The 53,384-nt window shown below is 71.0% G+C and carries 59 protein-coding genes (1 of these 59 cut by a window edge); 26 read left to right on the forward strand and 33 right to left on the reverse strand.

The genetic code is table 11. The features are described 5' to 3' along the window. Window positions 1–144 carry the end of a Ppx/GppA phosphatase family protein gene (locus ETO60_RS03750; protein ID WP_130002741.1) on the forward strand. It extends 1,059 nt beyond the left edge of the window, so the window shows 144 of its 1,203 coding nt (coding positions 1,060–1,203); the start codon falls outside the window, past its left edge; its stop codon occupies window positions 142–144. Continuing rightward, window positions 141–839, forward strand: coding sequence for an RlmE family RNA methyltransferase (locus tag ETO60_RS03755; protein ID WP_130002743.1), 699 nt, complete (start codon window positions 141–143; stop codon window positions 837–839). Before ETO60_RS03750 ends, ETO60_RS03755 begins: the two co-directional genes overlap by 4 nt. Window positions 840–909: 70 nt before the next feature. Here ETO60_RS03755 and ETO60_RS03760 read toward each other — a convergent pair whose 3' ends face one another. Then, complete coding sequence (locus ETO60_RS03760) at window positions 910–1,623, reverse strand: c-type cytochrome (protein ID WP_130002745.1); 714 nt, start codon at window positions 1,621–1,623, stop codon at window positions 910–912. Window positions 1,624–1,726: 103 nt separating this feature from the next. After that, the gene (gene panC / locus ETO60_RS03765) at window positions 1,727–2,581 is read right to left on the reverse strand and encodes a pantoate--beta-alanine ligase (RefSeq protein WP_130002747.1); all 855 of its coding nucleotides are present in this window, start codon (window positions 2,579–2,581) and stop codon (window positions 1,727–1,729) included. A 112-nt stretch (window positions 2,582–2,693) separates the two neighbouring features. Between panC and ETO60_RS03770 the strand changes: the two genes are divergently transcribed. The 3 genes from ETO60_RS03770 to pgmG are packed head-to-tail and all read left to right on the forward strand — an operon-like array spanning window position 2,694 to window position 5,273. Further along, entirely contained in the window at window positions 2,694–3,554 is an 861-nt protein-coding gene (locus ETO60_RS03770) for a division plane positioning ATPase MipZ (protein ID WP_234026304.1), read from the forward strand. Beyond that, window positions 3,555–3,860, forward strand: coding sequence for a J domain-containing protein (locus tag ETO60_RS03775; protein WP_130002750.1), 306 nt, complete (start codon window positions 3,555–3,557; stop codon window positions 3,858–3,860). It begins immediately after the preceding gene. A gap of 9 nt (window positions 3,861–3,869) precedes the next feature. Continuing rightward, window positions 3,870–5,273 (forward strand): phosphoglucomutase/phosphomannomutase PgmG, encoded by a 1,404-nt coding sequence (pgmG, locus tag ETO60_RS03780; RefSeq protein ID WP_130002752.1) that lies wholly within the window; start codon window positions 3,870–3,872, stop codon window positions 5,271–5,273. An 82-nt stretch (window positions 5,274–5,355) separates the two neighbouring features. On the opposite strand, the gene ETO60_RS03785 is transcribed toward pgmG, so the two are convergent. Beyond that, on the reverse strand, window positions 5,356–6,396 hold the full coding sequence (locus ETO60_RS03785) for a BON domain-containing protein (protein WP_199798822.1): 1,041 nt from the start codon (window positions 6,394–6,396) through the stop codon (window positions 5,356–5,358). 167 nt (window positions 6,397–6,563) lie between these two features. On the opposite strand from ETO60_RS03785, the gene ETO60_RS03790 reads away from it, so the two are divergent. Continuing rightward, window positions 6,564–9,035 carry a ligase-associated DNA damage response DEXH box helicase gene (locus ETO60_RS03790; RefSeq protein WP_130002754.1) on the forward strand — a complete coding sequence of 824 codons (2,472 nt, stop codon included), beginning with the start codon at window positions 6,564–6,566 and terminating at the stop codon, window positions 9,033–9,035. A gap of 110 nt (window positions 9,036–9,145) precedes the next feature. On the opposite strand, the gene ETO60_RS03795 is transcribed toward ETO60_RS03790, so the two are convergent. The 4 genes from ETO60_RS03795 to ETO60_RS03810 all read right to left on the reverse strand — a co-directional run bounded on the left by ETO60_RS03795 (window position 9,146) and on the right by ETO60_RS03810 (window position 11,859). Continuing rightward, window positions 9,146–9,580, reverse strand: coding sequence for an ExbD/TolR family protein (locus tag ETO60_RS03795; RefSeq protein ID WP_130002756.1), 435 nt, complete (start codon window positions 9,578–9,580; stop codon window positions 9,146–9,148). Between the two features lie 31 nt (window positions 9,581–9,611). Further along, window positions 9,612–10,145, reverse strand: a complete 534-nt coding sequence (locus ETO60_RS03800; RefSeq protein WP_199798823.1) for an ExbD/TolR family protein — start codon at window positions 10,143–10,145, stop codon at window positions 9,612–9,614. Window positions 10,146–10,245: 100 nt separating this feature from the next. Continuing rightward, window positions 10,246–11,127, reverse strand: coding sequence for a MotA/TolQ/ExbB proton channel family protein (locus ETO60_RS03805; protein ID WP_130002758.1), 882 nt, complete (start codon window positions 11,125–11,127; stop codon window positions 10,246–10,248). Window positions 11,128–11,181: 54 nt separating this feature from the next. Then, window positions 11,182–11,859, reverse strand: coding sequence for an energy transducer TonB (locus ETO60_RS03810; RefSeq protein ID WP_234026305.1), 678 nt, complete (start codon window positions 11,857–11,859; stop codon window positions 11,182–11,184). Between the two features lie 334 nt (window positions 11,860–12,193). Between ETO60_RS03810 and ETO60_RS03815 the strand changes: the two genes are divergently transcribed. After that, on the forward strand, window positions 12,194–13,102 hold the full coding sequence (locus ETO60_RS03815; protein ID WP_130002761.1) for a hypothetical protein: 909 nt from the start codon (window positions 12,194–12,196) through the stop codon (window positions 13,100–13,102). Here the strand turns inward: ETO60_RS03815 and ETO60_RS03820 are convergent. Then, window positions 13,099–13,536, reverse strand: a complete 438-nt coding sequence (locus ETO60_RS03820; protein WP_130002762.1) for a hypothetical protein — start codon at window positions 13,534–13,536, stop codon at window positions 13,099–13,101. The two genes, ETO60_RS03815 and ETO60_RS03820, sit on opposite strands and share 4 nt — an antisense overlap. Before the next feature lie 91 nt (window positions 13,537–13,627). Between ETO60_RS03820 and glpX the strand changes: the two genes are divergently transcribed. The 13 genes from glpX (at window position 13,628) to ETO60_RS03885 (ending at window position 26,455) form a co-directional block, all read left to right on the forward strand. Beyond that, window positions 13,628–14,611, forward strand: coding sequence for a class II fructose-bisphosphatase (gene glpX / locus ETO60_RS03825; RefSeq protein WP_130002763.1), 984 nt, complete (start codon window positions 13,628–13,630; stop codon window positions 14,609–14,611). Between the two features lie 37 nt (window positions 14,612–14,648). After that, entirely contained in the window at window positions 14,649–15,584 is a 936-nt protein-coding gene (locus ETO60_RS03830) for a ribose-phosphate pyrophosphokinase (RefSeq protein ID WP_130002765.1), read from the forward strand. Window positions 15,585–15,646: 62 nt separating this feature from the next. Further along, a complete protein-coding gene (hisN, locus tag ETO60_RS03835) occupies window positions 15,647–16,426 on the forward strand; it encodes a histidinol-phosphatase (protein ID WP_130002766.1) in 780 nt (259 codons plus the stop codon). Next, window positions 16,419–17,168 carry an SDR family oxidoreductase gene (locus ETO60_RS03840; RefSeq protein WP_130002768.1) on the forward strand — a complete coding sequence of 250 codons (750 nt, stop codon included), beginning with the start codon at window positions 16,419–16,421 and terminating at the stop codon, window positions 17,166–17,168. The genes hisN and ETO60_RS03840 overlap by 8 nt, the downstream gene beginning before the upstream one ends. A 155-nt stretch (window positions 17,169–17,323) precedes the next feature. After that, on the forward strand, window positions 17,324–17,527 hold the full coding sequence (rpmI, locus tag ETO60_RS03845; RefSeq protein ID WP_130002769.1) for a 50S ribosomal protein L35: 204 nt from the start codon (window positions 17,324–17,326) through the stop codon (window positions 17,525–17,527). Window positions 17,528–17,540: 13 nt separating this feature from the next. Further along, window positions 17,541–17,906 carry a 50S ribosomal protein L20 gene (gene rplT / locus ETO60_RS03850; protein WP_130002771.1) on the forward strand — a complete coding sequence of 122 codons (366 nt, stop codon included), beginning with the start codon at window positions 17,541–17,543 and terminating at the stop codon, window positions 17,904–17,906. 82 nt (window positions 17,907–17,988) lie between these two features. After that, window positions 17,989–19,104: a phenylalanine--tRNA ligase subunit alpha gene (pheS, locus tag ETO60_RS03855; RefSeq protein ID WP_130002773.1), complete on the forward strand. Its 1,116-nt coding sequence runs from the start codon at window positions 17,989–17,991 to the stop codon at window positions 19,102–19,104. After that, window positions 19,101–21,491: a phenylalanine--tRNA ligase subunit beta gene (gene pheT, locus ETO60_RS03860; RefSeq protein ID WP_130002774.1), complete on the forward strand. Its 2,391-nt coding sequence runs from the start codon at window positions 19,101–19,103 to the stop codon at window positions 21,489–21,491. Before pheS ends, pheT begins: the two co-directional genes overlap by 4 nt. After that, entirely contained in the window at window positions 21,488–22,240 is a 753-nt protein-coding gene (locus ETO60_RS03865) for an SDR family NAD(P)-dependent oxidoreductase (RefSeq protein WP_130002775.1), read from the forward strand. The genes pheT and ETO60_RS03865 overlap by 4 nt, the downstream gene beginning before the upstream one ends. Window positions 22,241–22,300: 60 nt before the next feature. Then, window positions 22,301–23,386, forward strand: coding sequence for a phosphatase PAP2 family protein (locus ETO60_RS03870; protein ID WP_165362101.1), 1,086 nt, complete (start codon window positions 22,301–22,303; stop codon window positions 23,384–23,386). Then, a complete protein-coding gene (locus ETO60_RS03875; RefSeq protein WP_130002779.1) occupies window positions 23,311–24,843 on the forward strand; it encodes a peptide chain release factor 3 in 1,533 nt (510 codons plus the stop codon). The genes ETO60_RS03870 and ETO60_RS03875 overlap by 76 nt, the downstream gene beginning before the upstream one ends. Window positions 24,844–24,845: 2 nt before the next feature. After that, the gene (locus ETO60_RS03880) at window positions 24,846–25,742 is read left to right on the forward strand and encodes an alpha/beta fold hydrolase (protein ID WP_130002780.1); all 897 of its coding nucleotides are present in this window, start codon (window positions 24,846–24,848) and stop codon (window positions 25,740–25,742) included. After that, window positions 25,739–26,455 (forward strand): endonuclease/exonuclease/phosphatase family protein, encoded by a 717-nt coding sequence (locus ETO60_RS03885; protein ID WP_130002782.1) that lies wholly within the window; start codon window positions 25,739–25,741, stop codon window positions 26,453–26,455. The genes ETO60_RS03880 and ETO60_RS03885 overlap by 4 nt, the downstream gene beginning before the upstream one ends. A gap of 40 nt (window positions 26,456–26,495) precedes the next feature. Here the strand turns inward: ETO60_RS03885 and ETO60_RS03890 are convergent, their stop codons facing one another. Genes ETO60_RS03890 through ETO60_RS03905 form a run of 4 tightly spaced genes read right to left on the reverse strand, consistent with a single transcriptional unit; the run spans window position 26,496 to window position 29,888 of the window. Continuing rightward, entirely contained in the window at window positions 26,496–28,085 is a 1,590-nt protein-coding gene (locus ETO60_RS03890) for a GMC family oxidoreductase (RefSeq protein ID WP_130002783.1), read from the reverse strand. 31 nt (window positions 28,086–28,116) lie between these two features. Further along, complete coding sequence (locus tag ETO60_RS03895; protein ID WP_130002785.1) at window positions 28,117–29,046, reverse strand: sterol desaturase family protein; 930 nt, start codon at window positions 29,044–29,046, stop codon at window positions 28,117–28,119. Next, window positions 29,025–29,444: a hypothetical protein gene (locus ETO60_RS03900; protein ID WP_130002786.1), complete on the reverse strand. Its 420-nt coding sequence runs from the start codon at window positions 29,442–29,444 to the stop codon at window positions 29,025–29,027. The genes ETO60_RS03895 and ETO60_RS03900 overlap by 22 nt, the downstream gene beginning before the upstream one ends. 3 nt (window positions 29,445–29,447) lie before the next feature. Further along, the gene (locus ETO60_RS03905) at window positions 29,448–29,888 is read right to left on the reverse strand and encodes a TIGR01244 family sulfur transferase (protein ID WP_130002788.1); all 441 of its coding nucleotides are present in this window, start codon (window positions 29,886–29,888) and stop codon (window positions 29,448–29,450) included. A gap of 253 nt (window positions 29,889–30,141) precedes the next feature. Between ETO60_RS03905 and ETO60_RS11485 the strand changes: the two genes are divergently transcribed. The 6 genes from ETO60_RS11485 (at window position 30,142) to ETO60_RS03935 (ending at window position 36,487) form a co-directional block, all read left to right on the forward strand. Beyond that, window positions 30,142–30,885, forward strand: coding sequence for a cold-shock protein (locus ETO60_RS11485; protein WP_130002789.1), 744 nt, complete (start codon window positions 30,142–30,144; stop codon window positions 30,883–30,885). Between the two features lie 119 nt (window positions 30,886–31,004). Continuing rightward, window positions 31,005–32,195, forward strand: coding sequence for an aspartate aminotransferase family protein (locus ETO60_RS03915; protein ID WP_130002791.1), 1,191 nt, complete (start codon window positions 31,005–31,007; stop codon window positions 32,193–32,195). Beyond that, window positions 32,192–33,181, forward strand: a complete 990-nt coding sequence (gene argF / locus ETO60_RS03920) for an ornithine carbamoyltransferase (protein ID WP_130002792.1) — start codon at window positions 32,192–32,194, stop codon at window positions 33,179–33,181. Before ETO60_RS03915 ends, argF begins: the two co-directional genes overlap by 4 nt. Window positions 33,182–33,202: 21 nt before the next feature. Then, the gene (gene hslO / locus ETO60_RS03925; protein ID WP_234026306.1) at window positions 33,203–34,129 is read left to right on the forward strand and encodes an Hsp33 family molecular chaperone HslO; all 927 of its coding nucleotides are present in this window, start codon (window positions 33,203–33,205) and stop codon (window positions 34,127–34,129) included. A 67-nt stretch (window positions 34,130–34,196) separates the two neighbouring features. Further along, window positions 34,197–34,895: a 7-cyano-7-deazaguanine synthase QueC gene (gene queC, locus ETO60_RS03930; RefSeq protein ID WP_130002794.1), complete on the forward strand. Its 699-nt coding sequence runs from the start codon at window positions 34,197–34,199 to the stop codon at window positions 34,893–34,895. A gap of 20 nt (window positions 34,896–34,915) precedes the next feature. Next, entirely contained in the window at window positions 34,916–36,487 is a 1,572-nt protein-coding gene (locus ETO60_RS03935) for a spinster family MFS transporter (RefSeq protein ID WP_130002795.1), read from the forward strand. Between the two features lie 42 nt (window positions 36,488–36,529). On the opposite strand, the gene ETO60_RS03940 is transcribed toward ETO60_RS03935, so the two are convergent. The 21 genes from ETO60_RS03940 to ETO60_RS04035 form a co-directional block, all read right to left on the reverse strand. Beyond that, entirely contained in the window at window positions 36,530–37,051 is a 522-nt protein-coding gene (locus ETO60_RS03940; RefSeq protein WP_130002797.1) for a superoxide dismutase family protein, read from the reverse strand. 87 nt (window positions 37,052–37,138) lie between these two features. Beyond that, on the reverse strand, window positions 37,139–38,260 hold the full coding sequence (locus tag ETO60_RS03945) for an OmpA family protein (protein WP_130002799.1): 1,122 nt from the start codon (window positions 38,258–38,260) through the stop codon (window positions 37,139–37,141). 192 nt (window positions 38,261–38,452) lie between these two features. After that, window positions 38,453–38,908, reverse strand: coding sequence for a DUF2793 domain-containing protein (locus ETO60_RS03950; protein WP_165362102.1), 456 nt, complete (start codon window positions 38,906–38,908; stop codon window positions 38,453–38,455). Window positions 38,909–38,951: 43 nt separating this feature from the next. Next, the gene (locus ETO60_RS03955) at window positions 38,952–41,126 is read right to left on the reverse strand and encodes a GTA baseplate fiber-binding domain-containing protein (protein ID WP_130002803.1); all 2,175 of its coding nucleotides are present in this window, start codon (window positions 41,124–41,126) and stop codon (window positions 38,952–38,954) included. Between the two features lie 15 nt (window positions 41,127–41,141). Then, a complete protein-coding gene (locus tag ETO60_RS03960; protein WP_130002805.1) occupies window positions 41,142–41,555 on the reverse strand; it encodes a C40 family peptidase in 414 nt (137 codons plus the stop codon). Continuing rightward, on the reverse strand, window positions 41,552–42,367 hold the full coding sequence (locus ETO60_RS03965; protein WP_130002807.1) for a DUF2163 domain-containing protein: 816 nt from the start codon (window positions 42,365–42,367) through the stop codon (window positions 41,552–41,554). Before ETO60_RS03965 ends, ETO60_RS03960 begins: the two co-directional genes overlap by 4 nt. After that, window positions 42,364–44,679, reverse strand: a complete 2,316-nt coding sequence (locus ETO60_RS03970) for a DUF2460 domain-containing protein (RefSeq protein ID WP_130002809.1) — start codon at window positions 44,677–44,679, stop codon at window positions 42,364–42,366. The genes ETO60_RS03965 and ETO60_RS03970 overlap by 4 nt, the downstream gene beginning before the upstream one ends. Before the next feature lie 41 nt (window positions 44,680–44,720). Further along, window positions 44,721–45,314, reverse strand: a complete 594-nt coding sequence (locus tag ETO60_RS03975) for a tail tape measure protein (RefSeq protein ID WP_130002811.1) — start codon at window positions 45,312–45,314, stop codon at window positions 44,721–44,723. Then, complete coding sequence (locus tag ETO60_RS03980; RefSeq protein ID WP_130002813.1) at window positions 45,307–45,501, reverse strand: phage tail assembly chaperone; 195 nt, start codon at window positions 45,499–45,501, stop codon at window positions 45,307–45,309. The genes ETO60_RS03975 and ETO60_RS03980 overlap by 8 nt, the downstream gene beginning before the upstream one ends. After that, window positions 45,498–45,812, reverse strand: coding sequence for a gene transfer agent family protein (locus ETO60_RS03985; RefSeq protein WP_130002815.1), 315 nt, complete (start codon window positions 45,810–45,812; stop codon window positions 45,498–45,500). The genes ETO60_RS03980 and ETO60_RS03985 overlap by 4 nt, the downstream gene beginning before the upstream one ends. After that, complete coding sequence (locus ETO60_RS03990; RefSeq protein WP_130002817.1) at window positions 45,809–46,216, reverse strand: phage major tail protein, TP901-1 family; 408 nt, start codon at window positions 46,214–46,216, stop codon at window positions 45,809–45,811. The genes ETO60_RS03985 and ETO60_RS03990 overlap by 4 nt, the downstream gene beginning before the upstream one ends. Window positions 46,217–46,250: 34 nt before the next feature. Continuing rightward, a complete protein-coding gene (locus tag ETO60_RS03995) occupies window positions 46,251–46,646 on the reverse strand; it encodes a DUF3168 domain-containing protein (protein WP_130002819.1) in 396 nt (131 codons plus the stop codon). A 3-nt stretch (window positions 46,647–46,649) separates the two neighbouring features. Then, window positions 46,650–46,814 (reverse strand): hypothetical protein, encoded by a 165-nt coding sequence (locus tag ETO60_RS11205; protein WP_165362103.1) that lies wholly within the window; start codon window positions 46,812–46,814, stop codon window positions 46,650–46,652. Continuing rightward, entirely contained in the window at window positions 46,811–47,359 is a 549-nt protein-coding gene (locus ETO60_RS04000) for a head-tail connector protein (protein ID WP_130003111.1), read from the reverse strand. Before ETO60_RS04000 ends, ETO60_RS11205 begins: the two co-directional genes overlap by 4 nt. 109 nt (window positions 47,360–47,468) lie before the next feature. Further along, entirely contained in the window at window positions 47,469–48,617 is a 1,149-nt protein-coding gene (locus ETO60_RS04005) for a phage major capsid protein (protein ID WP_130002821.1), read from the reverse strand. Window positions 48,618–48,693: 76 nt separating this feature from the next. Beyond that, the gene (locus ETO60_RS04010; RefSeq protein ID WP_234026307.1) at window positions 48,694–49,098 is read right to left on the reverse strand and encodes an HK97 family phage prohead protease; all 405 of its coding nucleotides are present in this window, start codon (window positions 49,096–49,098) and stop codon (window positions 48,694–48,696) included. After that, window positions 49,095–49,406, reverse strand: coding sequence for a DUF6127 family protein (locus ETO60_RS04015; protein ID WP_130002822.1), 312 nt, complete (start codon window positions 49,404–49,406; stop codon window positions 49,095–49,097). Before ETO60_RS04015 ends, ETO60_RS04010 begins: the two co-directional genes overlap by 4 nt. Further along, complete coding sequence (locus ETO60_RS04020) at window positions 49,403–50,590, reverse strand: phage portal protein (RefSeq protein WP_130002824.1); 1,188 nt, start codon at window positions 50,588–50,590, stop codon at window positions 49,403–49,405. The genes ETO60_RS04015 and ETO60_RS04020 overlap by 4 nt, the downstream gene beginning before the upstream one ends. An 82-nt stretch (window positions 50,591–50,672) precedes the next feature. Beyond that, on the reverse strand, window positions 50,673–52,028 hold the full coding sequence (locus ETO60_RS04025; RefSeq protein WP_130002826.1) for a DNA-packaging protein: 1,356 nt from the start codon (window positions 52,026–52,028) through the stop codon (window positions 50,673–50,675). After that, complete coding sequence (locus ETO60_RS04030) at window positions 52,009–52,620, reverse strand: hypothetical protein (protein ID WP_130002828.1); 612 nt, start codon at window positions 52,618–52,620, stop codon at window positions 52,009–52,011. The genes ETO60_RS04025 and ETO60_RS04030 overlap by 20 nt, the downstream gene beginning before the upstream one ends. 65 nt (window positions 52,621–52,685) lie before the next feature. Beyond that, complete coding sequence (locus ETO60_RS04035) at window positions 52,686–53,345, reverse strand: DsbA family protein (protein ID WP_130002830.1); 660 nt, start codon at window positions 53,343–53,345, stop codon at window positions 52,686–52,688. Window positions 53,346–53,384: the final 39 nt, after the last annotated feature.

Genomic DNA, 53,384 nt, shown 5'->3' on the forward strand with positions numbered 1-53,384 from the left:
GAGTCGATCCTCGACATCTGGCCCGCGCTTCGCCTCGGCGTGTCCGACCGCGGGATCCGGGAGGGCATCCTGCGCAGCCTCATGGCCGCCGACCACGTGGCGGAGCGGCGGCGCTCCGCGCTGCGCGCCGAACGGGACCGGTGACGCGCGGGCGCGCCGATCCGGGCAAGCGGCTGCGCAACGCCCGCGGGAGAACGGCATCGTCGGCCCGCTGGCTCGAGCGGCAGCTCAGCGACCCTTACGTCCGGCAGGCAAAGGCCGAGGGTTATCGCAGCCGCGCCGCCTACAAGCTGCGCGAGCTCGACGACCGCTACGCGCTGCTTCGTCACGCAACGCGCGTGGTGGACCTCGGGGCGGCGCCGGGCGGCTGGGCACAGGTCGTTCGGCAGCGGGCGCCCAAGGCCGCGATCGTGGGCATCGACCTGCTGCCGGTCGAGCCGATGGAAGGCGTGGTGCTGTTGCAGGAGGATTTCACGGCGCCGGGTGCGGATGCGCGCATCCTCGCGGCGCTCGGCGGACCGCCGGATCTGGTCCTGTCGGACATGGCGGCCAACACGGTCGGCCACAAGCAGACCGACCATCTGCGCACGATGGGGCTGGTGGAAGCGGCGGCTCAGTTCGCCTTCGACACGCTCGCGCCGGGAGGGCACTTCGTCGCCAAGGTGCTGGCCGGGGGGACGGACGGCGCGCTGCTGGCGGAACTCAAGCGCCATTTCGCTTCGGTCAGGCATGCCAAGCCGCCGGCGAGCCGCAAGGGCAGCTCCGAATGGTATGTGGTCGCCATGAACCGCAAGCCCGCGATGGTCCCGGCGCACCAGGCCGCTCCGGCTGCGGACTGACCGGCACGCCGCCGCCGCCTCGCGCGCCTGTCAACCGGCGGAGCGGCGACGCCCCGCCGGCCGGTGCGGCTTACTGGCCGCCGGGCTTGGTGTCGCCGGAGTTGCGCGGCGCGCCCTGAGCGGTCGGCACCTGCTGCGCCGCGCCCATGCCGCCCACGGCCTCCTGCGGGCTGGGATTCGCCCCTTCGACCGTGCCGGGTCCGGCATCGGGCGCCGACGCGGCCTCGGCCGCCGCCTCGCCGCCTGCCGGCGCCGCGGGAGCCGGGAAGGGCGGGCCGCCGCCGTTCGCGTGCATGAAGGCGATGACGTTGGCGCGGTCCTCAGGCCGCGACAGGCCGGCGAAGCTCATCTTGGTTCCGGGAGCAAAGGCGCGCGGATTGGCCAGCCAGGCATCCATGTTCTCGTAGGTCCACGTGCCGCCGTGGCCGGACAGGGCGCTGGAGTAGGCGTAGCCGGCCGCATGCTGGCCGACCGGCGTGCCGAGCACGGCCCACAGGTTCGGCCCGATGCCGTTGGCGCCGCCCTGGTTGATGGTGTGGCAGGCGACGCACTTGGCGTAAACCTTTTCGCCCGCCGCCACATCGGCATTGGCGAGCAGCGTGCCGAGATCCGGTCCGTCTTCCGCCGCACCTTCCTCGACAAGGCCCTGGATCGCATAGCCGAACTGCTCGGGCGGCGGCGGATTGTTGGCGTGGAAGAACTTGCCGCTGAGGATCGAGAGCCCGAGGGCGACGATACCGGAGAACAGGATCCAGCCGAAGATGGTGTTGGTGCGGTCATTCATGGCGGTGCGTGCAACCTGCGGTGGCGGAAAGCGGCCGGGCGGCCCCGCCCCGCCTTAGAGCCCTGCACCCGCGGACGCAAGGGCGCCCACCGTGCAGCCGCGCTCAGCCGCCTTCCACCGCCATGTTGTCGATCAGGCGCGTGCGGCCGACGCGCGCGGCGACGAACAGCCGGGTCGCGGGCGTGAGCACGGGCGCTGTCTCCAGCGTGTCGCCGTCGCGCAATTCGGCATAGTCCACGGCAAAACCGGCTGCGACCAGCGCGTCGCGCAGGGTGCCGAGCACGCGGCTCTCCGGCTCGCCGGACCGCAGCGCCGCCACCGCCGCCGCCATGGCCTGCGGGAGCTGTGCGGCCTGGAGCCGCTCCTGCGGGTCGAGATAGGCGTTGCGCGAACTCAGGGCCAGACCGTCGGCTTCGCGCACGGTGGGAACGCCGACGATCCGGCCGGGCGCCGGCGCGGCGAGATCGAGGTCCCGGGCCATGCGGCGGATCACCGCAAGCTGCTGCCAGTCCTTCTCACCAAACACCGCCACGTCGGGCCGCACCTGGTTGAAGAGCTTGCACACCACCGTGGCGACGCCGGCGAAATGCCCCGGCCGATGCGCGCCGCACAGCATGGTCGAGAGTGACGGCACCCGCACCTCGGTGGTGAAACCCGACGGATACATCTCCGCCGCATCCGGCGCCCACAGCAGCGCGACGCCAGCCTGCGCCAAGGCCGACTGGTCCGCCGCCATGCGGCGCGGGTAGGCGGCGAGATCCTCGTTCGGGCCGAACTGGGTCGGGTTGACGAAAATGGAAGCGACCACGTGATCCGCCTGCCGCGCCGCCTCGCGCACAAGCGCCATGTGCCCCTCGTGCAGCGCGCCCATGGTCGGAACGAAGGCGATGGTGCCGCCGGCGCGGCGCAGCGCATCCAGCGCGGTTCTCAACAGGGGCAGGCGGCTGATGGTTTGCACGTCAACAGAGCCTCTTGTAAGGGGTGGACGCCGGCTCCGGGAAACCGGCGCAGCCATTGTCCGACCCGTCGCCTCAGCCGGCCGCGTCAGGTCCCGACAGGAACATTCGCCCGTGTCCGATCCTCGCCCCTTACGCATCACCTTCGCCAACGAAAAGGGCGGAACGGGCAAATCGACGACCGCGGTGCATGTCGCCGTCGCGCTCGCCTATCGCGGTCTCCGGGTGGCGGCTTTCGATCTCGACCATCGCCAGCGAACGATGGATCGGTATTTCGAGAATCGCGTGGACACGGCCCGGCGGCGCAGGATCGCCCTGCCCGGCGCGCACTGCGAAGTGATCGATGGCGGCACACCCGAGGAGCTGGAGGAGCGCGTCGCGGCCGCGGCGGCGGAATGCGACGTCGTGCTGTTCGACACGCCGGGGCGCGACGACCCGCTGGCGCGTCATGTCGCCAGCGAGGCGGACGTGCTCGTCACTCCGATGAACGACAGCTTCGTCGACTTCGACCTCATTGGCCAGGTCGAAGGGGAAAGCTTCAAGGTTCGCAAGCTGTCCTTCTATGCCGAGCTGATCTGGGAGGCACGGCTGAAGCGCAGCCGCGCCACCATCGAGCAGCAGCGCCGGCAGATGGACTGGGTCGTGGTGCGCAACCGCACCGGCCATGTGGAAGCCCGCAATCAGGCGCGGCTGGAAAAGGCGCTGGCCGAACTGTCGAAGCGGGTCGGGTTCCGCGTCGTCAAGGGACTGTCCGAACGGGTGATCTACCGCGAACTGTTTCCTTCGGGCCTCACCCTTCTGGACCGCGGCCATCTGGGTGAACTGGGCACCAGCCACCTCGTCGCGCGGCAGGAACTGCGCCAGCTCGTCGCGGCGCTGCACCTGCCCGTCCTGGCCGAGGATCCGGAAAAGGGGCGCCCGTCCGACGCGGCGCCTGCGTCCAGCACCGTGCCCGCTCTGGCCGACGTGCGCTGAATGGCCAAGGTCGTGTTGCTGGCGCTGCTCGCGCTGCTCGCGCTTCGCCTCGTGACCGGGCGCTGGCTATGGCCGCGCCGCGTGAACGGTCCGGGGCGGCCCCGGTGCTCCGCAGACGAGGCTGCCCTCGCTGCCGCGCGCAGGACGCTCGGGGTCGGCCCCCGCGCCTCACGGGCGCAGATCGTTGACGCCCACCGGCGGCTGGTGACGTCGGTCCATCCCGACAGAGGCGGGGAAGGACCGCGCGCGTCCGCGGCCAACGCCGCCCGTGACCTGCTGCTCGCCCGGCCTGACGAACACTCCTGAGGAGATGGCATGACCCACACGTTCCACCCCACCGTGCTGCGCGAATACGACATCCGGGGCATCATCGACGAGACGCTCGGCGCGCCGGACGCGCGCGCCATCGGCCGCACCTTTGCCGCCATGCTGCGCGAGGCCGGCGGTCGCCGGGTCGCCGTCGGCTATGATGGCCGGACCAGCTCGCCCATGCTGGAACAGGCGCTGGTCGAAGGGCTGACCGCCGGCGGCGTGGATGTGGTGCGGATCGGCCTCGGTGCCACGCCGATGCTGTACTTCGCCGCCGCGTCACTGGAGGATGTGGATGGCGGCGTCCAGATAACCGGCAGCCACAATCCCGCCAATTACAACGGCTTCAAGATGGTCTTTCAGGGCCGCCCGTTCTTCGGCGCGGACATTCAGGAACTGGGCCGCCGGGCCGCGGCGGGCACATGGTCCGATGGGCAGGGAACGGCCACCCGGATCGATGTCATGCCCCGCTACATCGAGGCGCTCCTCGGCGGGCTCGACGGCGTGGACAACGCGGCGCTTGGCCGTCTCAGGGTCGGCTGGGACGCCGGCAACGGAGCCGCGGGACCGGCGCTCGAGCAGTTGACCGCGCGGCTGCCGGGAACGCACCGGCTGCTCTACACCGAGGTCGACGGCACCTTTCCCAACCACCACCCCGACCCGACCGTCGAGGAGAACCTTTCCGACCTGCGCGCCCTGGTGCGGGACGAGGGGCTCGACTTCGGCATCGCCTTCGACGGCGACGGCGACCGGATTGGCGCCATCGATGGCGAGGGGCGGGTGATCTGGGGCGACCAGTTGCTGATGATCTACGCGCAGGACGTGCTCTCCCGGATGCCGGGCGCCACGGTCATCGCCGACGTCAAGGCCAGCCGCGCCCTGTTCGACACTGTCGCCGCGCATGGTGGCAAACCGTTGATGTGGAAGACCGGACATTCCCTCATCAAGTCCAAGATGAAGGAGACCGGTTCGCCGCTGGCCGGGGAAATGAGCGGCCATGTCTTCTTCGCCGACACCTATTACGGGTATGACGATGCGCTTTACGCCGGTGTCCGGCTGATTGCCGCGGCTGCCCGGCTCGGGCGCAGCGTCACGGAACTGCGTTCGGCGATGCCGCAGATGCTCAACACGCCAGAAATGCGCTTCCAGGTGGACGAGAGCCGGAAATTCGCCGCGATCGACGAGGTGAAGGCGCGGCTGGCGGGCAGCGGTGCCGACGTGAACGACACCGACGGGGTCCGGGTCAGCACGGCCGACGGCTGGTGGCTGCTGCGCGCCTCGAACACGCAGGACGTGCTCGTCGCGCGGGCGGAAAGCGACACGCAGGAGGGGCTGGCGCGTCTCATGGAGCAGATCGACGCGCAGCTGGCGCTGTCGGGTCTGGAGCGGGGAGAGCAGGCCGGCCACTGACCGGCAAGGCGCCGGCCGTGCGCCGCACATGTGAAAAGGGCCTCCCGCGCGGGAGGCCCTTTCCTTGTGGCGCCGGCAAAGATCAGGCGGTCGTGCCGCTGCCGGAGCCCGTCGCCTTGTTCGTGGCGTTCGGATCCTTCCGGACGCCCGACGATTCCGTCAGGCCGGTCTGACTGCTCGACCCCGTGCTGCCATAGGTCTGCTGCGACCCGTAGCTGCTGCTGCCGCTGCCGTAGTCGCGTTCCTTCACCCGCAGGTTGTTCTGCACGTGCTTGACGCCGGAGATCCGCTCCGCACAATCCTCGGCGCGGCGCTTTTCCGAGCGGCTGCTGACGGTGCCGTCCAGCGTCACCTCCCCGTCCTGCACCGTGACCTCGATGTTGCTGGCGTCGAGGGCGTAGTCCTCGGTCAGGTGATCGCAGACATCCTCCAGCACCCGCTGGTCCGAACGCTTGTAGTTGCCCGGCCCGCGGCCCCGGTGGCCCTCGTCGCGGCGCCGCGCGTCGTCATCCCCGAACCAGCTGGCGATCTTGTCACCGGCCCGCTCGAAGAAGCCCCGGTCATCGTCGCGCCGGTAATCGTCGCGTCCGCCATAGCTGCGGCTGGAATACCGGTCCTCGGAACGTCCGCGGCCATAGCTGTCCCCGCCGCGGTAATCCGAGCCGTCGTAGCGGTCGTAGCGGTCGTCACGGCTGTAGCTGTCGTCGCGGAACATGCCGCCGCCAAAGCCTTCGCCGCCGCTGTAGGATCCGCGGCCGAACTCCTGTCCCCGGCTCTGGTACCCGCGGCCGCTGCTGCCATAGTCGTCATCGCGGGAGAAGGAGCGCGACCGCTCGCCATAGCCGGCATTGCCCTGATAGGGCTGTTCGTAATCGTCCATGGCGTTGTAGCCGCCGCCCTGCTGGTACCGGTCGCCCGATCCATACTGGCTGCGCGAGGCGCTTCCCTGGCTGTACTGACGCTGCTGGCGGTCGTCGTAGGACCAGTCCCGCTGCCCGCGCGAGCCGCGCTCGTCATATTGGCGGTCGTCGTCGCTGAACTGCTCCTGTTGCCGGCCGTAACGGTTCCGGTCATTGTTGCGGTAGCGGTTGTCCATCTCTGCTCTCCTGCTCATCACGTTCATCGGTGCCTGCGGTCGTCCGAGCGCCGGCCCTTGCAAGGTGAACCGCCGGAGAATGCGCGGGTTTCTCGAACCGGCGCGCGCGCTCGTCGCTTCATCGCACGGCCTTCGGAACGTGTGCGCGCGGCGCGCCTTGACAGCAGCCGCCAAAGCCGTGTCGGGCGAGGTGCATGGTCGAACCCCCCCCATCCGCAGAGGCCGCACTGCCGCCGCGCATCGCCGACTGGTTCGCACGGCGCGGCTGGCGCGTGCGCCGTCACCAGCGCGACATGGTCGCGGCGGCCGCTTCCGGCCGGCACGCCCTGCTGGTGGCGGATACGGGCGCGGGCAAGACGCTTGCCGGTTTCCTGCCGACGCTCGTCGACTTCTGCCGGGATGACGGCGCGGCAGAGGCAGACAGGCTTCACACCCTGTATGTCTCGCCGTTGAAGGCGCTGGCGGTCGATGTGCAGCGCAACCTGATGACCCCCGTCGCAGAGATGGGGCTGCCGCTGCGGGTCGAGACGCGCAGCGGCGACACGCCGTCCGACCGCAAGCGGCGTCAGCGCGAGCGGCCGCCTCACGTCCTGCTCACCACGCCCGAGAGTCTGTCTCTGCTGCTGTCCTACCCGGACAGTGCGACGCTGTTCGCAAGCCTGCGCCGCGTCGTGGTCGACGAGATCCACGCCTTCGCCAGCAGCAAGCGCGGCGACCTGCTTGCCCTCGCGCTCGCCCGGCTCCAGACGCTGGCCCCCGGGCTGCAGCGGGTCGGGCTGTCGGCGACGGTCGACGATCCCGAGCTGTATCGCGGCTGGCTCGCTCCGTGGGGGGATGTGGACAGCGTGGCGCTCGTCGAGGGCGAGCCGGGCGCGCAGCCCGAGGTCGACATCCTGCTTCCCGAGGAGGCGCGGGTGCCGTGGGGCGGGCACGCGGCAATCTGGGCCATCCCGCAGGTCTACGACGCCATCCGTCGGCACCGCACGACTCTCGTCTTCACCAACACCCGCTTCCTCGCCGAGTATGTCTTCCAGCATCTGTGGGACGCCAACGACGACAATCTGCCCATCGGCATCCACCACGGGTCGCTCTCGACCGAGGCGCGCCGCAAGGTGGAGGGCGCGATGGCGCGCGGCGAGTTGCGGGCGCTCGTGGCGACGGCCTCGCTCGACCTCGGCGTGGACTGGGGCGACATCGACCTCGTTATCCAGATGGGCGCGCCGAAGGGCTCCTCGCGCCTGCTCCAGCGGATCGGGCGTGCCAATCACCGCCTTGACCAGCCCAGCCGCGCCCTCATCGTGCCCGGCAACCGCTTCGAGTTCCTGGAGGCGACGGCGGCCCGCGATGCCATTGCCGAGGGCAAGCGGGACGGCGAGCCGTTTCGCCCCGGAAGCCTCGACGTGCTGGCGCAGCACGTCATGGCCATGGCCTGCGCCGGTCCGTTCGCCGAGACGGCTTTGCTCGAGGAAGTGCGCTCGTGCCTTGCCTATGCCTGGATTGACGCCGCGACGCTCGGTCGCGTGCTCGAGTTCGTCGCCACCGGCGGATACGCCCTGCGGGTCTATGACCGGTTCCAGCGCATCATCCGCCTGCCCGACGGCACCTGGCGCCTGCGGCATCCTGACCTCGCCGCGCGCCACCGCCTCAACGCCGGCATCATCATCGACAGCGAGCTGCTCACCGTGCGGTTCCGCAACGGACGCCAGCTCGGCCGCGTCGAGGAGCGGTTCGCAGCGGCTCTGTCGCCGGGCGACACCTTCTCCTTCGCCGGGACGAGCCTCGAGGTCGAACAGGTGCGGGACATGGAGGTGGTGGTGCGCGCCTCCAGCAAGGCGGCGATGATTCCCTCCTATGGCGGCACCAGGATGGCCCTGACCACCCATCTCGCCGACCGGGTGCGGGAGCTGCTGGCCGACCGCGCCGGATGGGCGCGTTTCCCGGACGACGTGCGCGAATGGCTGGAAGTGCAGGACTGGCGCAGCGCCCTGCCGGAACCGGGCACCCTGCTCGTGGAGACGTTTCCGCGCGCGGGGCGGCACTACGCCGTGTTCTACACCTTCATCGGCTGGAACGCGAACCAGTCACTCGGCATGCTGGTGACGAAGCGGATGCAGGACCGTGGCCTGCATCCGCTCGGCTTCAACGCCAACGACTACAGCCTCGCCGTGTGGAGCCTGAAGCCTGTTGCCGATCCGGCCCCGCTGCTGTCGCCGGACATCCTGACCGACGAGTTCGTCGCCTGGGTGCAGGATTCCCACCTCCTGCGCCGTGCCTTCCGCGAGGTCGCGGTGATCGCCGGCCTGGTCGAGCGGCAGCAGCCGGGCCGGCGCAAGAGCGGCAAGCAGGTGACCTTCTCCACCGACCTCATCTACGATGTTCTGCGCCGCTACGAGCCGGACCATCTGCTGCTCGAAGCGGCCTGGGCTGACGCGCGCACGATGATGACCGATGTGGGACGTCTCGCCGACCTTCTCGACGTCGCCGCAACGCAGCTGCGGCACGTGCCGCTCGAGCGGGTCAGCCCGCTGGCCGTGCCGGTGCTGGTCATCGTCGGCCGGGAGAACACGGCGTCCGCGGACACGGACGATGCCTTGCTGGTCGAGGTGGAGGGGCTGGCGGCCGAGGCGATGCGGGTCGACCTGCCGATCGAGACCGAGGAAGGCTGAACCGCCGGACGGTCGCCGCGCCTTTCAACCCGCCGGTCACGAAAAAGGGGCGGATCACTCCGCCCCTTTGGTCCAGATCAGGAGTTCATGCCCGCTCCGGGCAGCACGGGTCAGGTGCCGAACGTGCGGTACTGTTCGTTGCCGACGAAGCCGAACTTGGTCACGCCCGACGCCTTGATGATGTCGAGAACCCGCAGGCTGCGGTCATAGCTCGCCCCGCCGACCGGTTCGAACTGAAGCTCCGGCTCCGGCTGAATGCCGCGTGTGGCTTCCAGGTTGCGGACCAGCTCCCCGTCGCTGATCGGCGTGCCGTTCCACAGCACCTGATCCTGCTCGTCGATGACGATCTTGTTGCGGATCGGATCGATCTGATCCGCCGGCGGCGGGTTCGGGTTCGGCACGGGCAGGTCGATGTCGACCGAATGGGTCGCCACCGGAATGGTGATGATGAACATGATGAGGAGCACGAGCATGACGTCGATCAGCGGCGTCGTGTTCATGTCCATCATCGGATTGCCGTCGTCGCGGCCACCGGACATTGCCATGGTGAGGGTGCTCCTGTGTTCTGGCCCCGGCTCAGGCGTTGGGGTCGACGGGGTTCGAGATGAAGCCGACCGTCGGATAGCCTGCCGACTGGACGTTGAAGATCGCGCCGGCGATGCAGCGCCACGGTGCGTTGACGTCGCCGCGGATGTGCACCTGCGGGATCGCGTCCGGGTTCTGGATGATCGCCTCCGGGCCGCCCGCGGCCTGGACGATGCGGTCGAGCCGGTCGAAGGCGCGTTCGTACAGTTCTTCGGACGTCACCGGCGTGATGTTGTTGAAGTAGACCCGGCACTCGCCGCTGCGCGAGGCGCCGGTGAAGCCCGGCTCGCCGGCACTGCGCCCGGCCTCGTCGGTGGTGCTGACGGTCAGCAGCAGGTTCTCCACCTTGTCCTGCGATTCCTGCGTCTCCAGCACGGGGATCCGCAGCTGTTCGATCGTCTGGATCGCGACCGGAACCGCGATCAGGAAGATAATGAGGAGCACCAGCATCACGTCCACAAGCGGCGTGGTGTTGATGTCGGACATCGGCGTTTCGCCGCCGTCGCCTCCCATCGAGATTGCCATCAGGTCGTCCTATTCAGATGAATGCTGCTGATCATGCGGACCGGAGGGTGGCCGGGCGATGAACCGGACGGTCGCGTCCGCCACCTCCCGGCCTCACCGCTCAGCGCTTGGGCGGCGTGTTGGTGGTCGAGGTCATCCCCGCCGTGGCGCCCCCAGCCGCACCCGCGGTGGTCGACCCCGCGGCCGCCGCCGAGCCGGCCGGAGCCGGGCGGCCGCTGACGGGAGCCGTCGCGGGCTTGGTGGTGGCGCCCGCCTTGGCGGCGGCCGGGGCCGCGGCCACGGCCGGCTTCACCGCACCGTTCGAGGTGATGTTCGCCATCAGGTCGTTGGAGAAGCCGCTGAGCATGGCCTGGATCCGCTTGTTGCGGCTCTGCAGCCAGTTGTAGGCGAGCACCGCCGGCACCGCCACGAACAGGCCGATGGCGGTCATGATGAGCGCCTCGCCCACCGGACCGGCGACGCGGTCGATGGAGGCGCTGCCGGCGAGGCCGATGTTGATCAGCGCGCGGTAGATCCCGATCACCGTGCCCAGCAGCCCGATGAACGGCGCGGTCGCACCGACCGAGGCGAGGAACGGCAGCCCCTGCGACAGCTTGGCCATGATCGAGGACTCCGACCGCACCATGGACCCGTGCAGCCAGTCATGGGCCTCGACGTCGTCGGTCATCTTGCCGTGGTCCTTCTTCGCCGCGATCGCGTCGTCGGCAAGCTGGCGCCAAGCGCTGTTGTCCTCGAGCTTGCGGGCGCCCTCTTCCAGGGAGCTGGCACGCCAGAAGTTGCCGCGGACGTCGTTGTACTGCCGCATGACCTTGTTCTGCTCGAGCAGCTTGGTGATGAGGATGTAGAACGAACCGACGGACATGATCACCAGCACGCCGAAGATGAACCAGGCGATGGCGCCGCCCTGTTCCATGGCCTCCCAGAAGCCGAACTGGTTGACCGGCGCATCCGTCGCGGCCGCTGCGATGAGGTTCCAAACCATTGCGAAATCCTTTTCTTGAACGTGCAGACCCGCTTTCGCGGTCAAGTGGAACGATTAGTTGATCTGGTAGACGATGGTGGTGGTGTAGCGCCCCTCGGTCGGGTTTCCGTCGCGGTCGAGTGCCGGGTTGAAGCGGGCATACTGTTCCATCCCGCGGCAGGCCGCCTGGTCGAGAATGCTTGACCCGCTCGAGCTGGTGACCTGGCAGTTGGCGGCCCGGCCCTGCGGCGTGACGGTGACGGTCACACCGACGCGTCCCTGCGTGCCTTCGTTGAGCGCCCGGCTGGGATAGTTGTCCTGAATGCGACGCGCCCATCCCGACTGGCCCTGCGGCGTGGCCGGACGCGCCTGTGACGGAGCTGGCGGCGGAGGCGGCGGGGGTGGGGGCGGCGGCGGCGCCGGCGCCGGTCCGGGAGGGGCCGGCGGCGGAATGAAGACTGCGGGCGGAGCCGGAGGCGGAATCGTGGTGGTCGTGCGGATGTCCGGCGGACGGGTCGACACGTTGATCGGCGGCGGCACGGCCACCGGCGGCGGCGGAGCGGCCGGGATGTTTTCCGGCGGCGGTGGCGGCGGTTCCTCCGGCGGCGGCGGCGGTTCGGTCACGTCCACCGTGGTCACCCGCTCGATCGCCTTGGTCACGGCCTGATAGGCCAGACCGGTGACGAGCACGTAACCGACGCCGAGGTGAACAAGCACAACAATGATGATCGCAATGATGCGATTGGAACTCATCTGTTGGTCGGCATAGGCCATTCGGTCGCATCACTCCGTCAAGAGGCCGGCCGGGCCAGCCTTCGTTGATCACACCGCCGGATGTCGATCATCCTGCGATTGCATTATCCATCAGCTTTCCCGAAATTCCAACAGGAGAAGCAACGAAGCAGCTCGGTTGTTCCGCATCGGACCAACCCCCGCCGCGGGTGCCGGATGGGATCCGCGCCCGCCGTCGCTGCCTTAGCGGGCGCGGTTTGGCAGCGCAAACGCTAAAGAGGTTCAAGCCCGGTTCACGCACCGGCCGCTCCACTGGAGACGGGAGCATGTTCACCGGGCAAGGGGTGAACGCAGCATGAAGCAAGAGGAGAGAGCAGTGGCGGGAGCAGGGGTGAAGGGCGGCGCAAGGCGCGGGGCGGCGCTGGTGATGGCCGGCATGCTCGCCCTTCTGCCGTCCGCGGCCGCAGCCCAGCCGTCCGGCCGCCCGACCGCGGGCGCGAATGCGCCGGTGACAGCCGCCGAGCCGACTTTCGCGGATCTCGTCTCCCTCGCGGAAGCGGCGGACGTGGTGGTGCGCCTGACCGTGCGGCGCCAAGCCGAGGTGCGCGGCGACCGCGCCATGGGCCTTGCTCCCGGACAGGCGCGGCTCTTCCTCGAAGGCGACACGGAGGCGCTGATTGCCGGCACGGCGCCGGTGGGGGCGCGGCTGCGGTGGCTGGCCGACGTGCCGCGCGACGCACGGGGGCGGGCGCCGCGCCTGCGCCGGCAAAGCGTGGTCGTCTTCGCGCGCCTCGTGCCCGGCCGCCCGGACGAACTCCAGCTGGTTGCGCCCGATGCTCAGCTGGCCGCCACGCCGGCGCTGGAACAGCGGCTGCGCCCGGTGCTCGCCGCGCTGCTTGCGCCTGACCGGCCGCCGGTGATCACCGGGATCGAGGACGTGCTGTCCATCCCCGGCAACCTCGTCGGCGAATCGGAGACACAGATCTTCCTGCGCACCGCCGACGGCCGGCCCGCGTCGCTGACCGTGGTGCGCCGGCCGGGTCAGGCGCCGCGCTGGGGCGTGTCGTGGAGCGAGCTTGTCGATCAGTCGGCCGCTGCCCCCGGTCGCGAGACGCTGGCATGGTACCGGCTCGCCTGCGGTCTGCCGCGGACCTTGCCCGAGGAGGCGGACCTTGCCCGCGACCCGGCGGCGCGGCGCCAGGCCGTGGCGGATTACGCGCTGGTGCTGGAGCAGCTGGGCGCCTGCGACCGCACGCGCGCCTAGGGCGGGGCGGCGGCGTCCAAACCCTGTGGCGCCAGTCCGCGGGCGATGCGGTCGGCATCCGAGCCCGGCGGCGCTTCGGGCAGCGCGGTCACATCGATGGCGAAGATCCGGGGCGGCACGCGGCCGAAGTGGACGCAGCCCGGCGCGCCGCGCCGGCAGGGCGGCGGACCCGGGTCGGGCGCACGCGGATCGCCCGCATCCATGGTGGCCGCCGCGTGGCGCCGCCGCGCCTCGTCCGCGCCGCGCAGCCGGTGCTCCTCGGTGGCGCGGCGGCGGCACACCACGATCTCGCCGGTGATGATGGCGGCTTCTTCCTGTGCGGTGCAGGGCTCGGATTCTGGCGCCGGACCGTAGGCCGCGCGCGCCGCCGCGAGCGCATGGTCGGCGCTGCCCGGCGGCGGTTCGGCGCCGAGCGGGCCTGCGATCGCGGCCATGAGCAGCCCGACCACACTTCGCGCTGCGCTCGACATTGCGCCTGCCCCCTTCTAGTGGCGACCACACACAACCACGGGGACTGAACCTGAGATGACCATGAACGACAAGGGGGGCGGCAGCCCGCTTGACCGGGTGCTGGTGCTGGAGATGGTGCGGGTGACGGAGGCGGCGGCGATCGCCGCGTCGAAGCTGATCGGCCGGGGGGACGAGAAGGCCGCCGATGCCGCGGCGGTGGAGGCCATGCGGCGCGCGTTCGACACGCTCGAAATCGACGGGACGGTGGTGATCGGCGAGGGCGAGCGCGACGAGGCGCCGATGCTGTTCATCGGCGAGAAGGTCGGAGGGGCGCCCGGAACCGGTCCCAGGATCGACATCGCGCTCGACCCGCTGGAGGGGACCACCATCACCGCCAAGGCGGGCCCCAACGCGCTGGCCGTGCTGGCGGCGGCGGAGGAAGGGTGCCTCCTGAACGCGCCGGACGTGTACATGGACAAGATCGCCGTGGGTCCGGGCTACCCCGAGGGGATTATCGATCTGGCGAAATCGCCGTCGGAGAATGTGCGCGCGGTGGCGGCGGCCAAGGGGGTGGAGCCGGCGGAGATCATGGTCTGCGTGCTCGACCGACCGCGCCATGCCGAGCTGATCGCCGAGCTGCGCGCGCTTGGCTGCGGGGTGGTGCTGATCGGCGATGGCGATGTGGCCGGTGTCATCGCGGTGACGGACGAGGACACCACTATCGATCTCTACATGGGCTCGGGCGGCGCGCCCGAAGGGGTGCTGGCTGCCGCGGCCCTGCGGTGTGTCGGAGGGCAGTTCCAGGGGCGCCTCCTGTTCCGCAACGACGAGGAACGGGCCCGGGCGCGCAAATGGGGCATCGAAGACCTCGACCGGATCTACACCCGGGACGACCTGGCGCGCGGCGACTGCATCTTTGCCGCCACCGGCGTGACCTCCGGGTCGCTGCTGGAGGGGGTGAAGCACCGGCGCGACGGCCGGATGACGACCGAATCTGTGGTGATGCGCGCCTCGAGCGGCACGGTCCGCTGGATCCGCGGCGAGCACCGGGTGCGGTGATGCCGCCGTCCGCCTACAGGAGAGCAGCACCCGCGCCATGAAGATCCTCGCCGCCAATTCGAACCTCCCGCTCGCCCGGGACATCGCCGCCTATCTCGAAACACCGCTCACGGATGTCTCCGTGCGCCGGTTCGCGGACGAGGAGATCTTCGTCGAGGTGCACGAGAACGTGCGCGGCGAGGACGTGTTCGTGGTGCAGTCGACCAGCTATCCGGCCAATGACAATCTGATGGAGCTGCTGATCTGCATCGATGCGCTGCGGCGCGCGTCGGCCCGGCGGATCACGGCGGTGGTGCCCTATTTCGGCTATGCGCGGCAGGACCGCAAGCCGGGTCCGCGCACGCCAATCAGCGCCAAGCTGGTGGCCAATCTCATCACCGAAGCCGGCGCCGACCGGGTGCTGTCGGTCGACCTGCACGCCGGGCAGATCCAGGGCTTCTTCGACATTCCGACCGACAATCTCTACGCGGCGCCGGTGATGGCGGCCGACATCCAGGCACGGTACGACGGACGGGATCTGATGGTGGTCTCTCCCGACGTGGGCGGAGTTGTGCGGGCGCGGGCGCTGGCCAAGCGTCTCGACAACGCCCCGCTGGCCATTGTGGACAAGCGTCGTGACCGGCCTGGCGAATCGGAGGTGATGAACATCATCGGCTCGGTCGAGGGACGGCACTGCATCCTGATCGACGACATCGTCGATTCAGGGGGGACGCTGGTGAACGCGGCGCAGGCGCTGCTCGACAACGGCGCCCAGAGCGTCGCCGCCTACATCACCCACGGCGTCCTGTCCGGCGGCGCGGTCGCGCGGGTGGACGGCTCGGCCCTGGCGGAACTCGTCATCACCGACACCATCGAGCCGACCGAGATCGTCAAGGCGTCGCAGCGGATCCGAATCCTGACCATGGCACCGATGCTCGGCGAGGCGATCCACCGGATCGCCGACGAGACCTCCGTGTCCAGCCTGTTCGACTGAGCGGCAGGCCGGATGACCCGCCCTTCCGCTGGACGGTGGCTGGACGAGGGAGCGGCCCGGCCTTGAGGCTCGCCGCCGAAGTCGCCGTGGCCCACCGCCTCGCAGACGCGGCCGGCGCGGCGATCCGTCCGCTGTTCCGTGCGGCGACCGCCGAGCGGAAGGCGGATGCCTCGCCCGTCACCGCCGCCGACCGCAATGCGGAGCAGGCCATGCGCGCGATCCTGGCCGCCGAATATCCGCAGGACGGGGTGCACGGCGAGGAGTTCGGGCCGCGCGAGGGAAAGTCGCGGCGGCAATGGGTGCTCGATCCGATCGACGGCACGGTGAGCTTCCTTGCCGGCCGGCCGATCTTCGGCACGCTCATCGCCCTGCTCGACGACGGCTTTCCGGTGCTCGGCGTCATCGATCAGCCGGTTCTGGGGGAGCGGTGGGTGGGCGTTGCGGGACGGCCCACCACCTTCAACGGGCAGCCGGTTCGCACCCGCGGATGCGCCGCACTGGCGGAGGCAACGGTCGCCACGACCGGTCCGCACTATTTTACCGTCGAGCAGGGCAGCCGGTTCATGGCCCTGGCGGGGGCGACCGACCACCGGCGGATGATGATGGGCGGCGACTGCTACAATTACGGGCTGCTTGCCGGAGGGCATCTCGACATCGTCTGCGAAGCCGGGTTGAAGCTGCACGATTTTGCCGCGCTCGTGCCGGTGGTGGAGGGCGCGGGCGGCGTCATGTGCGACTGGGCCGGAGAGCCGCTGCACGCGGGCTCGGGAGGCGAGGTGCTGGCACTTGGCGACCCGGCGCGGCTCGACGACGTGCTGGAGGCGCTGCACGGCCATGGCTGAGGGCGGAGCGCTGAGCGGGCGGGTGGCGCTGGTGACGGGCGCGGGCCGGGGCCTCGGACTGGCGATCGCGCGGCGCCTTGCCGCCGAAGGGGCGGCGGTCTGGCTGAACGGGCGCGACGAGGCCGCGCTGGCGCGCGCCGCGGACGCGGTTGGCAGGCGGGCGCGTCCGCTTGCCTTCGACATCGCCGACGATCGGGCGACCGCGCGGGCGTTCGACCGGCTGGCGGAGGGCGGGCTCGACATCCTCGTCAACAATGCGGGACAGCGCGACCGGCGCCAACTGGAAGTGCTGGACCGGGCGGCGGTCCGCGCGCTGATGGAGGTGAACCTGGTCGCGCCTTTCGACCTTGCCCGCCGGGCCGCGCCCCTGCTCGCGGCGCGCGGGCAGGGCCGCATCGTCAACATCACCTCCATCGCCGCCGACATTGCGCGCGGCGGCGATGCCGCTTACACCGCGTCCAAGGGTGCGCTGGCCGCGCTGACCCGGGCTCTGGCCGCGGAACTGGGCGGCGCCCGGATCACCGTCAACGCGGTGGCGCCCGGCTTCTTCGCCACGGAGGCGAATCACGCCATGGTGAGCGATCCGGCCGTGGCCGAGCACCTGCGGCGGCGCACGGCGCTCGGGCGGTGGGGACGACCCGACGAGATCGCCGGCGCGGTCGCTTTCCTCGCCGGCGACGAGGCGGCCTACATCACCGGCCAGACGCTGAGCATCGACGGGGGGTACACATCCCATTTCTGACCGGCCATTTCTGACCGGCCACTTCTGGCCGTCTTGCGTCCGCGCGCGTCCTGCGCTAGGCGCGCCAGCTTCACCGACACGTGATGATCCGCCGGCCTGGCCACCAGGGCTGCCATGGCTGGCCGCGAACGTGTCCCTGTGACAAGGAGACCGAAATGCCCAAGCTCAAGACCAAGAGCGGCGTCAAGAAACGCTTCAAGTTCACCGCGACCGGCAAGGTCAAGCACGGTGTGGCGGGCAAGCGCCACCGGCTGATCAGCCACAACGCCAAGTACATCCGTCAGCAGCGCGGCACCAAGGTGCTGTCCGACAGCGACGCGGGCCATGTGCGCCTGTGGGCGCCCTACGGCCTGAAGTAAGGAGAAGCGCACCATGCCACGCATCAAACGCGGCGTCACGACGCGCGCCAAGCACAAGCGGATCCTCGATCAGGCCAAGGGCTATCGGGGCCGGCGCAAGAACACCATCCGCGTCGCGCGGCAGGCGGTGGAGAAGGCCGGGCAGTACGCCTATCGGGACCGCAAGGTGAAGAAGCGCACCTTCCGCGCCCTGTGGATCCAGCGGATCAACGCCGCCGTGCGTGCCGAAGGCCTGACCTATTCGCAGTTCATCCACGGCGCAAAGCTTGCCGGCATCGAGCTCGACCGCAAGGTGATGGCCGATCTGGCGATGAACGAGGGCGCGGCCTTCACCGCGATCATCCAGCAGGCCAAGGGCGCGCTGCCGCAGGCGGCCTGATCCTCAGCCACTCCCGGATGCCGGCGCCATCCCCGCCCGACGGGGGTGGCGCTTTCCGTTTGTGCCGCCTAACGAGCCGCGCATGACCACCGAACACGACCAACGCGTGGCCGACACCCTTGACCGGTTGCGCCAGGCGCAAGCGCCGGCGCAGGTGGAGGCGATCCGCATCGAGGCGCTGGGCAAGCAGGGCTGGGTCAGCCAGCTCATGAAGACACTGGGCGCGATGACGCCCGAGGCCCGGCAGGCCGAGGCGCCGCGCATCCAGGGCATGCGGACCCGGATCGCCGCCGCGATCGAAGAGCGCAAGGAGGCGCTGGAGGCCGAGGCGCTGGAACGGCGGCTTGCGGCCGAGCATCTCGACCTGACGCTGCCCGCGCCCGAACAGCCGCTTGGCACCGTGCACCCCGTCAGCCAGGTCATGGACGAGCTGGCGGAGATCTTCGCCGACCTGGGCTTCACCGTCGCCTCCGGTCCCGAGATCGAGGACGACTGGCACAACTTCACCGCGCTGAACATGGCCGAAACGCACCCGGCCCGGGCCATGCACGACACGTTCTACTTCCCCGATACGGGACCGCGGGGCCGACGGATGCTGCTGCGCACCCACACCTCGCCCGTGCAGATCCGGGCGATGATGGAACAGGGGGCGCCGCTCCGCCTGATCGCGCCCGGCCGCGTCTATCGCTCGGACAGCGACGCCACCCACACGCCGATGTTCCATCAGGTCGAGGGGCTGGTCATCGACCGCGGCATCCACCTCGGCCATCTGAAATGGACGCTGGAGACGTTCCTGCGTGCCTTTTTCGAGCGCAACGACCTCGTGCTGCGCCTGCGTCCGTCCTATTTTCCTTTCACCGAGCCGAGCGTCGAGGTCGATGTCGGCTTTGCGCTGGAGGACGGGCCGAGGGGACCGGTGCGCGTGCTGGGCGGCGACGGCGATGCGCCAGGGCATGGCTGGATGGAGCTGCTGGGCAGCGGGATGGTCAACCGCCGGGTGCTCGAATCCGCCGGAGTGGACCCGGATGTCTATCAGGGGTTCGCGTTCGGGCTGGGGGTCGACCGGCTGGCGATGCTGAAATACGGCATGGACGATCTGCGCGCGTTCTTCGACGGCGATCTGCGCTGGCTGCGGCACTACGGGTTCGGCCCGTTCGCCCAGCCGTCGCTTTCGGCCGGCATCGGAGCACGGGCATGAGGTTCTCGCTCGAATGGCTGCGCGCCTTTCTCGACACGGACGCGTCGGCGCAGGAGATCGCCCGGACGCTGAACCGGATCGGGCACGAGGTCGAGAGTGTGGACGATCCCGCCGACCGGCTGCGCGGCTTTCGCGTGGCCCGCGTGCTGACGGCGCAGAGGCATCCGCAGGCGGACAAGCTGCAGGTGCTGACCGTGGACGCCGGGGACGGGGAGCCGCTGCAGGTTGTCTGCGGCGCGCCCAACGCGCGCGCCGGAATGCTGGGCGTTCTGGGGCTGCCCGGAGCGGTGGTGCCGGCAAGCGGGATGGAGCTGCGCCGCAGCGCCATCCGGGGTGTCGAGTCGCACGGCATGATGTGCTCCGTCCGCGAGCTCGACCTCGGGGACGAGCATGACGGGATCATCGAGCTGCCCGCAGATGCTCCCGTCGGCGCCAGCTTCGCCGACTATCAGGACGCCTCCCCCGTGTTCGACGTGGCCGTCACCCCGAATAGGCCCGACTGTATGGGGGTGCTGGGGATCGCACGTGATCTGGCGGCGGCGGGCGCGGGTGCGCTGCGGCCGCTCGCCGTGCCCAAGGTGGCGGACAGCTTCGCCTGTCCGGTCGAGATCCGCGCGGACGACGCCGAGGGTTGCCCGGCGTTCTACGGCCGCGTGGTCCGCGGCATCGCCAACCGCGCGTCCCCCGACTGGCTCCAGCGCCGCCTGCTGGCCGCCGGGCAGCGGCCGATCAACGCCGTGGTGGATGCGACCAATTACCTGATGCTCGCCTACGGCCGCCCTGCCCATGCCTATGATCTGGCCAGGCTGTCGGGCGCGGTGACGGCGCGGCGGGCGCAGCCCGGCGAGCAGGTGGAGGCGCTGAACGGGCGCACCTACGCGCTCGACGGGGAGATGACGGTCATCGCCGATGCGCAGCGCGTGCACGACATTGCCGGCATCATGGGGGGCGAGCATTCCGGCGTCACCGAGGCGACCACCGATGTGCTGCTCGAGATCGCCTATTTCGACCCCGCGCGGGTGGGAATGACCGGACGGCGGCTGGGGCTGACATCGGATGCCCGCACACGCTTCGAGCGCGGCGTCGACCCGGCCTTCCTGGATGCGGGCATGGCGCTCCTGACCGATCTCGTGCTGCGAAGCTGTGGCGGCGAGGCGAGCGCCGTCGTGCGCGCCGGCACGCCGCCGGATCAGCCGCAGGCGGTCGCCTTCGACCCCGCGCTGACGCAGCGGCTGGGCGGGGTCAGTGTGCCCGAAGCCGAGCAGCGCCGGATCCTCGAGGCGCTGGACTTCCGCGTCGCCGAGGACTGGCGCGTCACCGTGCCGCCACGGCGCCATGACATCGAAGGCGCGGCCGATCTGGTGGAGGAGGTCGTCCGCATCCACGGCCTCGACCGTGTGGCGAGCGTCGCCCTGCCGCGCGCCGAGGGCGTCGCCAGGCCGACCGCGACGCCGCTTCAGGCGACCGAACGGCGCCTGCGCCGGGCGGCTGCCGCCCGCGGCCTTCACGAGGCGGTGACCTGGTCGTTTCTCCCGCGCGCGCAAGCCGACCGCTTCGCTCCGGAAGGAGCGTCGCTGTGGACGCTGGAGAACCCGATCAGCGAGGACCTGAAGGTGATGCGCCCCTCGCTTCTTCCCGGCCTGCTGATGGCTGCCAAGCGCAACGCCGACCGCGGGATCGACAGCATCCGCCTGTTCGAGCTGGGACGCCGCTATGCCCGCGCGGCCGATGGCCTCAGCGACGAACGCCCTACGCTCGGCCTGCTGCTGGCCGGCGAGCGTCGCCCGCGCGGGTGGCGGCACGGCAAGGCCGAAGCGTTCGACGCCTTCGACGCCAAGGCCGAGGCGCTGGCGCTGCTCGCGCTCGCCGGCGCGCCGGTCGGCAACCTGCAGGTGATGGGCGAGGCGGGGCCGCAGTTCCATCCCGGCCAGTCGGCCACCCTGCGGCTCGGTCCCAAGACGGTGCTGGCCCGGTTCGGAGCCCTGCACCCGGCCACGCTGAAGGCCTTCGACATCGGTGGACCCGTGGTCGCGGCGGAACTCCATCTGGATGCCCTGCCGGCGAGGAAGAGCGCCGGTTTCGCCCGCCCGCCCTATGTGCCGGCGGCGCTGCAATCCGTGGCACGCGATTTCGCGTTTCTGGTTCCCCTTGATCTTCCCGCAGCCGACCTCGTGCGCGCCGTCCGCGGCGCCGACAGGAGCGCGATCGTGGACGCGCGGGTTTTCGACGTCTTCACCGGACAGGGCGTTCCGGACGGGCACAAGTCCCTGGCAATCGAGGTGACGCTGCAGCCGGGGGAGAAGAGTTTCACCGAAGCGGACTTGAAGGGTGTGTCCGATCGCATCGTTGCGGCCGCGGCTCGGCTCGGCGGGGAACTGCGCGCATGAAAACGGCACTCGTGACGGGCGCCACGGCCGGGATCGGCCGCGCCTGCGTGGACGCCCTCATCGGCGGCGGCTGGCGGGTGGTGGGCACGGGCCGGCGGGCCGAACGGCTGGCCGAACTTGAACGGATCCACGGCGAGGACCGCTTCCGCGCCGCCGCGTTCGACATGCGCGACGACGCCGGCCGCGAGGCGGCGCTCGGCGCCCTTTCCGGGGCGTTCGCGGACATCGACCTGCTGGTCAACAACGCCGGCCTCGCGCTCGGCACGGCGCCGGCACAGGACTGTGCGCTGTCGGACTGGCGCACGATGATCGACACCAACGTCACCGCTCTGGTCGCGCTCACCCACGCGCTGCTGCCGCAGCTCATCGCCCGGCGCGGCGCGATCATCAACGTGTCGTCGGTGGCGGCGACGACGCCCTACACGGGCGGCAACGTCTATGGCGCGACCAAGGCGTTCGTGCGGCAGTTCACGCTGAACCTGCGCTGCGACCTGCACGGCACGGGCGTGCGCGTCACCTCGGTCGAGCCGGGCATGGTGGAGACGGAATTCACCCTGGTGCGCACCGGCGGCAATGCGGAGGCGCATCGCCGCCTTTACGAAGGCGCCGAGCCGATGACCGCGCAGGACATCGCCGCCACCATCCGCTGGATCGCCGAGCTGCCGCCGCATCTCAACGTCAACACGCTGGAGCTGATGCCGGTCAGCCAGAGCTGGGCCGGATTCCAGGTGGCGCGCACGCCGGGCTGAACGGGGCCGTCCCGACACATTTACCCGCTGGCAAGCATGGCGGGGGCATGTGCTGGCCTCATGAGGCGTGCCACCGCGGATCCCCATGGCGCCGTGCTCCTGCCACCGCGTGCCACGACGACCAGCACGGCGGGACGACGCGTGCTGGCCGCTGTCCTCGTCGCACAGGCATTGAGCGCCGCGCTGCTGGTGCTGATCCTGTCCACGACCGGGCAGCGCCTGTCGGCCGAGTTCCTGCCGCTGGCGCTGCTCGGCCTCGGGCTGGGCGGGGTGGCCGGATGGTGCCGGTTCCGCATGCTCCACTGGCGGCTTGGGGATGCGGCGCTTGCCGGGGCGCTGTTCACCAGCGGGACGCTGCTGTGCGGGCTGGTGGCGTGCCTCGGGCTCAGGCTCGGTCTGCCGCTGGCCGACACGGCGCTCCTCGCTGCCGATTCCCGCCTTGGCATCGACGTGGCCGCCGCCACGCATGCCGTGGCTGCGCGTCCCTGGGCGTCGGCGGCGCTGTTCCGGGCCTACGACCTGTCAGCCATGCTGTGCGTGGCGGCTGTCGTCTGGCACCTCGCGCGCGGTCACCGCCAGGGGCTGTGGGCGCTGTTCGGCACGGCCATGCTGGCGATGCAGGCGACGGCTGCGCTTTCGCTTCTTTTCCCGGCGCGCGGTGCAGCGGCGATGCTGGGCCTCGAGACGCTGCAGGGCGCGGGCCTGCCGCACGGGGCGGGCACCTACGCGCTGGCGGCGTTCGAACGGTTCTACCTTGGAGGCGAGCTGCTGGTGCGGCCCGACGACCTCGAGGGGATCGTCTGCTTTCCCTCCTTCCACACGGTGATGGCGCTGCTGGCGGCGCAGGGCTTTGCCGGCACCCGCCTGCGCTGGCCGGCAACCGCGTGGGCGGCGCTCACCATCGTGTCCACCGTGCCGATGGGCGGGCATTATCTGACGGACATCCTGGGGGGGATGGCGGTGTGGCTCGCCTGCGCCCTTGCGGCCACGCGGCTCTGCGCCGACGCGCCGGCGGTCCCCCCGCGCCTCGCATGGACGGCGCCGGCGGCGGCGGCTAAGGGCGCGGTTCCATGTCCGACACGACCTTCGCCAATCGCCGCACCTTTGCCATCATCTCGCATCCCGACGCCGGCAAGACCACGCTGACCGAGAAGCTGCTGCTGCAGGGCGGAGCCATCCACCTGGCGGGCGAGGTCAAGGCGCGCGGCGCGGCGCGCCGGGCACGGTCCGATTGGATGAAGATCGAGCAGCAGCGCGGCATCTCCGTCACCAGTTCGGTCATGACCTTCGCGCGCAACGGGATCACCTTCAACCTGCTCGACACGCCGGGCCACGAGGATTTTTCCGAGGACACCTACCGGACGCTGACCGCGGTCGATTCGGCGGTAATGGTGATCGACGCCGCCAAGGGCATCGAGCCGCAGACGCGCAAGCTGTTCGAGGTCTGCCGCCTGCGCAACGTGCCGATCATCACCTTCGTCAACAAGGTCGACCGCGAGGGGCGGGCCGTGTTCGATCTCCTCGACGAGATCGCCGACCTGCTCCAGCTCGATGTCAGCCCGCAGAGCTGGCCGCTCGGCATGGGCGGCACCTTCGAGGGCGTGCTCGACTTCGCCAGCGGCACCATTGCCCGGCCCGACGGTCCTTCGCGCGAATTCGCCGGCCGCCGCGACCGCGCGGACGTGCCGGACAGGTTTGCGGAAGAGGTCGAGCTTGGCCGTGTCGGCTATCCGGAACTCGACCTTGCGGCATACCGCGCGGGCGATCTGACCCCGGTGTATTTCGGCTCGGCGCTCAAGAACTTCGGCGTGGAGGAACTGATCGATGCCCTCGCGACCCACGCGCCACCGCCGCGTCCGCAGCCGAGCAGCGACGGGCCGGTCGATCCCGCCCGACCGGAGGTGACCGGCTTCATCTTCAAGGTCCAGGCGAACATGGACCCCAATCACCGCGACCGGATCGCCTTCATGCGACAGGTGTCGGGCACGTTCCGGCGCGGGATGAAGCTGACGCCTTCGGGCCTTGGCAAGCCGATCGCGGTGCATTCGCCGATCCTGTTCTTCGCCCAGGACCGCGAAGTGGCCGACACGGCGGAGGCGGGCGACATCATCGGCATCCCCAATCACGGGACGCTGAGGGTCGGGGACACCCTGTCGGAGCGCAACGAGGTCCGGTTCACCGGTCTGCCGAACTTTGCGCCCGAGATCCTGCGGCGGGTTCAGCTCAGGGATCCGACCAAGACCAAGCAGCTTCGCAAGGCGCTCGACGATCTCAGCGAGGAAGGCGTCATCCAGGTGTTCCGCCCGGAAATCGGGGCGCAGGCGATTGTCGGCGTGGTGGGGCAGCTGCAGCTCGAGGTGCTCGTGAGCCGGCTCGAAGCCGAATACAAGGTCGAAGCGGTGCTGGAACCGGCGCCGTTTGCCACCGCGCGCTGGATCGGGGGGGACGCGGCCGCGCTTGCCGCCTTCACCGCCATCAACCGCGCCAATGTCGCCCGCGACCGCGACGGCGATCCGGTGTTCCTCGCCAAGAGCCTGTGGGACGTGAACTACCAGGCAGAAAAGAACCCCGAGCTTCGGTTCAGCGCGATCAAGGAGCGGTAGAGATGGAACTGATCGGCCCCACGTCGCAAAGCTTCGTGTCGCAGCGGCTGAGGCTGCACTACGTCGACTGGGGGCGGCTGCGCCCCGACGGCTCGGTGAAGCCGACGCTGGTGCTGGTCCACGGGGGCAAGGATCACTGCCGCTCGTGGGACTGGACGGCGCTGGCGCTGCGGGACGAATGGCATGTGGTCGCGCTGGACCACCGCGGCCACGGCGACAGCGACTGGGTGTCGGACGGCGTCTACCAGGTGCAGGACATGGTCTACGACCTCGCGCAGCTCGTGCACCAGCTGGGCGCGGGCCCGGTGACGATCATCAGCCACTCGATGGGCGGCAACGTCGCCCTGCGCTATGCCGGGATCTATCCCGAGATGGTGCGGCGGATCGTGGCGATCGAAGGTCTCGGCCCGTCGCCCAAGCTGCTCGCCGAGCAGGAGCAGCAGCCGTTCCCCGTGCGCGCCCGCGAATGGATCGAGAAGAAACGGCGCGCGTCCGGGCGCAGCGTGCGCAAATACGCGACCATCGAGGACGCTTTTGCCCGCATGATCGAGGAGAACAACTACCTCACCGAGGATCAGGCCCGGCACCTCACCGTGCACGGCGTGAACCGCAACGAGGACGGCACCTTTTCGTGGAAGTTCGACCCGCACCTCAACGTGTGGGCGATCGGCGCCTCCGAGCAGGTGTGCGTCGAGACGATGTGGGCGGCGATCACGTGCCCCACCCTGCTGCTCTACGGGGCGAACAGCTGGGCCTCGAACCCGGCCAAGGACGGCCGGATCTCGCACTTCCGCGACGCACAGGTGATCGAATTCGAAAACGCCGGGCACTGGCTGCACCATGATCAGTTCGACAGATTCATGAGCACCGTGAACGCGTTTCTCTCAGCGGACCGATGACGACGCTCACGGTTGCGAGCTACAACATCCACAAGGGGGTGGGTCTCGACCGCCGCCGGGACGCGGACCGCATCATCACCGTGCTGCGCGAGGTGAATGCCGATGTCTTTGCGCTGCAGGAAGCCGATCTGCGTCTCGGAGAGCGGGCCAGCGTCCTGCCGCGGGCGCTCCTCGACGACACGCCGTGGAAGGTCGTGCCGGTGGCAAAACGCCCGCGCTCGATCGGCTGGCATGGCAATGCCCTGCTGGTGCGGCGGCACATCGAGGTGCTGGAAGCCCATGCGCTCGACCTGCCGACGCTGGAGCCGCGCGGCGCGGCGATGGCGGTGCTGGAGGCGCACGGGGTCCGCTTCTGCGTCATCGGCGTCCACCTCGACCTGTCGGGGCTGCGCCGCCGCGACCAGGTGCGCGCGCTGCTGCGCCGCTGCGACGAGCTTGACCATGGCCTGCCCTGCATCCTGATGGGCGACTTCAACCAGTGGGGTCGGCAGACGGGCGCGATGCAGGAGTTCGACCTGCCGGGCGAGGGCGGCTGGCACATGGCGCCGACGGGAGCCAGCTATCCGAGCCGCCGCCCGCTGGCGCAGCTCGACCGGATCATCTGCAACGAAGGTTTCACCGTCGCCGAGGCCCGCGCGCACCACAGCGCGCTGGCGACGGTCGCGAGCGATCACCTCCCGGTGTGGGCGCGGGTGGAAAGCACCGCCGGGTGAGGCGAAGCGCCGCTAGGCGGAGCGTCGCCGTCCCCGGCGGTCATGCCCCCAGCGCCTCGCGCACGAAATCGGCGCAGCGTTCGCCGATCATGATGGACGGGGCGTTGGTGTTGCCGCTGACGAGCCTGGGCATGATGCTCGCATCGGCGACCCACAGGCGCTCCACCCCGCGCACCCGCAGCTTGGGATCCACCACCGCGTCCGCATCGCCGCCCATGCGGCAGGTGCCGACCGGATGGTACACGGTGTCCGCACGGCTGCGGATGAGGCTGTCGAGAGCGTCATCGTCGGCGAGGTCGACCGGGTAGCGGTCGGTGAGGCCGAGATGGCTGAGCGGAGGGGACGCGGCGATGCGGTGGGACAGGCGCACCCCGGCGCGCAGGGTGGCCATGTCCCGCTCGTCGTCGAGGAAGTTGGGATCGATCAGCGGTCCGTCCTCGGCCCGCTTCGACTGCAGGCGCACGGTGCCCCGGCTCTCGGGCCGCAGAACGCAGGCGTGCAGGCTGACCCCGTGTCCCTTGACCTTGGTGCGGCCATGGTCCTCGAGCATGGCGGGCACGAAATGCCACTGCACGTCGGGCGCCGGCACGCCGGGCATGACGCGGGCGAAGCCGCCGCTCTCGGCATAGGGAGTGGTCATGATGCCGGTGCGCTTGCGCCGGTGTTCCCAGATCGCCCTGGCCATGCGCAGGGTGCCGGCGCGGCTGTCGCCGATCGGCACGTCCGAACGGCTCTCCCACGAGGAGACGTAGTCGATGTGGTCCTGCAGGTTTTCGCCCACCGCCGCCCGATCGGCGAGAACGGCGATCCCGTGCTCCTGCAGATGCGCGGCCGGGCCGATGCCGGAGAGCATGAGCAGCTGGGGCGAGTTGAAGGCGCCGCCGCTCAGCACCACGCCGCCGCGGGCCCGCACGGTGCGCTCCTTGCCGGCCACGGCATAGATGACGCCGACGGCGCGGCCCTCCTCGAACAGGATGCGCTGGACGCAGACGCCGATGCGCACGTCGAGATTGCGCTGCCGGCGCAGCGGGTCGAGATAGGCGCGCGCGGCCGACCACCGCTCGCCGTCGCGCTGCGTCACTTGGTAGAGGCCGAAGCCCTCCTGCCGCTCGCCGTTGAAGTCGGTGTTGCGGCCGAGCTGGAGCGAAGCGGCCGCTTCGACGAAGGCGATGCTGGCGGGGTTGGGCCACAGCTGGTCGGACACCCACAGGGGGCCGCTGGCGCCGTGGAAGGCATCGGCGCCGCGCACATTGTGTTCGGCGCGCTTGAAGACAGGCAGGACATCGTCATAGGCCCAGCCGGTGCACCCCATGGCGGCCCAGTTGTCATAGTCCCAGCGGTGGCCGCGGATGTAGATCATGGCGTTGATGGCCGACGACCCGCCGAGGCCGCGTCCGCGCGGCTGATACCCGCGCCGGCCGTTCAGCCCCTTCTGCGGCACCGTCTCGTAGCGATAGTTCGACCCCTGACGCAGGAATGGCATGAACCCCGGCGTGGTGACGAGGATCGAGCGGTTGTGCCCGCCCGCCTCGAGCAGGCACACGCTGCGCGTCATGTCCTCGGCCAGCCGCCCCGCCGCGGCGCTGCCGGCGCTGCCGCCGCCGATCACGATGATGTCGAAGGTGTCCATGCCTGCTCCCGCTGTTGTGTTTGGCGCGATGCTAGGCGGTCACCCGGTGCGGTGCAATCGGCTCGGCGGGCGCCGCGTCCGGGGCGTGGCGTTCGGCCCAGCGAGCCCGCAGCGCATCGCTGGTCGCGCGGCTGTTGTCGTGGCTCCAGCCTGGTGGACGCAGCATGTAGGAGAGCTTGTGACGCCACGGTGCGGCGGCCACGTCGCGCGCCATGCCGATCAATTCGTGGAACACCGCCCACAGCAGGTTGAAGCTGCCGAGCTGGTGCACGATCCCGTAGCGGATCGCCTCGTCGTCACGCTCGGGCTCGAAGGTGCCGAACAGACGGTCCCAGACGATGAAGACGCCGGCATAGTTGCGGTCGAGATAGCGCGGATTGGTGGCATGGTGCACCCGGTGGTGCGAGGGCGTGTTCATGACCGCTTCCACCCAGCGCGGGAGCCGCCCGACCGCCTCCGTGTGGATCCAGAACTGGTAGACGAGATTGAAGCCGGCGCAGATCGCCACCATCGCCGGGTGAAAGCCGATCAGCACGAGCGGCAGCCGGAAGGTGAAGCCCAGGGTGAAAAACCCGGTCCAGCTCTGCCGCAGGGCCGTGGACAGGTTGTAGTGCTGCGACGAATGGTGGTTGACGTGGCTCGCCCAGAACCAGCGCACCCGGTGCCCAGCCCGGTGGATCCAGTAGTAGGCGAGATCATCGAGCACGAAGCACACCGGCCACGCCCACCAGACCCAGCCGATCTCGAACAGCCGATAATCATAGACCCACAGCGAGACGGCGGCGACGATGCCGCCGAACAGCGCCCCCGCAACGGTGCTGCCGAGGCCCATTCCGAGGCTCACCGCGGTATCGCGCCACTCGTAGCTGCGCCGCGAGCGGCGCGCCGCCCAGCCGATCTCGAGCAGCAGCAGCGCCACGAACACGGGCACAGCGTAGTCTACCGGGCTGAAGCTGGGCATGGCGCGCAGGATAACAGGTCGATGCGGCGCTTCCAATGCTGCGGGTCGTCGAGGCTGAGCGTCAGCCGGCCGAACCACCGGTCGCCGGCATCGACCACAAGGTCGGAGCCGCTCACCTCGGCCCTGGCACCGGGTCCGAGCAGCCGCCCCGCGACGTGCGAGCCGTGCGCGCGCATGACGAGCACGCGCCCGCGCGCATCCAGCAAGAGCGCCGCGTCGCGCGCCGGGTCGACAGCCACTGCCACGGCGGAAAAGTCGGGGTCGACCGCGGCTGCCGCGGCCCTTGCCGCCTCCTCATTTGGGAGCAGTGGATCCGCGCCGAGCCGCAGGGCACGGACCAGCAGCACGACGGCAATGACGGCGAGCAGCGACCCCAGCGCCTGCCACAGCTCGGCCATGGATCAGCGAGGGTGGGTGTGCTCCGCGGCCTGCAGCAGAAGGCCGCGGGCCTGGGCCGTGTCCACGCCGACGCCGCCCAGAGCCGCCTCCACCTCGTGCAGCGACCGGCCGGCGCGAAGCTGCGCCGCGGCCCACAGCAGCGCCGAGCGCGTGCCCGAGCGGCAGAACAGCAGCACCTTGCCCTCCGCTCCGGCGAGGAGATCACCGAGCGCGTCCGCCTGTTCCGCCGCGAGGGTTCCGCCACGCACCGGCAAGGCGGCATAGCGCAGCCCGTGCTGGCGCGCGCACTCCTCGAGCACGGCGCCCGCAGGCTGATCTGCGCTTTCCCCGTCCGGACGGTTGTTGACGATGAGGCGCACACCCATGGCGCGGAGTGCCGGCATGTCTTCGGACCCGATCTGCCCGCTGACAAGGATGCCGGGCGCGATCTGATGAGGGTTCATGAGAGGCTCCCAGTGCGGCGCGTCTGTCCCGGGGGGCGGGGCGCGCTGCCATTCGCGTCAACCAAGCGGGCTTTTCTGATCAGGGCAAGCGGAAAAACATTTCCCGCCGGGACGGTTTGGCGATATGCTCCGGCACAAAAGGCGCGCGGCGGAGGTTTTCTTGACCGCCGACCCGGACGTCTTTGCTCCCTGTGTTGGTCGCCGGCGCTTGGGGTTGCGGTTCTCGGCGGCATGGCAAGGTATGCGATCAATCATGGGTTACGACAAGGGGCGTCGGCGGGGCAGGGACAAGCGCGACGGGTTCGGGGAAGACGGGTTCGATCCGTTTGGCGGACCGCCGCAGGATTTCGGCGGACGGCGTGATTTCGGCGGGGGCGACCGGTTCGGTGGCGGTGACCGCTTCGGCGGCGGCAATCGTTTCGGCGGCGGTGGCAACCGCTTCGGCGGCGGTGGCGGCGGGTTCCGCAGCGGCGGTCCGGGCGGTGGCGGCGGCTTCAACCGCATGCCGGCGCAGGTGGTCGGCACCGGCAAGGGCACGGTCAAGTTCTTCAACAGCCAGAAGGGGTTCGGGTTCATCAGCCAGGATGGCGGGGGCGACGATGTGTTTGTTCACATCAGCGCCGTGGAACGAGCCGGGCTGGAAGGACTCGCCGAGGGACAGGAGCTGCAGTTCAACCTCGTCGACCGCGGCGGCAAGGTTTCGGCGCAGGACCTGCAGGTCGTGGGCGAACTCATCAAGCCGCAGCAGCGTCCCGAGGCGCCCGCACGCGAACTCACTGGCGAGCGGGCAGTCGGCACGGTCAAGTTCTTCAACGCCATGAAGGGTTTCGGCTTCATCGTGCGGGACGACGGGCAGCCGGACGCCTTTGTGCACATCAGCGCGGTGGAGCGGTCCGGTCTCAGCCAGCTCAACGAGGGCGAACGCTACGCCTTCGACATCGAGGTGGACCGGCGGGGCAAGAACTCCGCTGTCAACCTGGCACCCGTGCAGGAGTGACAGCCGCACCGGGCGGGTCGCCGGCCCGCCCGTGCCCCGTTGCAGTGGATGGCGGCCCGGCGGGTCGCCATTCTCCGTTAAGAGCGCCAGCAAACGCAAGCGAAAGCCCTTATCCGCCGATGCCGATCACCCCGCTCATGCCCGTCTATCCGCGCTGCGGCGTACGCCCGGTGCGTGGAGAACACTGCCACCTGATCGACGAGGACGGGACCCGCTATCTCGACTTTGCCAGCGGCATCGCGGTCAATCTGCTTGGCCACAGCCATCCGCATCTGATCGGCGCCATTCAGCGGCAGGCGGCGACGCTGATGCACGTGTCAAACCTCTACGGCAGTCCGCAGGGAGAGGCGCTGGCGCAGCGGCTGGTGGACCATACCTTTGCCGACACGGTGTTCTTCACCAATTCCGGGGCCGAGGCGGTCGAATGCGCCATCAAGACGGCGCGCGCTTACCACCAGCACGCGGACGGCGATCCGGCACGCCACGAGATTATCACCTTCCACAACGCCTTCCACGGGCGGACGATGGCGACGATCAGCGCGTCGAACCAGGAAAAGATGCACACGGGCTTTGCGCCGCTGCTCCCGGGCTTCCGCTACTGTCCGTTCGACGATCTGGACGCCGCGGCGGCGCTTGTGGACGAGCGGACAGCCGGCTTCCTTGTCGAACCGATCCAGGGGGAAGGCGGCATCCGCCCGGCCAGCGAGGCGTTCATGGCCGGTCTGCGCCGGCTGGCGGACAAGCACGGGTTGCTGCTCATTCTCGACGAGGTGCAGTGCGGGGTCGCGCGCACGGGCGCGCTCTATGCCTATGAACATTACGGCATCGAGCCGGACATTCTGGCAACCGCCAAGGGGATCGGCGGCGGCTTCCCGCTGGGGGCATGTCTCGCCACCGAGAGGGCGGCGCGCGGCATGGGCTTCGGCGCGCACGGCTCGACCTATGGCGGCAATCCGCTTGCCATGGCCGCCGGCATGGCCGTCCTCGACGTGGTGACCGACCCGGCGTTTCTCGAGCATGTCCGCGCCACCGGGCAAGCCATCATGGCGCGTCTCGAACAGTTCATCGGCAACCATCCGGACCTCTTCGACCAGGTCCGGGGCAAGGGGCTGATGATCGGCTTGCGCCTGACGATGGAGAGCCGCCCCTTCTACCAGCATCTGCGCGACCATCATCAGCTGCTCACCGTGGCTGCGGGTGATCAGACGCTGCGGATCCTGCCGCCGCTGGTGATCGGCGATGCGGAAGTGGAAGAGTTCTTCGAACGCCTGTCGGCCGGCGCGGCCGATTTTCGCCCGCCTGCCGCATGAGGGATCTGACCGCGCCGGCAAAGCGGGGACGCGACGTTCTGTCCCTCGGCGACCTCGGCACGGCCGGGCTGCGCGAGGTTCTGACCGCGGCCGCGGCGCGCAAGCGGGCCCGGGGCGACCGGCCGCGCGGCGCTCCCGACGACGACGCGCCGCTTCGCGACCATGTGCTCGGCATGGTGTTCGAGAAAAGCTCCACCCGCACCCGCGTCAGCTTCGACATGGCGATGCGCCAGCTCGGCGGCGCGGCGCTGGTCCTCGATGCGGCCACGACGCAGCTTGGCCGGGGGGAAAGCGTAGCCGACACCGCGCGGGTGCTTGGCCGGATGGTCGACATGATCATGGTCCGCACCGACGATCATGCCAAGCTGGAGACCTTTGCCCGCAGCGCCGCCGTGCCGGTCATCAACGGGCTGACCGACCTGTCCCACCCTTGCCAGATCGTCGCGGACCTCATGACGCTGGCGGAGCACGGCAAGGCGCTGGAGCGGATGACGCTGGCTTGGCTGGGCGACGGCAACAACGTCCTCCACTCGCTGCTGGAGGCGGCGGGACTGCTCGGCTTCGGGGTTAGGGTGGCCACGCCCGCCAACCGGCAGCCCGATCCCCGCTACCTCGCTCTTGCCCGGGCGGGCGGAGCGGATGTGCGTCTCACCCTCGATCCGCGCGAGGCGGTGGAGGGCGTCGACGCGGTGTTCACCGACACGTGGGTATCCATGGGGCAGGTCGACGATCCCTCGAGCCGGGCGGCGTTCGAGCCGTATCGCGTGACTTCCGCGCTCATGCGGCTTGCCCGTCCCGACGCGCTGTTCCTGCACTGCCTGCCGGCCCATGTCGGCGACGAGGTGGCGGAGGACGTGTTCGAGGGCCCGCAATCCGTCGTGTTCGCCGAGGCGGAGAACCGGCTCCACGCGCAGAAGGCCATTCTGCTGTGGTGCGCCGGCAACCGGCTCGCGGCGGACGAGCCGCAAGCCGCTGCCGTGCCTTAACTTGTCGCCCGGCGCGCCCATATGGCGCGGATGCACCAGATCGCCTCCACGTCCGAGCAGATCCTCGGCTTCACCGTTCCCGAGCGCGACGCGCGCGGCCGCATCCTGCGTCTCGAAGCGTTGCTCGACGCCATCCTGTCGTCGCATGCCTATCCGCCGCCGATCGCGCACGCCCTCGCCGAAGCGCTGGTGATCACCGCGCTCATCGGTTCGCTGATCAAGGGGGACGGGTCGCAGGTCACCCTTCAGGCGCGCGGTGCCGGCGGCGCCCTGCGGCTGCTGGTGTGCGACTACCGCGATGGCGAGCTGCGCGGCTACGTCGACCATGACCCCGTGCGCGTGCCGGATCTGGGCACGAGTCCGACGCTGGAGGCCCTGTTCGGCGAGGGTTATCTGGCGCTGACCTTCGATGTCGCGCTCCCCACGCGCGCGGCGGACGGCCGGCCGGAGAGCCGCCGCTATCAGGGCGTGGTTCCGCTCGAGGGGGCGAGCCTTGCCGAGGCCGTCGAAAGCTACTTCTGGCGTTCGGAACAGGTGCCCACCTTGCTAAGGGTGGCGGTCGCCGGCTCGCGTGGGGGATACCGGGCGGCGGGAATGCTGCTCCAGCACCTACCCGAAGGCGAGGAGGGGCGCGAACGCCTGCATGTGCAACCCGACCATCCGTCCTGGGAGCATGTGGCGGCGCTGGGCGGGACCGTGCGGCACGACGAGCTGCTCGACCCGGCGCTGCCTGCCGACGACCTCGTCTGGCGCCTGTTCCACGAGGAGCGCGAGGTGCGGGTGTTCGGTCTTGCCAGACTGGTGCAGGGATGCCGGTGCACCGAGGCGCACTACCGCAAGATCCTCGGCACCTTTCCGGAAAGCGAGCGCGCGGCCATGCGCGGCGATGACGGGATGATCGGCGTGGACTGCCACTTCTGTTCCAAGCAGTTCCGCTTCGCGCTCTGAACTCCTGCTGTCGACCGGGCGTGCACCGGACGTTGCGCGGGCCGGCAGGCTTGCTAAGCGGCGCACGATGCCTGCCTCGTCCGCCGCTCCTCTTGCCGTTGTGCTCCTGTCGGGGGGGCTGGACTCCATGGTCGCGGCGGGTTTGGCGCGGGAGCAGGGGTTCAGGCTCGCTGCCCTGACGATCGACTACGGCCAGCGGCACCGGCGCGAGCTGGAGGCGGCGCGGGAGATCGCATCGCGTCTGCGGGTCGAGCGTCACGTGCTTCTGCCGCTCGACCTGCGCTGCATCGGCGGGTCCGCACTGACCGATGCCATCGCGGTGCCCAAGGACGGTGTGGGCGACGGTGTTCCGGTGACGTATGTGCCGGCCCGCAATCTCGTGTTCCTCAGCCTCACTGTCGCTCTTGCCGAGAGCCTGGGCGCGCGCGATCTGTTCATCGGCGTCAACGCGCTCGATTATTCGGGCTATCCAGACTGCCGCCCCGAATTCATCGCCAGCTTCGCCGCGGCCGCGAACCTTGGCACGCGTCTGGGAACCGAGGGCGCGGGGTTCATCGTCCATGCTCCGCTTCAGCACATGAGCAAGGCGGACATCGCCCGCGAGGCGGCCCGCCTCGGGCTTGACCCGGCATGGAGCTGGTCCTGCTACGACCCGCAGCCGGACGGACGCGCCTGCGGCCTGTGCGATTCGTGCCGCCTGCGACGGAAAGGGTTTGCCGAAAGCGGCGTGGTCGATAGAACTTCCTACGCAGAACAGCACGACTGACACAGCCGGGGGATCAGCCGATGAACGACGACGCGCGGAGCACCGCCTCCGAACAGCAGGCGGTGCCCGGCTACAGCTGGTATGCGCTCGGCCTGCTGGTCATCGTCTACATGCTGAACTTCATCGACCGGCAGATCCTGTCGATCCTTGCCAACGACATCAAGCTCGACCTCGGGCTGAGCGATGCCGATCTCGGCTTTCTGTACGGCACGGCCTTCGCCATCTTCTACGCCCTGTTCGGCATTCCTTTAGGGCGTCTGGCGGACAGCTGGCACCGCGTACGGCTGATGAGCATCGGCCTCGCGCTCTGGTCGGCGATGACGGCCGTGTCCGGCTTCGCGCGCGACGGGCTGGCGCTGACGCTCGCGCGCGTCGGGGTGGGCATCGGCGAGGCCACGGCAAGCCCGTCGGCCTATTCGCTCATCTCCGACTTCTTCCCGGCCCGGCTCCGCGCCACGGCGCTGGCGATCTACTCGTCGGGGCTTTATCTCGGCAGCGGCCTGTCGCTGCTCATCGGCGCCGTGATCGTCGAGCGGTGGAATGCGGCGTATCCGGCCGGCGGACCGCTGGGACTGGTCGGGTGGCAGGCGGCGTTCGTGATCGTCGGGCTGCCGGGGGTCGTGCTGGCGCTGTGGCTCATCACCATGCGCGAGCCGGTGCGGGGCGGCATGGAGGGGCGGATCACTCCGCCTCACCCGGCGCCGTTCCGCGAATTCGGGCAGGAACTGCTGACCATCATCCCGCCGCTCACCGTCATCGGCGCCGCCCGCCGCGGGGTGGCGCCGCTTCTCGTCAACCTCGCCGTCGCCGGCACGGCGGTGCTGGCGGGACTGGCGCTGACCCAGCTCACCGGCAGCGGACCGGGGCGGTTCACCACCGCGATCTCCGACCAGTGGGTGTTCCTCGGCGTGGGCTATTACGCCATCTTCTGCTGGGCCGCCTCGCTCCGGGTGCGCGATCCGGAGGCGTTCGGCATGATCTGGGGGTCGAAGGCGTTCGTGACGACCGTGCTCGGCTATTCCTGCGTCGCGTTCACGTCCTACGCGACCTCCTACTGGGCCGCACCCTACGCAGAACGGGTCTTCGGCGTGCCCAAGAGCGAGCTGGGCCTGCTGATCGGCGCCCCGGCGGCCGTGGCCGGGTTCCTCGGCGTCATCATCGGCGGCAATGTCGCCGACCGGCTGCAACTGCGGCACGCCAACGGGCGCGTCCGGGTGATCCTGTTCGGCCTGCTCGCCCCGGTGATCCCCCTGCTCGTCGCCTTCACCACGAGCACTCTGGCGCTGTTCTACGTCACCTTCTTCATCGCGGCGCTGTTCTCGTCCTCCGCGCTGGGGGCGGCGGGTGCGGTGACGCAGACGCTGGTGCCGCCGCGCATGCGCGCAACGGCCACGGCGACGTTCTTCCTCGGCACCACGCTGATCGGGCTTGCCTTGGGTCCGTACATGGCGGGGCTGGTGTCCTCGCGCCTCGACGACAATCTTTCCGCCGGCGTCCTGTCGACGCTCGTCGTGGTGCCGCTCGGTGCCGTCGCCCTTTTTGCCGCGCTGCGTCTCGTCCCGCGGGCGCTTGCCGCGCAGAGCCAAGGCTGAGCGGATCACGCGACCGCGAAGGACGAGAACGGTATCGTTCCGTCAGGACGGGCGCAGCACTCCGCAGACGATCCGCCCGCCCGCGTTGCCGGCCGGGTCGGTGACGTTGTCATCGGCATTCTGGTGCACCACGACTGCGGCGCCGCTGCTGTCGAAGATGCGGGCAAGCACAGACTCGCGGCTGCCCGGAAGCGGGAACCGGGCCCGGGTGGTGCCGGTTGCCCGCACCTCGATGTTCGGCAGGTCGCCCAGATGGGCGCCGCGCGGGTTTTCGAGGCCGTGCTGGCGTCCCTCGGGGTTGAGATGCGCCCCGGCACTTTGGAAGTCGGGCGGCGTGCACTCCCCGCGTTCGTGGATGTGGATCGCCCGGGTGCCGGCCGGAACATTCATCAGCGCGACGTCCAGGGCCACGCCCTGTCCGGAGGCAACCAGTGTCGCCGTCCCGGCGTTGCGCCCGTCGCTGGTGCGAAGGTCGGCGCTCCCGAGTGAGCCGCCGCCCGGAGGCAGAGCGGCACAACCGGCGATCAGCAGGGCAAGGGCGGGCGGGGCGGCGAAACGTATCATGCGAACTCTCCAGGTGGTTCAGCACTGCAACGAAAAAGGGGCCGGATTGCTCCGACCCCTTCTTCCGATAAGCGCAGATCGCGCAGCTTACATGCCCGATCCCGGACCGAAGGTGATTTCCACCCGGCGGTTCTGGGGCTCGCGCACGCCGTCGGCCGTCGGAACCCGCGGGTTCGCTTCGCCGAAGGCCTGGCTGCTGATGCTGCTGTCCGGCACGCCACGCGAGACCATGTAGCGGCGGACCGAGTCGTTGCGCCGTGCGGCCAAACCCAGGTTGTACTGGGCCGAACCCGACCGGTCGGTGTGACCCGCCAGCATGACGCGCGAGCTGCCGCAGTTCCGGTAGTTCGACACCGCGCTGTCGAGGATCTGGGCGGCGTCCGGCGTGATGTCGGAACGATCCCAGTCGAAGAACACGATGAACGGACCGGCTTCGCAGACCTGCTGCGGCGGCGGGGGCGGCGGCGGCGGCGGCGGCGGCGGCGGAGGAGGAGCGACCGGGCCCGTCGTCACCGGCGGCGGAACAACGACCGGCGCACCGCCGAAGTTGAACGCCAGGGTGCCGAGGATCGAGTGGCTGCGCAGGCGGCCGTCGATCTCGCGGCCGCGCACGTCGATCAAGTTCACGTCTTCGGCGTTGAAGAAGCGGTAGCGCAGACCCACGTCCACGGTTTCGCTGAGCGGCGCACGCACGCCGGCGATCCCCTGCCAGGCAAAGCCGGTGCTGGAGTCGTTGAAAACGCCCGGCGTGCCTTCGCGGATCGTGCCGTCGAGACGCGTGCGGGCGACACCGACACCGCCGCCGACATAGCCCTGCAGGCCATCGTCGGGACCGAAGTCGAGCAGACCGTTCAGCATGAAGCTGAGCACGTTGACGTCGCCGCGGGCCGGGAAGGAGCCGCGGGCCAGGGTCGCGCCGTTCGGCAGACCGACGGTCGCGGAGGTCAGCGTCTCGATGTCGGCTTCACGGTAGCTGCCTTCGGCTTCCAGACGGAATCCGCCGAAGTCATAGCCGATGACGCCGCCGGCATCCCAGCCGCGGCGCAGGTCCACGGTGCCTGCCGACTCCGAGCCGTTGATGTCGAAGTCGATGTCCTGAACGATCATCGGGCCGGCGCCCAGTTCCACATACCACTGGCCATCGCGGGCCAGGGCAGGCGTCGCGAGGACCGTGGAGGCCATCGCCAAACCCATAACTAGTTTGCGCATAAGGTATTTCCCCTTTTTATCAGTCAATCAACCACCAACCTCATCAGAGCAGAAACAACCCGCCCGGAATTGGCAAGCCGATCAAACCGGGTTCGCGCGCCGCGTCCGTGTTCTTCCTTTTGGCACGCGCTGTCCGTCCCGGTCTCATGTCAGCTACACCGGCGCAACCGTTGTTGGGAGCCGTTGTTCCGCTTATCTATGCTTAACGAGCGACAAGGACGCCAATGCTTGCATAATTGCAACAATAGCGGCCCGCGCTTCGCCGTCGACGACGCTGCCGCCGGCCGGTGCGGCTAGTTCGGCGGGTGTGCTCCACCGGTCGGTGAACATTCGGATGCAGCCGGCACCGCGGTCCAGCACCGTCATGCCGGGCACAGGCTTGCAGAAGGTCCACTGCGCCCCGTCGAACGCCGCGATGGCGCCGGCCTCGGCGGCAAGCGGGCCTGCGGCGTCTTCGGCCACCAGCCAGCACTCCCCGGAAGCAGGATCTTGCGGGAGCGAGGCCGCCACGCCGGCGACGCCCGGATGCAGCAGGGCGTCGATGCGAGCCAGCGACTCGTTGAGGATGAACTCCTTCTGCGCCTGTCCGGGATGGAGCAGAGGCAGCGACGCGCGTGACGTGACGCTGCGGAACGGGGTTGGCGGCATCATCTGACCTTTCATTGCAGGAGGGCTGGGAGACGACCGGCGGTCACCAGGGGTGCGGAAGCGCTGCGGGCAGCGAGAGGGAAGCGGTGCCGGACTGCTGCACCCACAGCCGGTGTTGCGGGAACGCCGTCGCCAGTGCCCGCCACTCCGCGCCCGGCAGCACCAGGCCGGGCCTGTCCGTCACCCAGCGCGCCGCCGGCGCCTCCGGAGGGCCGAAGCCGACCACGTACTGTTCACGCTCCTCCACCAGCGGCACGTCGAGCGCATCGGTCCAGACCCAGGCTCCCCGCGCTCGTCGGATCCACGTCCACGCGACCGCGCCGTCCTCCCGCATGCGGCAGCGGCCGTGAACCGGCGGCAGGGGCCGCACGGACGCACCGCTGTTCTCCACCGCGGCGAGCACCGGCTCTGCATCGCCGAAGCCGAGCGCGGCAATGCCTTCGCCGCCGCCATCCGGCAGGTCCAGCCGCGTCAACCCGTGGGTGAGCAGCGTCACCGGGGCGCCCGCCGGATGACCGTCCATCGCCGCCTGTTCCGTTCCGCCGCGGCCGCGCAGGAGCCCCGTCAGCCGCCACCGCCCGGATCCGAGCGGCTCGGCGCGGGTGAACTGCACGACCTCGCTGCCCACCAGCATCCGGTTGCCGCCGCGGGCGAGCCCCTCGGCGTCGAGGGGCGGTGGCTGCGGCCAGTCTCCCGTGCCCAGAATGTCGCACCAGGCGTGCGGATCGAGTCTCAGCCCCGGCGACGGCGCAAGCAGGGTGAGAAGCGAACCGAGGCAACCCTGCTCGTCAATGGCCGCGTCGAGCGGCAGGAGGGTCCCGCCCTGAAGCGTGTGCAGCGCCACCGGCCGCCACTGCGCGCCCGCGGACGTCGCGGCGACGGCGAACACCTGCCGGACGGCAGTTTCGGACAGCGACGAGGGCGGAAGCTCGAACACGCGCAGCCGGGTCGCGGCGGGCGCCGCATCGGCGGCGCGGTATGGAGTGCCTGCCGCCCCGGGCGCCGCGTCGAGGGACGGGTCCGGCTCGCGGACGAGTTCCAGTTCGACGCCGGTGCTGCGCCACTCCCATGCTTCCATGCGCCAGACGCCGCCATGGCCGGGCACCTCGACCCGGCCTTGACGCAGGAGGGCCGGGTCAAGCTCGGCACAGCGCCAGGCCAGCGTCTCGCCGGCGGCGTCCGCGCGCTGCGCCGCCCTGTCCACCAGCATGCGCGCCCCGTCGGCATCGAGGCTCCCGGCAAACTCCAGCGTCCGTCCCCGGCGGGCACCGGACGGAGCCAGTGCGCGCTGGACACCGGGCTGATAGTCGCGGTCGATGTCATGGTAGCGAAGCGCCTCAATACCCGATTGCGGGCGCGGGTCCCGGACGCTGCACAGACCCGCGTCGCGCCCGAACTCGCCCTCTGCCGAACGTGCCCGCGCGCCGAGACGGATCGGTGGCACAGACGTCGCGGACAGATGAAGCGAAAGGCCGGCGCCTGCCGGGGCGGTCCGCAGGGGATAGAGCTGCGACAGCGTGTCCAGCACCTCGGCCACGGTGCCGCCTTCGTGCGAATAGCCGCGCAGCGCGGGTGTGCGCACCTCGGACGCATCCACGTCCGGCACTCCCTCCACCAGACGCCCGACCAGCGCGGCGGCGTCGCCCGCGAACACCTCGAAGGACAGCGCCGGCAGGCGGTTGCCGTAGCCGCCAAGGTCCAGATCCTCGAACACGGCGTAGGCCCGGCCGCGATAGGCGGGGCAGGATGCGCCGTGCACCGCCCGCAGCAGCGGGTCGCACTCCTGATCCTCGTGCCCGCAATGGATGCGCAGCCTTCCGCCCGTCTTGAGGTCGCCCGCCGCGCCGCGCAGCAGCGTGCCGTCCGCCCAGATCCGGCCGATCCCGTCGATCGGCGCTCCGGCCACCATGACCGCGAACGAGGCGCTGTAGCTGAAGCGGGTCGTGCGCGGCTGGCCCTTGCCCCCGCCGCGCTCTGCCCGTTCGCGGAGTGCGTCCGCCCAGATGACCGAGCCGCCGGTGCGGACGCTGCCGTGATGGACCGGGAGCGGTTCGCCATAGGTGGAGGTGGTCAGCGCCAGCTCCTTGAGCCGCGGACCCTCGCCGCGCCGAGCGCGCAGCAGCCGTCCGTCGAGCGTTTGGCCAAGCAAGGCTCCGGCGGCGCCGCCGAGCGGGCCGCCGATCGCCGTTCCCACCGCGCCGAGCACGAGTGTCGCCATGATCTGCTCCTTTGGTCAACCTGCCAGCCGCCAGCGGCTGTGCAGGGGATCGGCCGGTGCGCCGTGCCATTCCGCCACCCGCCGCAGACCGGCATGGGCGTGAACAAAGGCATCCGGTCCGGTCGCGATCATCAGGTGATGCTGGGCCGGGCCGGGGCGGGTCAGCAGCACGTCTCCCACCGCGACGGGGTCGGCTCCGCCCACCTGGCGAAATCCGGCCCCAGCAAAGCACGCCAGGTGCCGGGCGATGGTTGCGTTGCGCAGGGCGTAGCCGGTCGGCAGCGCCGCAGGCCGCCCAATCGCGCCGAGAGCGCAGCCGAGCAGGCCGACGCAGTCGACGCCCGTTTCGGGTGAGCGCCCGTGCAGGCGGAAGGGCGTGCCGACCAGCGCCCGCGCCGCCAGCGCGAGCCGTTCCTGCGGCGTGATCATCGCAGGGCCGGAAGCTGGGCGAGCAGGTCGTTGCCCGGCAGAAACGGCTCGCCCTGGAAGTTGCGGGCGTTGCCGAACCGCCGCGTGCAGGTCTCCAGCCGGCCGTCGCAGCCCTCGCGCAGCCACGCCCGCATGCCCGGCGCAAGCCCCGGCGGCAGCGGACTGCCGCAGACGAGCGGCCAGGTGCCGCCCTGGCGCAAGGCGACGATGGCCCCGCGGCCAGACCCGTCGATCCAGCGCAGGGTGCCAAAGTGGAAGCGCGCGGCGTCGATCCCCTCAAACCGCACCCCGCCGCTGTCGGGATCGCAGGCGGCGAGGCGCGCCTCCACCGTGAAGCGGGCCGGGGAAAGGTCGCATCCCGGACCCGCCAGCCGTGCGCGGCAGGTCGGGCTGGTCCGCGCCACCGGGTCGTGCGCCAGCGCGGCGACGGCGCCGTTCAGCTCGGCGCTGAACCGCTGTCCGTCCCGCGCAACGCGGCCGATGCGGCCGCCATAGAGCACCTCGCGCTCAAGGGAGCACCAGTCGACGGCGCCGACCAGCACCGTGGCATGGTCGAACCGGCCCGCGACAAGATCGGTCTCGTCGATGGTGTCGTGAGACAGGGCGCCCTCGATGTCGAGGCTCGATCCGGAAAGCCCGGCCCCGATGCGGATGGCCGAAGGCAGCAGTCCGGGGGCGGCGCGATGCCGCACGCCGTCGAACCACAGGTCGCGGTCGTGCGTCGTGAAGCCGAGAGTGACGCCGTCGCGGCGGTGGATACGCCAGAACGTCGCCACCGTCTCGACCGCCCGGGCGAAAAAGATCCGGCTCATGCGTCCTCCCGCACTTCGACAAGCGGCACGCTCGGCGCCTCGCCCGCGGCAAAGGCGACGCCGCTGATCTCGAGCCGGTCCTGGGCGAACCGCACGGGCACGTCGAACAGGAAGCCCGCGCGGACCACCGCCCCCGGCGGCGGGGCGACCGCGTCGAAGACGATGATGCCGCCCGGCTCGAGGTGCCAGTCGTGGCGTTCCTCGCCGTCCACGCTGACCCGCACCGTGGCCGCTTCGGGCCGGGTGATCCGCCGCCGCTGTTCCCCATAGTGCTTCACCAGCGCGAACCGCCCCTTCCTACCGTCGCCCGTGCCGAGCACCTGGTCGCCGGGCGAGGGAGTGCCGGTCATCCCATGGGACGAGTGGTCGAACGGATCGCGCAGCAGAAAGCCGCGCGCCGGACCGTGGCGGGCGCGGAAGAACGCCAGCAGGGTCGCCAGCTCGGCCTCGCTGCGGAGGCCCGGTCCGACATCGAACTGCAGCCGCGCATCGGCCCACAGCGCGGTGCGGCGCTCGTGTCCCGATGCGGTGGCGACGACCGTGGTGGAGAATTCCGGCGCGACGCTCGTGTCGCGGCCGAGCGCCAGCGGATAGGGAACGGGGTCGATGCTCTGCATGGCGCTCTCCGGGTAAGAGGGAAGGCGGACGTATCCGTCCCGCGCGATCTGGGGCAGCGCCCAGACGAACCGGCGCGTGACGCCCCGCGCGGCGGCGGCATCCAGTCCGGCGTCGATGCGCTGCCAGAACAGGTCGGCGTCCGCTGCTGCCAGAACGAAGCCGGAGAGGTAGTCCTGCCGGGCAACGGGGTAGCCGAGCTTGGCGTCCACGAACCGAAGCGCGGCGTGGCGCCGGACCTCCGCTCCTGCCGTCAGCCAGTCGTAGTCCTCCAGCTGCAGCCGGTCGAAGGCCGGCCAGGCCCATTCCCGCGGCAGGTTCAGCCGGTGGAGTTCGGGCGTCGCCGGATCAAGGACGGTCGGCGTGAAGGCGAGCAGCAGGATCTGCGCGCCGGCCGGCCCGGCCGCGGCGCGCGCGGCGGCGGCGATCTGCGTCGTGGCGTCGGCCAGCAGCGTGCCGGCCGCGTCGAGCAGCGCGCATTGCTGCGCATCCAGCGGTCCGGCCACCGACGGAATGGCGACCGGATCGCCGCCCAGCGCGGCGCGGGCTGCGGGATCGTAGAGGCACGGCCTGCCGTCGGGCATGATCCACCACCACGGTTCGCCGATCTGGAACCGCACGGGCAATCCGGCCTCCCGCAGCAGCGCCACCCAGCGCTGCGCGCTCAGCGCCAGCCAGCCCACGGCCGCCGCGCTGGCCGGAGACAGCAGCGCCGAAGGCGGATCCCAGCCGGTGCGTCCGGGCGTGCCGTCGTCGGCGCGCTGCTGCCAGGCGTCGGGGCAGTGCGCCGCGAGCAGCTCGAATGAAAGCGACAGGATCGGCTCGAACCCCTGCGCGGCGCATCCGGCAAGATACGCCCGGTGCCAGCGCAGCGCAGGCTCGCACAGCGCCCCGTCCGGCGTCGCCAGCAGCCGGCCCTCTCCCGGAGCGAGGCGGAAGAAGTGGCTCATCCCGACATAGTGGAGCAGGTACCGCCCGTAGCCGAGCGCCCGCACCGTGCGCAGCAGCCGGTCCGGCGTCTGGTTGAAGGCATCGTCATAGGCGGTGGCGGCATGCTCGCCATGAACGGGCAGCAACACGTCGCCGATCTCCAGCAGGGCGTGCCGCCCCTCGCAGCGCATCTCGCTCAGCTCGGCCCAGCCGTTCACCCGCTGCGGCAGCGGCGCATCGCTGCCGCCGGCATAGCCGGGCGGTGCCAGCGAGATGAACATTCGGTCGATGGCGCGAGGGTGCACCGCTTCTCCCGGAAGGGTGAACCCCGCCTGGAGATGGCCGAAGGGCAGCACGATGACGGCATCTTCGGGATCGCCGGTGGCGTAGTTCCACAGGCGCACATACCAGTGCCGCGCGACACCGTCGGCATCGCGTCCCTCGATAGTGAGCGTGGGACCGTTGGCGGCATCCAGCGGGATCAGCCCCGCCGAACGCCAGCGGAAGCGCAGGGTGCAGTGGTCGTAATCCGTCTGCGTCGCATAGGCGAGCAGCGGATGGTCGAGCGCATCGGCGCTGTCCCAGATCAGGCCGGCGAGTTCTCCCCGGTGGAAGAACTCGCAATCGACGCGCAGCCCGTCCGGCGCCGTCGTCACCACGCTGGCCATCATCGGGCGCGGGAAATTGACGGTCCAGAAGCGCGGATCGAACCGCTGGATATGGTCGGTGTGCTGGCCGGTGCGGGCCGGGCAAAGCCAGAACGCCATCGTGGAAACTCCCTGCTGCTGCTGAGGCGGCGGCGCGCCCGTCAGTCTGCCATCGCCCGCCGGATCGCGCTGGCGACCTGGCGGCCGGAACGCTGCAACGCGACCGGCGCCGAGGCGCCGGGCGGCGCGGCGAGGGTGATCGCGACCCGAACGTCGCGTGCGGGCCCTGCACCCCGGTTCGGCTCGATCCGGCCGGCGCTGGCGGGCACGAACACTTCGGGTCCGCGCTCCCCGACCAGCACCGGCCGGTGGGGCGACACGAGGCCGCCGGTGCTGCGGCCGGGCAGGCCGAGCAGCGCCCCGAGCGCGCCGCCGATCACCCCGGCCAGTCCGCCGCCCCCGGCTGCGGCTCCGCCCGGTCCGCCCGTTCCGCCCAGCAGACTGTGCAGCCCGCTGCGGACCGCCTCGGCGGCAATCGCCGACAGCGCCCTGAACGCCGCGTCCCGCAGCTCGTCGAAGCCGACGCTCCCGCGCCGGATCGCCGTGAGAAGGCCGTCCTCGAGAACGCGTCCGGCGCGCGCGAAGCCGCCGGTCAGCGACCCGTCGACGCTGCTTCTCAGCCGGTCCATGTCGGCGGCAAAGGCGCGGGTGTCGGCCCGCACCTCCACCATCAGCGTGTCGAGATCGTCAGCCATCGGCGTCACTCCTCATCAGCAGCTCGATTTCGGCGCGGCTGGGCGGCGCGGCGACGGGATCAGGCGCGGGAAGGCAGGCGAGCAGTTCCGCCGGGGTGGCGGACCAGAACACCGGCGGCGTCCAGCCGAGCATCGCCGCGGCCCGCTGAAGCGCGGCGGCATCGCTGGCGAAGCGCCGCCCGCTCATCCGCTGCCCCCGAAGATCTGCGTCAGCAGCGTACGCAGCGGCCGCGTCGCCGCTGTCAGGCCCGCCTCCAGCACCGCGCGGCCGACCGCCTCGCGGCTGACCTCCTGGCGCGCGGCGGCGCAGTGCCAGAACAGGGTGGCGATCTCCTGCAGCCGCAGGTCGCCGGCCGCGGCGCGCTCGGCGAGGGCGAACAGCGAGCCGATCTCCTCTTCGGCCCGCACGAGCGCATCGAAGCTGGGCCGCAGCAGCAGCGGCCGCCCGTCCACCTGCAGCTCCGCCTCGCCGCGAACGGGATTGGCGGGGCGGCTCATGCGGGCACCACCGGGCCGGAGGACTCCAGCTGCAGCGCGTAGTTGCGCTCGTTGTTGAAGTCGCCGGCATAGTCGAGCCGCTGCACGAGGAAGCGCCCGCGCAGCCGTTCCCCGCCTTCGAAGGACAGCTCGCAGGTGGCGAGCGTTCCGGCGAGCGCATGGGCACGCACCGCCGCCTCCGCCTCGCTGGCGAGGAAGATGCCGCTGGCGCTCACCGACACGGACCGCGTGCCGGCGCCGTCGAGCAGGTCGCGCCAGCCGCCCGACTCCTTGTGGGTCACGACGACGGGGTCGCCGTTGATCGACATCTGGGTGGTGCGCAGCCCGGCAACAGTGCGGAACGCCGCCGGATCGGCGGCATCCGCGATCTTGAGCAGGAAGGCGGAACCCTTCTGGGCAGTCATGGGCAGATCCTTTCGGTGGGTGATGGGCGGCGGGTCAGGCTGCCGCGAGCAGCAGGAAGCGGTATTCGAGCAGCACCGCGCGCAGGTTGCGCGGGCGGCGTTCCGTGCGCGAGCGCAGGAAGCCCGTCGCGACCAGCTGGAACCCGTCCTGTTCCGGCGCCATGGCGGCGATCCGCTGCTCCACGCGGGCGGCGAGGCGGTCGGCCTCGTCCGTGGCGTCGCCGCGCACCAGCAACTCGAGCGCCACCCGGACCTCGCGCCCGCTGCGCTCCTTGACGCTCCAGTCGCTGGCCGCGCTGGCGGCGAGGGCGAGCACCGGCGGCGGCGTTGCCGCCGGTCCCGTCTCCTCCCCGATCGCGTTCACACCGGCGCCGAGCACCGGGTCGGCGCGGAGCCAGTCGACGAGCGCGCGGCGCAGGGCGCTTTCCATGGGTCATCCTTTCGTGAACAGGGGCCAGACGAGCCGCGGCGTGCGCCAGTGGCGCCCGTCTCCGTCGCGGGCGAGGCGCCGGGCGGCAGTGGCGGCCCGCGCCAGCCGGGCGGCGTCCTGGCGGAGCCGCGCCGTCAGCGCGGCGGCCGTGGTGCGGGCCGCGATCATGTCAGCCGCAGGTGCCGCCACGGACGCCACAGCGCGGTCACCGCCGCCGGCGGAGCCGAATCGCCGGCGGTGCCGCGCGCGTGGTGGAGATGGGCGGCGAGGCGCACGATCCCCTGCCGCAGCGCGCCCGGCACTTCGGGCCACGTGGCGGCCAGACCGGCCGAACAGCGCACCACCAGACGATCAATTCCGTCATGCGGACGGAGCAGGCGGACGGCCGCCTCGCCGCCGGCGCCGATCCGCACCCGCACCTCGGGCCCGGCAAGGGCGACAGCCGCGCCGCTTGCGTCAAGGCCATGGACCGAGGCGACGCCCTGCACCGGCCGCGTCGCCAGCCGGCTCCAGCCGGCGCGGGCGGGCAGCGTCTCCGTGCAGGTCTGGCGCAGCGGCATGACGCCGGTGAACGCCTCGCAGGCGTCCAGTGCGGCGCGAAGCTGCGCCTCGAGCAGGTCGTCCTCGCCCGCCGTCGTCACGGCGAGCCAGCTTTTCAGTTCGGCAAGCGGCGCGCCGGACAGTGCGGCAGGCGCGACAATGACCCGCTGCATGCGCGTCTCCATCGTTGCAACTGTGGGGTGGGCGCGCCCCGGCAAGGGGGCGGCCGGACGGAAGGGAGGGGCGGCGCGCCAGGGGTGGAGCGCGCCGCCCCCCGCGGCCTCAGGCCTCGATCTTCAGCAGCTTGATGGCTGCGGAATCGAGCACCGTGCCGCCGACCCGGCGCGTCGCGTAGAAGTGCACGAACGGTTTGTTCGTGAACGGATCGCGCAGGATGCGCGTGGCGCTGCGCTCCGCCACGAGATAGCCGTTGCGGAAGTTGCCGAAGGCGATGGGAAAGGCGCCCGGAGCAATGTCGGGCATGTCCTCGGCCTCCACCACCGGGTAGCCGAGCAGCCGGTCGGGCTGCCCCTCGACCATGCCCGGCTGCCACAGGAACGCGCCCTCGCTGGTCCTCAGCTTGCGCACCTGGGCCAGGGTGGCGGAGTTCATCACCCACGTCGCGCCCTGGCGATGCCCGGACTTCAGCGTGTGCACGAGATCGATCAGCCGCGCCTCGGGCGCCGCGTCGAAGCCGGCCGGATCGCCCGAACCGATGTACTGCAGAGTGCGGAACGGCCGCACCCCGTCCGGGGCCGCCGTGGCCGGGTTGTTGAGGAACCCTTCGGGCTGCTCGATCCCGGAGCCGTGGATGAAGGCCGCGCCTTCCGCCCGCGCGAACTCGCTGGCGATCTCGGCGGCGAGCCAGGCTTCGAGGTCGAACGCGGCATCGTCCAGCATCGTCTGGCTCGCGGCCGGGTTCGCATAAAGCTCGCCGGTGGGCGGCGCCACCTCCTCGAACGCCGGAGTGCTGGTGCCCGGCCGCAGCATGGTCTCGCTCACCCAGCCCGAAGCGGTGGCGCCGGTGGCGATGAGCTTGCGATAGCCCGCCGTGCCGGTCTGCACCACCTGTGCCAGGCTGCGGATGGGGCTGAGGGGGATCATCTCGCGGGCGATCAGCGCGTCGATCTGGCGCGGCACGGCGTAACCGCCGTCGCGGTCTGCGAGCGCGGTGATCGACTTGACCTCCGTGTCGCGGCCGCGGCGCAGGTAGTCCTCGACAAAGCGGCTGGCGCTGGCGGCGTCGGCGGCCGGGGTGGCGGACAGCGGCGGCCGCGCGGCGGCGAGCGACACGCGCTCGAGCCGGGCTTTCACCTCGTCCACGTCCTGACGCAGCGCGGCAATGGCAACCTCGGCCCGGTCCTGACGGGCAAGGAGGTCGAAGCTCGCGTCCAGCACGGCGGGAGCGGCGGGGGTGATGTCGGTATCCATGGGCAGTGACCTTTCAGGCTGGGGAACAGAAGGAAGCGCGGGCGGCAAGCGGCGCGGACGCGCCCGGACGAAGGGGTCAGGCGGCGACGAGATGCACTCTGGCGGCCGGCTGAAGGGGGTGGGCAACGAGGCTGATCTCGAGGAGGTCGATCCCGGTCAGAAGGCGCGTGCAGCCTTCCTGCCGCGCCGCCCGCGCGCGGTAGCCGAACGACAGCCCGCGCACCGCGCCCGACAGGAGCTGCCGGGCGTGGCGGCTGGCGGCGTGATCGAGCCGTGCCCGCACCCGCAGACCGCGCGCGTCTTCCGCCGCCAGCTCGACCGTGCCGATCCGCGCGTGCGGCCGGTGCTCCCACAGCAGCGGCAGCGGCGCGGCCCGTGCGGCGAGGGTGGCGGCGAACGCGCCGGGCAGGATGATGTCGCCGCCCCGATCGCGGCGGTGGAACAGCGCCGCGTAGCCGGCAAGGCGCAGCGGGCCGTTCACCGCAGCAGCTCCGGCACGCCCATGCGCATGGCGATGCCGATCAGCAGCAGCGCGAGCAGGCCGCGCACGAGCCAGTCCACCGTCGCCTTCCACGCGCTGGCCTTGGCGTCGCGCCAGGCACCGAGCAGTTCGCGCAGTTCGTCGATGTCGTCCTGCGCGCCCTCGTCGGCGAGGCCGAGCCGCGCCAGCGCCCGTTCGGCCCCGACTTCGCTTGCTTCCTCCACGATGGCGCGCAGGGCCATCCGGTCGCCGCCGGCAGCGGCACAGGACTGGGCGAGCAACTGGGTGAGCAGGTCGGTGCGGTTCATGGCTGGACCTCCGGGTTGGTGGCGGCGGCGCCGTCGGCGATCGGGGGCAGGCCGAGCAGGTCGCGCTTCTCCGCGCGGGTGAGGAAATCGGCGCTGGCGACCTGCGCCCACAGCCGTTCGCGGTCCTCGGCGAGCGCCGGCACCCGGTCGAGATCGACCTCGAGGCGCGCGTCGGGGAACCAGGGCGTCATCGCGTCGGCAAGGCCGGACAGCAGCTTGTCGGCGAGCGGCAGCAGCGTCAGCCGCCACAGTGCCCGGTTCGCCTCCCGGTAGTTCGAGTAGGTGTTGTCGCCCGGCAGCCCGAGCAGCATCGGCGGCACGCCGAAGGCAAGCGCGATGTCGCGGGCCGCCGCCGCCTTGAGCGTGGCGAAATCCATGTCCGCCGGGCTGAGCGAGAGCGACTGCCAGCTCAGCCCGCCTTCCAGCAGCATCGGCCGGCCGGCGTTGCGCTCGCCGGCGAACGCCTGCGTCAGCTCCTCGCTGAGCCGGTCGAACTGCTCGCGCGTCAGACCGCCGGCATCCTCTCCGCGATAGATCAGCGCGCCCGAAGGGCGGGCGGCGTTCTCCAGCAGGGCGCGGTTCCAGGCGCTCGCGGCGTTGTGGATCGCCACCGCCTGATGCGCCGCCGACAGGCAGCCGCCGCCGTAATGGTCGTTCGCGGGATGAAGGGCCCGCCAGTGGACGAGGGCGGGCCAGCCCTGCGCGTCCTCCAGCGGCATCTCCCGCGTGTCTGAGGGCAGATGGTAGCGGGCCGCGACCGGCCAGCCGTCGGCGCCGGGCACCACCTCCATCCGTTCGGGCCTGAGGGGACACAGGGCCACGGGCATGCCCGCGCCGTCCCGCACGATCTGCGCCCAGGCGTTGCCATGCAGCAGCAGATGCGCGGCCAGCGTTTCCAGGAGCGGCCCGCCGCTGGCGCCTTTTCCGAACAGGGCGGCGACCGGTTCCGGGGTCACGGTCAGCGGCGCGCTGCCCACGCCTTCGGCAACGATCCGGATGGCCCGCTGCGCCACGGCGTTGCGGGCAAATGCCTCCTCGAGCGCGGTGGTGTAGTCGAACCGCTCCGCCGGCGGCGGCGCGCCGAGGGCGGCGGCATGGCGCATCGGCGGCCCGGCGCTCAGCGGCACGCGGGCGGCCCCGCCCCCGCCCTTGAAGGCGGCGGCGAGCGTGTCGAAAAAGGTCATGGCCAGCTCCTGATGGGCGAGGGGTGCAGTCGGGTCGTGGCGAGCGGAGGGGACGGCGCGGCGGCGCGCCGCATCCCCCGGTTCAGAGCCGCCGCACGCGCGGGACGCGGGCGGGGGCGAGCAGCAGTTCGGTCAGCGCCCACACCAGCGCGTCGGCGCGGTCGGGGCTGCGGCCCGGTCCGGCATAGCCGCCGCCGGTCAGGAGGCCGCACAGCTCGTCCTCCAGCCGGGCGAACGGCTCGGCATGGGTGACGCGCCCGGCCTCGTAGAGGGCGGCGACCGGCTCGGCCCGGGCGACCTTGCCGCGGGTGGCGTGCACGAGCCGCACCGGCAGGGCGAGGTCCGCCGCGCGCAGCACCGCTTCCACCATGGCGCCGCCCTGATTGGCTTCCGCCACCACCCGGTCGGCGGCCCAGGCGCTGGCGGCGGCGGCAACGGCTCTGGCCCAGCGGTCGGGACGGGCACGCTCGACCGAGCAGTCGGCGAGCACCCGCGCACGTCCGTCGGACAGCAGTGCGCAGACCACGATCCCGCAGGCATCGCCCGCCGCGCTTGCCGGCGGGTCGACGCCGATCACCACCCGCGCCGGCGGGCCGCCCGCCGGCTCTGCGCCGGCGCGGCACCGCTCGAGCAGCGCACGGCTCCACAGCGCGCCCTCGACATCGTCCAGCAGCTCGCCCTCGAGCTCCTGCCGCCCGAAGGCCGTTCCGCCGAACCGCCGCTGCATCCGCTGCACGAAGGCGGACGGAAGGTTGGCGGCGTTGTCGAAGGTGGTGCCGCGCGTCACCGCCACGAGGCCCGGCTCCGCCGCCCGTTCGGCCAGCAGGCGGCGCAGCAGCGGCACCGCGCGCGGCGTCGTGGTCGCGACCACCTGTCCCTGGCCGGTCCCGCCGAGCCGCAGGCCGAGCAGGAGATTGTCCCAGCTGCGTTCCGCCCGCTCGCCAACGGTGTCCCATTTGCCCAGCTCGTCGCACCAGGCGTGGCTGTGCTGCGGACCGCGCAGCATCTCGGGTTCGGCGGCGGAATACAGGAAGGCCTGCGCGCCGTTCGGCCACACCACCCGCCGAAGCGACGGCTCGTAGCGGGGCCGCCGCTCCGGCTCGCCCAGCCGCAGCAGACCGCTCTCCCCTTCCACCATCACCGCCCGCGCCTCGGCGAGCGAGGACGCGACAAGGGCGATGCGGGCCTCGGGATGGCGGGCAGCGATGCCGCGCACCCATTCGGCACCGGCACGGGTCTTGCCAAAGCCGCGTCCGGCGCAGATCAGCCACACCTGCCAGTCGCCGGGAGGCGCGAGCTGCGCGGGCCGGGCGAACAGCCGCCAGTGATGCGCAAGCGCGCGGCGCTCGCGCGGGGAGAGGCGCGCCAGCAGCGCGGCCTGCGCCGCGCCGTCCGGCGCGCGCAGCCAGGCCTGGCGCTCAGCGGCCGCATCGTCCATGCCCGCCTCCCTCCGTCTGCCGGTCGTGTCCGCCTCCCGATGGCGCCTGGTCGCGGCCCCGGCGCAGGGCGTCGATCTTGGCGTCGATGGCGGCGAACACCGCCTCCTCGTCATCGTCGGCCTGCACCGCGCGCGCCGATGCCACCGTCCCGCGATGGGCGGCGAGGATCCGCAGCGCGCTGCCGAAATCGAACCGGCCGCCCTCCGGGCAGGTGACGCTGCCCTCCCGCAGCCGGCCGAGCACCTCCAGCTCGAGCAGGTCGTAGCCTTCGCACAGCGCCTGGTGCCAGGCGCGCCGGAAGTTCGCGTCGTTCCGGCGGGTCTTGTAGGCATGGCTGACCGTCACCCCGGCCGCGAGGGCCGATCGGCTCACATTGGAGGTCTCCGCCAGCATGGCGAGGAACGGTGCACGCCAGCGCGTGCCGCGCGGCCGGGCCGGTGTCGCGGCTTCGGCGCCGCGGGCGGCGGACGCGCGGGCGGTCGCGGCGGCCTTGCGGCCCCCGCGCGGCGGCTTTGCTGCGGGCATGTGCCCCTCCTGATGCTGGTGAGACCGGGTGTCGCGGCGGCAGCGGGTGATCCCGACTCGCTCCATCGCGATGTTCCTCTTTCCTAACCGGAGAGCGTCACGGTGTCAAGAGAAAATAACCAATCCGGTTATCAATATGGTGTGGCGCGGGCGGCGGCGAAGGCGCGAAGGAAGTCGCGCTCGCTCATGCGTCCGGTGATCCGGCGCGTGCCGATGAGGTAGGTGGGCGTGCCGGCGACGCCGAGGCGCAGCGCGTCGGCGGCGTTGCGGGCGAGCTGGTCGTCAAGGGCGCGGGGAGCGGCCAGCCCTTGTTCGACGGCGGCCCAGTCGCCTCCGGCTGCGGCGACCGCCCGCCGCAGCGCCGGTTCCTCCAGCGGCAGGGGCGCCCGCATCAGCGCATCGTGCACCGCGACGTAGCGGCCCTGCGCCGCGCTGGCGAGGGCCACCCGCGCCGCCGCGACCGAGCGCGGACCATTCACCGGCAGGTCGCGGTAGACGACGCGCACATCGCCGGCTGCGGCGACGGCGCGGGTCATGGCCCCATGAGAGGCTCGGCACGGCCCGCACTGGTAATCGGTGAACACCACCATGGTCACCGGAGCATCCGCCGGCCCGGACGCCGGAGAGACGCGGTCGCCGAGCAAGGGGGCAAGATCAACCCGGTCGCCGATGTCGGTTCCCGGCGGCTGCGCCAGCCGCAGCGCCGCCCCGCCGGCAAGCCCGGCCACGGCCGCCGCGGCCAGCAGCAGCCACTGGCGCGGTGTCACCGCCGGGCGCGATCGCGAGGTCATCGGGCCTATGTCACGGCACTGGCGCGCCCGTTCAAGCCC

This window comes from Qipengyuania thermophila (genome assembly GCF_004153605.1).
In the GTDB taxonomy this organism is placed as follows: Bacteria; Pseudomonadota; Alphaproteobacteria; order Sphingomonadales; family Sphingomonadaceae; genus Qipengyuania_B; species Qipengyuania_B thermophila.

Excerpts from the sequence above, each read along its gene's own strand:
- ETO60_RS03760 (WP_130002745.1), bottom strand. The coding sequence starts at position 1,623 with ATGAATGACCGCACCAACACCATCTTCGGCTGGATCCTGTTCTCCGGT.
- ETO60_RS03775 (WP_130002750.1), top strand. The coding sequence starts at position 3,555 with ATGGCCAAGGTCGTGTTGCTGGCGCTGCTCGCGCTGCTCGCGCTTCGC.
- pgmG (WP_130002752.1), top strand. The coding sequence starts at position 3,870 with ATGACCCACACGTTCCACCCCACCGTGCTGCGCGAATACGACATCCGG.
- ETO60_RS03785 (WP_199798822.1), bottom strand. The coding sequence starts at position 6,396 with ATGAACGTGATGAGCAGGAGAGCAGAGATGGACAACCGCTACCGCAAC.
- ETO60_RS03790 (WP_130002754.1), top strand. The coding sequence starts at position 6,564 with ATGGTCGAACCCCCCCCATCCGCAGAGGCCGCACTGCCGCCGCGCATC.
- ETO60_RS03795 (WP_130002756.1), bottom strand. The coding sequence starts at position 9,580 with ATGGCAATGTCCGGTGGCCGCGACGACGGCAATCCGATGATGGACATG.
- ETO60_RS03800 (WP_199798823.1), bottom strand. The coding sequence starts at position 10,145 with ATGGCAATCTCGATGGGAGGCGACGGCGGCGAAACGCCGATGTCCGAC.
- ETO60_RS03805 (WP_130002758.1), bottom strand. The coding sequence starts at position 11,127 with ATGGTTTGGAACCTCATCGCAGCGGCCGCGACGGATGCGCCGGTCAAC.
- ETO60_RS03810 (WP_234026305.1), bottom strand. The coding sequence starts at position 11,859 with ATGAGTTCCAATCGCATCATTGCGATCATCATTGTTGTGCTTGTTCAC.
- ETO60_RS03815 (WP_130002761.1), top strand. The coding sequence starts at position 12,194 with ATGAAGCAAGAGGAGAGAGCAGTGGCGGGAGCAGGGGTGAAGGGCGGC.
- ETO60_RS03820 (WP_130002762.1), bottom strand. The coding sequence starts at position 13,536 with ATGGCCGCGATCGCAGGCCCGCTCGGCGCCGAACCGCCGCCGGGCAGC.
- glpX (WP_130002763.1), top strand. The coding sequence starts at position 13,628 with ATGACCATGAACGACAAGGGGGGCGGCAGCCCGCTTGACCGGGTGCTG.
- ETO60_RS03830 (WP_130002765.1), top strand. The coding sequence starts at position 14,649 with ATGAAGATCCTCGCCGCCAATTCGAACCTCCCGCTCGCCCGGGACATC.
- ETO60_RS03840 (WP_130002768.1), top strand. The coding sequence starts at position 16,419 with ATGGCTGAGGGCGGAGCGCTGAGCGGGCGGGTGGCGCTGGTGACGGGC.
- rpmI (WP_130002769.1), top strand. The coding sequence starts at position 17,324 with ATGCCCAAGCTCAAGACCAAGAGCGGCGTCAAGAAACGCTTCAAGTTC.
- rplT (WP_130002771.1), top strand. The coding sequence starts at position 17,541 with ATGCCACGCATCAAACGCGGCGTCACGACGCGCGCCAAGCACAAGCGG.
- pheS (WP_130002773.1), top strand. The coding sequence starts at position 17,989 with ATGACCACCGAACACGACCAACGCGTGGCCGACACCCTTGACCGGTTG.
- pheT (WP_130002774.1), top strand. The coding sequence starts at position 19,101 with ATGAGGTTCTCGCTCGAATGGCTGCGCGCCTTTCTCGACACGGACGCG.
- ETO60_RS03865 (WP_130002775.1), top strand. The coding sequence starts at position 21,488 with ATGAAAACGGCACTCGTGACGGGCGCCACGGCCGGGATCGGCCGCGCC.
- ETO60_RS03870 (WP_165362101.1), top strand. The coding sequence starts at position 22,301 with ATGAGGCGTGCCACCGCGGATCCCCATGGCGCCGTGCTCCTGCCACCG.
- ETO60_RS03875 (WP_130002779.1), top strand. The coding sequence starts at position 23,311 with ATGTCCGACACGACCTTCGCCAATCGCCGCACCTTTGCCATCATCTCG.
- ETO60_RS03880 (WP_130002780.1), top strand. The coding sequence starts at position 24,846 with ATGGAACTGATCGGCCCCACGTCGCAAAGCTTCGTGTCGCAGCGGCTG.
- ETO60_RS03885 (WP_130002782.1), top strand. The coding sequence starts at position 25,739 with ATGACGACGCTCACGGTTGCGAGCTACAACATCCACAAGGGGGTGGGT.
- ETO60_RS03890 (WP_130002783.1), bottom strand. The coding sequence starts at position 28,085 with ATGGACACCTTCGACATCATCGTGATCGGCGGCGGCAGCGCCGGCAGC.
- ETO60_RS03895 (WP_130002785.1), bottom strand. The coding sequence starts at position 29,046 with ATGCCCAGCTTCAGCCCGGTAGACTACGCTGTGCCCGTGTTCGTGGCG.
- ETO60_RS03900 (WP_130002786.1), bottom strand. The coding sequence starts at position 29,444 with ATGGCCGAGCTGTGGCAGGCGCTGGGGTCGCTGCTCGCCGTCATTGCC.
- ETO60_RS03905 (WP_130002788.1), bottom strand. The coding sequence starts at position 29,888 with ATGAACCCTCATCAGATCGCGCCCGGCATCCTTGTCAGCGGGCAGATC.
- ETO60_RS11485 (WP_130002789.1), top strand. The coding sequence starts at position 30,142 with ATGGGTTACGACAAGGGGCGTCGGCGGGGCAGGGACAAGCGCGACGGG.
- ETO60_RS03915 (WP_130002791.1), top strand. The coding sequence starts at position 31,005 with ATGCCGATCACCCCGCTCATGCCCGTCTATCCGCGCTGCGGCGTACGC.
- argF (WP_130002792.1), top strand. The coding sequence starts at position 32,192 with ATGAGGGATCTGACCGCGCCGGCAAAGCGGGGACGCGACGTTCTGTCC.
- hslO (WP_234026306.1), top strand. The coding sequence starts at position 33,203 with ATGGCGCGGATGCACCAGATCGCCTCCACGTCCGAGCAGATCCTCGGC.
- queC (WP_130002794.1), top strand. The coding sequence starts at position 34,197 with ATGCCTGCCTCGTCCGCCGCTCCTCTTGCCGTTGTGCTCCTGTCGGGG.
- ETO60_RS03935 (WP_130002795.1), top strand. The coding sequence starts at position 34,916 with ATGAACGACGACGCGCGGAGCACCGCCTCCGAACAGCAGGCGGTGCCC.
- ETO60_RS03940 (WP_130002797.1), bottom strand. The coding sequence starts at position 37,051 with ATGATACGTTTCGCCGCCCCGCCCGCCCTTGCCCTGCTGATCGCCGGT.
- ETO60_RS03945 (WP_130002799.1), bottom strand. The coding sequence starts at position 38,260 with ATGCGCAAACTAGTTATGGGTTTGGCGATGGCCTCCACGGTCCTCGCG.
- ETO60_RS03950 (WP_165362102.1), bottom strand. The coding sequence starts at position 38,908 with ATGCCGCCAACCCCGTTCCGCAGCGTCACGTCACGCGCGTCGCTGCCT.
- ETO60_RS03955 (WP_130002803.1), bottom strand. The coding sequence starts at position 41,126 with ATGGCGACACTCGTGCTCGGCGCGGTGGGAACGGCGATCGGCGGCCCG.
- ETO60_RS03960 (WP_130002805.1), bottom strand. The coding sequence starts at position 41,555 with ATGATCACGCCGCAGGAACGGCTCGCGCTGGCGGCGCGGGCGCTGGTC.
- ETO60_RS03965 (WP_130002807.1), bottom strand. The coding sequence starts at position 42,367 with ATGAGCCGGATCTTTTTCGCCCGGGCGGTCGAGACGGTGGCGACGTTC.
- ETO60_RS03970 (WP_130002809.1), bottom strand. The coding sequence starts at position 44,679 with ATGGCGTTCTGGCTTTGCCCGGCCCGCACCGGCCAGCACACCGACCAT.
- ETO60_RS03975 (WP_130002811.1), bottom strand. The coding sequence starts at position 45,314 with ATGGCTGACGATCTCGACACGCTGATGGTGGAGGTGCGGGCCGACACC.
- ETO60_RS03980 (WP_130002813.1), bottom strand. The coding sequence starts at position 45,501 with ATGAGCGGGCGGCGCTTCGCCAGCGATGCCGCCGCGCTTCAGCGGGCC.
- ETO60_RS03985 (WP_130002815.1), bottom strand. The coding sequence starts at position 45,812 with ATGAGCCGCCCCGCCAATCCCGTTCGCGGCGAGGCGGAGCTGCAGGTG.
- ETO60_RS03990 (WP_130002817.1), bottom strand. The coding sequence starts at position 46,216 with ATGACTGCCCAGAAGGGTTCCGCCTTCCTGCTCAAGATCGCGGATGCC.
- ETO60_RS03995 (WP_130002819.1), bottom strand. The coding sequence starts at position 46,646 with ATGGAAAGCGCCCTGCGCCGCGCGCTCGTCGACTGGCTCCGCGCCGAC.
- ETO60_RS11205 (WP_165362103.1), bottom strand. The coding sequence starts at position 46,814 with ATGATCGCGGCCCGCACCACGGCCGCCGCGCTGACGGCGCGGCTCCGC.
- ETO60_RS04000 (WP_130003111.1), bottom strand. The coding sequence starts at position 47,359 with ATGCAGCGGGTCATTGTCGCGCCTGCCGCACTGTCCGGCGCGCCGCTT.
- ETO60_RS04005 (WP_130002821.1), bottom strand. The coding sequence starts at position 48,617 with ATGGATACCGACATCACCCCCGCCGCTCCCGCCGTGCTGGACGCGAGC.
- ETO60_RS04015 (WP_130002822.1), bottom strand. The coding sequence starts at position 49,406 with ATGAACCGCACCGACCTGCTCACCCAGTTGCTCGCCCAGTCCTGTGCC.
- ETO60_RS04020 (WP_130002824.1), bottom strand. The coding sequence starts at position 50,590 with ATGACCTTTTTCGACACGCTCGCCGCCGCCTTCAAGGGCGGGGGCGGG.
- ETO60_RS04025 (WP_130002826.1), bottom strand. The coding sequence starts at position 52,028 with ATGGACGATGCGGCCGCTGAGCGCCAGGCCTGGCTGCGCGCGCCGGAC.
- ETO60_RS04030 (WP_130002828.1), bottom strand. The coding sequence starts at position 52,620 with ATGGAGCGAGTCGGGATCACCCGCTGCCGCCGCGACACCCGGTCTCAC.
- ETO60_RS04035 (WP_130002830.1), bottom strand. The coding sequence starts at position 53,345 with ATGACCTCGCGATCGCGCCCGGCGGTGACACCGCGCCAGTGGCTGCTG.